Here is a 56,434-nt window from a genome sequence, read left to right as displayed (position 1 = left end):
CGCGGCGATGTATCCCAGGTCCTGCTCCACCAGCGTGCGTGCATGGACCTCCCCCTCGTCCTTCCACAGCAGGTACATCCCGCCGATCTCGATGAGGATGCCCACGAACCAGGAGAACAACGCCACGAAGGTCAGGCCGATGCCGATCTCCAGCACGAGTTCGACGGGGCCGCGCGTGCGGGGGCGCACCGGTCCCTTGGGAGGCGCGTCGCTCATGGCAGCTCCTTCATGATCCGTGCCTCATGATCTGGCCCAGGGCCGTGCCGGTCATCGCGGCTTCGCTTGCCCCCGTTGCATCCACACCGTCTTCGCCTGCATCCGAGTCCTCCTGCGCCAGGTCGGTGGCGATCAGGTCCGCGGCCGCAGCGCCCAACGGCTGCGCGGCCATCCAGTCGCCCATCCAGTCCGTCTCCTTGGCCCATTGCTCGCTGGTGCGGTAGCGGTTGCGCATGTCGCTGGCCACCTTATTGAGCGACTCGGGAACGAACGGATCGTTGGTGGAGTCCGCCAGCGGGATGCGAATCTTGAAGCGCCGGTTGCCCTCCAGCAGCGCGAACGCCTGGCCCTGCGGCAAGCTCAGAAGGTCGGCCGCCTCGATCATCGCCACCTTGGTGGTGGTCACGATGTCGTCGTTGCGGGACGTGAAGTCCACGCCCGTGCCCTGCGCCGCCGTGTCGGTGACGCCGGACATGGGCGTGAGGTGCACGACCTCCACTTGCGGCACCTGCTCGGCCAGCAGGTTGGCCGTGGTGACCGAACGCACCCGCAACATCACCAGGTGATTGAAGTTGTCCAGGATCTGCCCGGCCTTGGCTTTGTCGCCCACGCGCGCCTCGATGTCAAACATCGACTGCGTGTAGGCCGTGATCCGAAAGCCCGACCCGCCCAGCTTGTTGACCATGGGTACGAATTCGGGGCCTGCGATCTCATTGACCTCATCGAAGTGGCAGCACACGGTGGGCAGTTGCAGCTTGCCATCCGGGTGGTGCGGATCGAGCCCGGTCTTGTAGAGCTTGCCGCCCACGCTCACGAGGTCGGCCAGCATGGAATTGCCCACTGCCGAGGACACCACCGAGTCGGACAGGGCATCCAGGCCCACATAGACGATGCCGCCCTGGCGCATGACGGTCATCCAGTCGAAGACCGGCCGCTTGTCGCTGGCATCGAAGTAGTCCGGGGAGATCAGCTTGCCCACGGCTCCGGTGGTGAGCTTTTCCAGGAACGGCCCGAGGCTGGCGATGATCTTCTCGTAGAAGGAGCGCTCGTAGCTGAACGCGGCGGCCAGGCCTCGCAATACCGTGTCCTCGACCTTGGAGTCCTTGATCCACTGGAACATGGCCACCAGGTCCGGGGAGCGGTCCGCCAGGCTGCGCAAGATGGCCGGCCCGCCCCTTGTGCCCACGACCGCTTCGAGGGCGGCGACCCGCTTCTCCCAGTCGGTGTGTTGACCTTGTTTTGCCAGGCGCGTGAAGATCATCCGGGCGTAGTCCATGAACAGCCCGTCGATGCCGGTCACGTCTTTGAGCAGCGTCTCGTAGGTCGGCACGCGCCCGAGCGCCACCTGGGCCTGCGCCACGATGTTGGTGAAGCGCCAGGAGAACTCTTTGAACGCGGCCGAGTTGCCGGAGGACGGCAGGGCATTGGTCGCGCGCGTGGCCACCTCGGTGATGCGCGCGAAATTGCCGATACCGTTGTATCGCGCGGAAATCTCGGGGTAGCCCAGATGGAACAGGTAGAACTGGTCCAGACGGCCTGCGCGGGAGCTTTCCGCATACAGGCGCAGCATCAATTCCGCGTCACCCTTGGGATCGATCACGATGGTCACGTGGCCGGCGTGGATGTCCTGGGTGGCGAACATCTCCAGCATGCGCGTCTTGCCCACGCGCGTGGTGCCCATGACGATCATGTGGCCGGAGCGCGAGGACTGGCGCATCTTGACAGGGCCTTCCTGCAGCGCACCCACGCCGTGCAGGATGGGCGAGCCGCCCAGGTCAGGATAAGAGCGCAGGGGATTGAACCAGGCCTCGCTGGCCAGGGCGCCCGCGAGGGCGCGCACGAGCAAGGTGGGCTCGGAGGGATTCTTGCGCAGCTTCGCCTGCATGTCCTCGTTGAGCTTCGTGCCCCAGCGGCGCATGGCAACCTCTGTTGCGCTGGGCTTCACGAACGGCTCTGCTTCCGTGCGCGTGGCATCCCGCTTGCGCTGGGTGTGCAGTTGCGTCCACTCGAAGCCCTCGCCCAGGTAATACTCGTCCTTGCCTACCGGAATCTTGGAGGGCGAGATGCGGGTGACCTTGTAGTACTTCATGAAGTGCTGGTAGCGCAGGATCTGCAGCGCCTGGCGCAGGCGCTTGTAGCCAAAGCCGAACGCGATCAATGCCGCCACCCAGCCCAGCAGGGGCGGCATCATCAGGGCCCACGGCGCGACGACCGCCACCAGGGCAACGCCCCAGGCCATGGCCACGCTCCACAACTCGATGGGAGGGCGCAGCAGCGCCTCCAGGACCGCGTGGTTCTTCATGGCGTGCCTTTCCCGAGATCGTCCTCGGCCCCGTCGAAGATGATCTGGCGCGCCCGGCCATCCAGGCCGATGAGGACGGGGTAGATGGCAACGCCAGCTGCACGCATGCGGGACTCCAGCCATGGGCTCTGCGCGGGCGCGACCGGCACGCCGGCTGCGGTGCGCTGCAGCGCCTTGAACTCGTCCTCGCTGCCGGCTGCGACGACCACCACCGAGGCGCCGAGCGCGCGCAGACGGTCCTGGTGCAGATGCAGCCACTGCAGCGATGCCCAGTCGGTGCCCATCACCGCGATGGGTTGGGTCATCCAGCGGGCGTTGAACACGGAGATGCCCTCGGTCGCCAGCACGCCCTGGCGCAGGCTGGTGCGCAGCGGGAACGTCATGCCTTGCATCACGCCTTGCTGGTCCTCGCCGCCCACGAGCGCGGCCAGGTAGGGAGCCACGGGCACGGTGGCATCGCTCCCCCGAAGATGTTCCAGGGGTGGTTGGCCCGCATTGGCTGCGGCAGTCCACAGCAGCGCGGAAACCAAAAGCATTGCATCAAGCCTGCGCATGCGAGCCTCCCAAGGCCAGACGCGGAGCGCTCTGCAGCAGCGCAGACACGGGCACGCCCATGCGCCCCAGTCGCTGGAGCACCTGATCGGCATAGCGCGCGCCTCGCGCGAGGGTCTCGCGGGTGTTGTCCGAGCCCGTGTGATAAAGCGCGATGGCGCGGCGCCAGTTGCCGCCCGCCTCGAAATGCCCGCGCAGGATCTGAGCTCCCACGGCGAGGTTGGGGTAGGGATCGAGGGCGCGCTCGGGCTGCTGGAGCTTGTCGCCATGCCAGTGCCAATTGACCTGCATCGCGCCGATGTCGATGTTGGTCACGCGGCGGGCGATGAAGCCCTTGAGCGCGGCCAGCGTCTCGGGGTAGTCGGCGTAGCGCAGTCCCTGGCCCCGCACGCACAGCGTCCAGGGGTAGGGCAGGGTGCGCTCGCCGAACTTGAGCTTGGACTCCTGCAGGGCGACGCCGAAGAGCAGCCAGGGCGGTATGCCCATGCGCCCTGCGGTGACCGCGTAGGCCTTCGGTGGATGGCTCGGCACCATGGATGCTTGGCCCTGTGTGTGCTGCAGAGGGATCTCCGGGCGCATGTCCTGCAGCACGGGATCGATACGGCGCGTCGGCGCAGCCGCAGTGCGGGGAATGTGCGGCAGTGGCGCTCCTGTCGGTTCGATCCGCTTCACGTCCTCGGGGCGGTAGGGCAGCCACGGGCCGATGGGCCATGGTGAGGCAGGCGACACTCCAGGCTCAGACTCGCCCGCCATGACACACGCAGGCATACCCGCCAGCAAGCCCAGCACCATGGATCGGCGTGGCAGCATCGTCTGCATCAGCGGGCCTTCGACGCCTTCGGCGTGCCGGTGCCGGGCAACGTATCGACCACCAGGGAGCGCGGCACGTTGAGCATGTCCGCCGCGCCGATGGGTGCGGCCACCTTGGCCTGACCGCTGAAATCCATGACAGGCTCATTGGGATACATCCGGGCCATCGCCTCCGTGAAGGCGGCATTCCAGGCGAGTGAGCGCTCCACGTCCGCGTGGAAGGTGCGCGCGAACATCTCTGCGTATTTGCGGCGCTCCGCATCGCTGCGGGCATGGATGCCCAATGCCTCGACGGGCGAGAGGTTCTCCACGGAGAACGACTTGCGAGGGCCCTGCAGCAGCACCTTGGCGCGCAGCATCTCCTCGGCGGAGAGGCCCCAGATGGAAGCGATGAGCTGGTCGTTCTCGTCCAGCACCGTGCCCGCACGCTCAGCGCCGCCACGCTGGCTGGTCACCTCCTGCGTGCGCTGCTGCTGGGTCTTGGGCTGTGCGACGGCGGGCGCCGCAGCACCCAGCGTGATCAGGAAGGCGAGGGACCAATGAACGATGGCAGCACGCGAATGGATTACCAGCATGTCACTGACCCTCCACGGACAGCTGGACCTGACGGCCCTGGCCCACGTCGAACGTGGCGCGGCGCGCGGCCACGTCGATGGATTTGAGGGTAATGCCGTTGTAGGAGTCGCCCTGTTGCAGCACCCGCACGCGCTGGTCCGCGGTCTCGCCGGTTCCCACGACGATGGAAGGACGGCCGTCCCAGAGGTCCACGGACAGCAGCTGGCCGGCGAGCTTCGGAGCCTCCGGCTGGGCAGCGGCCGCAGGCTTGGCTGCTGGAGCGCGGGGCCGGACCTGGGGACGGGTGGCCGGAACCGCGGCAGCGGCGGCAGGCACAACCTGGTTCGCAGTGCGTTGCGTCAGCAGCGCTTCGATGCGTGCGAGCTGGGACTCCAGGCGATCCAGGCGCTGGACCTGGGCGTCGGTGGGTGCCGCCGCGCCGGCTTCCATGGCGCCGGGCTTGGGCGAGCTGGCCGATGCCGGTGCGGCGTCGATCGCGGGCAGTTCCGGATGCGTCGGCTCCGGCAAGGCCTGCGGTGCCGCCGCGCTCGCGGTCGCCATCGGGGCCGATGCCGGCGGCGGCGCCGCCGCGGCGAGGCTGGCCGCAGCCGAGGCCGGATCGGCCTGGGCGGCATCGGTGGTGGCCGCAGGTTCGGCCGGCTGGGCCAGTGCGGCCGGTTGGGCCGGTTCGGGCGCCAGCGGGACATCCGAGCGCATCCAGCGGCCGTAGGCCATCCAGGCGATCAGGGCCAGCAGCAGGACCAGGATCAATGTCGTTGCCTTGCCGAATGGCCGGCGCGGGCGAGCATCGGCATCCGCTGGCGCTTGCGGGTCGTTGCCCAGCGGCATCGCAGCGGTGTCTGGGTGCCATGCCCTGGCGGCATCCTGGCCATCGATCGGCTGGCCGTCCTGACGATGCACGTCATCCTGGTGGTCCAGCAGGAGGTCGATCTCCTGATCCCGATGGGCGTGCTGGCCAGGATCTTGCGCTGTGTCGCGGGCCATGTGCGGTTCAACGTGCTGCTGCATCGCGGGCCTCCTTGGCGTGGGTAGCAAAGGCTTCCAGGGGTGCACCCGATGAAGACCGGGCACCCTGGTCCGGCACCGGCTGCGCCGTCGCACCGGCCGAAGCCTCGGCAGGGCTGGCCTGCGTCAGTTGGGCATAGGCCGGCGTTACGGTGAACCACAGGCGCCGTTGCACCGGATCGTGGTGCCACTGCCAAGTGGTGCCCAAGAGAAGATCCAGGATGTCCTGTACCCGGTACGGACCCAGCACGCGCTGCGACTCGGGCAGCGGCAGTGCCAGGAAGCGCGCCGCCTCGGGCGAGAGCGCGGCGATGTCCACCAGTTGCCAGCCCGTGCGCAGGAGCGTGTGCCGCACGGCATCGCCCACCGTGCGCACCTGCTGTCGCGGGAACGTGATGGTGGCGAACACGGCGAGCGGGTCGCCGGCGCTTGCTACCGGCGCCGCCTGCTGCGTGCTGTAGCGGCCGATGCGCACCGAGCCATCGCCCACTGCCTGCGCCTGGGCCGGCATCGCCAGCCAGCCAAGCACTCCCATCGCCGTGCCCATCACCGCAACCCGTGCCGCTGCACTTGCCGCCCTTGCGTGCGCCTGCCCCATGAATCCACCACCTGTAGAGAAAACGCCCGCAAGCCAAGAGACTGCGGGCCAAAGACGTCACCCATCCGGGCAAACGTCGCCAATGGCCGGCAGTGTCTTTTTTGTAGGTGGCGGCCTCAAGCCGAAACCCTCCGCTACGTGGCGGACGGTTTACGCTTGACGGGCGTTCCGTCAGATGGTAGGCCAGAAAAGCTGCGGAATTCCGTGAAATACCGTGGGTGAAAGGCGCATGCAGGAGAAAGGCGTCCCCCGAGGGCGGGGGCCTACGGGCAAAGGGCTTCCTACGGGGTGAAGGGGCCTATCCAAAGGGCGTGCGTCCTCCTAAATCGTCGGACGCACGAAAGGGCCTACGGGGACGGGGGGAAAGGGCTTTTAAGGGCGAGGAGTCATGGGCCGGCGGCGGGGCGCCGGCCCATGATCCCGAAAGACCCTGCCACAGCCCGGGCAGCAAGGCGGTTATGCAGTTTGTGAGCGGTGAGTGAAAGGGCTTGCGCGGCCTGCCGAGTTGGAGGCTGCCATGTATTATTTGTATGTTGTATAGAAATACTACATACAACATGTGCGAATTTAAGCCATACGCCGTAGCGGCGGACCAGCCTTTCGCCGGCTGATCGGGCAGCCGTCGAATTGCCTCAGCGCCAAGCGTCGGGACCTGCCTCAGCTCTGGCCAAGCAGCACTGTCGCAGCAGAAAGAAAAAAGCCCGCACGAGGCGGGCTGAAGGGGTGGAGTAACCTGAAATCAGTGTTGGCCGGGGAGTTTGGCCGTGTGAACGCCATAGTACCGCCCGTTGGTGGAGGTCTGATCGATTGACTCATCTTCTCGCAACATCACACGCCCACGACCTAGCAAGGCTGTAGCTGAGCGGGCCGCTTCAGGGAATTTCGCAGCTTGCATCCGTGCTTGCACTGAGGCGCCCGAGGCGAAGATGCGCGCAGCTTGTTGCTCCATCGCATCAGAGACGTTGACGAATTCGCCAGATGATATTTGCACTCTCTTCATGGTTGCATCTCTACTGCCATGTACTGTATAGCCACTCTAGCGATTCTCTGCACGAATCGAAACCGGCCTGCTACATGTCATCAATAGGGCTTTGTTGCACAAATCGCGATGCTGATGCCCGTAGACTGACTGCGTGACAGAGACGAAGAACAGGCAGCGGAGCAAGTACCGCACGACGAACTGGAAGGCGTACAACGCGGCGCTGAAAGCGCGAGGCTCGTTGACGATGTGGCTAGATGAGGGCATGCAGTGGTTTGGCACGCCGACCGGCAGGCGTGGACGCAGCCGAACCTTCTCGGACGCAGCAATCCAGTTCTGCCTGAGCATCAAGTGCCTGTTCGGCCAGCCCTTGCGACAGGCGCTGGGCATGGTGCAGAGCCTGCTGCGGCTGGCAAAGCTGGACTGGCCGGTACCTGACTTCAGCACTGTTTGCCGGCGCCAAAAGACCTTGCAGGTCGAACTGAGCTACCAGCGAACCAACTCGCCGCTGCAGTTGCTGGTGGACAGCACCGGCATCAAGTTCCTGGGCGAAGGAGAGTGGAAACGCAAGAAGCATGGTGCTGAATACCGGCGCGAATGGCGCAAGGTCCATCTGGGCATCGACGCGCAGACGCTGGAAATACGCGCCATCGAGGTGACCAGCAACGCCATTGGGGATGCGCCGATGTTGCCCGGGTTGCTGGCTCAGATTCCCACTGACGAATCCATCGAAAGCGTCAGTGCCGATGGCGCCTACGACACGCGCGCCTGCCTGGACGCCATTGCCGAGCGGCACGCGATGGCGGTGATCCCGCCCCGCAAGAACGCCAGCCATTGGAAGAAGTCGAGTCCGGGCTCGGCGCATCGTAATGAGGCCATTCGGGCGTGCCAGCGCCTGGGTCGCGGCATTTGGAAGAAGTGGAGCGGCTACCACCGGCGCAGCCTTGTGGAGACGAAGATGCACTGCTTCAAGCGACTGGGCGAACGGGTGATCGCGCGCACGTTCGACCGCCAGGTTGTGGAGCTGCATGTCCGCGTGGCCTTGCTCAATCGGTTCAGTCAGATCGGCCGTCCTCACACCGTGTCGGTGACTGCTGTGGCATAGGTCCGTCTGGGGTTGGGGTCATGCCGTCTGCAATTCGATTTGTGCAACAGCGCCCAACAAAGCCCTCCCAATAATCGATCCAGCCTGTTTCGATAATCGATCTTTCAAAAAAAGCCGGATTTGAATCGGAACGCTCATTCCGAGCCGACGAACGATCCGCTCTTGATACACCGCGCCATGGCGGGTCCCCGTTGCGGAGCCGCTGCCTGGCTTATCGTGTGGCCGAACAGGTGGGTGGCCGACCCGACCCGCCAACCTTTGGATGCAGCGCTGCACCCATTTGGGGCGTGACTGGTTTATCCTCCCGCCCTTCCATCGGTCAGGGAGGGAATACCCTGAGCCGGGCCAGTCCGGCGCACTGCGCCTTGCGTCTTGGGACAGAAGCCCGGAATCGCGATCCATCCAGGCACGGCAATGGCTGCCCTGAATGCCTTTCGCACCGAGGAAACAACATCAATCAGGAGGTTTTTCCATGGCAACCCAGGTTTCGCCCGACATTCCGGGCCGGCACGACAGCGACCATCTGCAGCGCAGCCTGTCCAACCGGCACATCCAGCTCATCGCCATCGGCGGGGCCATCGGCACCGGCCTCTTCATGGGCTCTGGCAAGACGATCAGCCTGGCGGGGCCGTCGATCGTGTTCGTCTACATGATGATCGGCTTCATTCTGTTTTTCGTGATGCGGGCCATGGGCGAGCTGCTGCTGTCCAACCTGCAGTACAAATCCTTCATCGATTTCGCGGCCGATCTGCTCGGCCCCTGGGCGGGGTTCTTCACCGGCTGGTCTTACTGGTTCTGCTGGATCATCACGGGCATCGCCGACGTGATCGCCATCTCGGCTTACTCGCAGTTCTGGTTCCCCCACCTGCCGCAGTGGGCGCCGGCACTGGCCTGCGTGGGGCTGCTGCTGTCGCTCAATCTGCTCACGGTAAAGCTCTTCGGCGAGATCGAATTCTGGTTCGCCATGATCAAGATCGTGGCCATCATGGCGCTGGTGGCGACAGGGTTCTACATGGTTTACGCCCATTTCGTCTCGCCCTCGGGCCGCACGGCGAGCGTGGACAACCTGTGGAACGACGGCGGCATGTTCCCGCACGGTTGGATGGGGTTCTTCGCCGGCTTCCAGATCGCGGTGTTCGCCTTCGCGGGCATCGAGCTGGTCGGTACGACCGCCGCAGAGGCCAAGGACCCGGAGCGCACGCTGCCGCGCGCGATCAACTCCATCCCGCTGCGCATCATCGTGTTCTATGTGTTCTCGCTTGTGGCCATCATGGCCGTCACCCCGTGGCGCGAGGTGGTGCCCGGCAAGAGCCCGTTCGTCGAGCTGTTCGTGCTGGCCGGGCTGCCCGCGGCGGCGAGCGTGATCAATTTCGTGGTGCTGACCTCGGCGGCCTCGTCGGCCAACAGCGGGGTGTTTTCCACCAGCCGCATGCTGTTCGGCCTGGCCGAGAAAGGCGTGGCGCCAGGGCGCTTCGCGAAGCTGTCGCGCCGCGGCGTGCCTTCGAGCGGACTGCTGTTTTCGTGCACCTGCCTGCTGGCCGGCGCTTTTCTCATGTGGGTGATTCCGGACCTGGTGGAGGCCTTCACGCTGGTGACCACCGTCTCGGCCATCCTCTACATGTTCGTCTGGTCGATGATCCTGCTGTCCTATATCGCCTACCGCCGCCAGCGGCCGAAGCTGCATGCGGCCTCGCGGTACAAGATGCCGGGCGGCGCCTTGATGTGCGGCGTGTGCCTGGCGTTCTTCGCCGGCATCGTGGTGCTGCTGTCGTTCGAGGCTGATACGCGCCAGGCCTTGCTGGCCACGCCCGCCTGATTCGTGCTCTTGGCGCTGGCGTATCAGTTCGTGCGGCGCCGGCCGCCGGGCGCGCACGCTTCGCTGCCGGGCAATGCTCCGACCGGAGCACTGGGCGGCCGCGTGGCACCCGAGCGGGGGTGATTTTCGGATCGTTCAGGCTCCGTCACGCCCCGCTTCTGGGCTGGGCCACCCATGGACCCAGGTGGGGCCCGGTCCTGAACAGTCCATGGGAGGTTAATGGCCTGGAGATGGGGGCTTTTTCACCGCATTGGAATTTTCGCCAGGGCCTACCCTGCATGGGCCGGGCGAAGGGCGTTTTCTTGTGTGGACTGCTTCGCCACCGACAGGAGTACTTTGGCGATGACACCCCTTATTTCCGGCCTTGCATCGGTCGCATCCCTGCTGTTCAACGCGTCGTCCTCCGGGGCGGCGAAACCCTCGGCTTCCGCGCGGGGCAGCGGCGCTTCGCCCGCCGAGCCCTCCACGCAGATCACCTTGAGCAAAGAAGCCGAGGCGCTGTCCGGCGTCGCGGGCCAGAGCGCGGCCGCATCCGCCCGGGGCGTGGCGGCGCGGTCTTCCCTCGCGTCGTCGCAGGGCGGGTCGGTCTCCACGGAGAATTTTGGAGAGCTGCTCACCCAGTTCGGCGCGACCCAGGCGCAGAAAGAGCAGCTGACGGCGGGGTTCGATGCCAACCACGACGGCAAGATCTCCCAGGAAGAATTCATGAAGGGCCTGGGAGACACCTCCGGCGCCAAGACCGCCAACAGCGAACTGTCGCAGGCCATCCTGCAGTTGATGGATCAGGGGGGCAATGCCAATGGGGTGGTGGAAGGCAAGGAGTTCGCCCGATTCTCGATGGCATTCATCGCGGCAGAGAAGCGGCCTGCGTGATCAATCGTCTTGGTGGTGGAATGGCGGGCTGCTGTGCTCGCTGGAGCCACTGATGAGCGGACGCAAAAAAGCGGCCCTGGTAGGCCGCCTTTTTGAAAAATCGACACCGCGGTAGCACGGCGTCGATGGGGCTTATATCCGGCCCATCAGCAGCAGGACCAGCAGGATCACCACCACCAATCCGATACCGCCGCTGGGACCGTATCCCCACGAGCGGCTGTGGCCCCAGGTAGGCAGGGCGCCGACCAGGATCAAGATCAGCACGATGAGCAGGATGAGAGAAATAGACATGGTTTCCTTTGGAGTAGGTGAGTAGCGGTAGACCAAGTGTCGAATGCTGAAACAATTGTTTCGGCAGGACTGGGGGCCCTGCACTCGTAGGAGGGGTTCGATGCAAAGTTGTGCTGCTGCCTTCGCTTCGAGGGTGATGCCTTCGCTACTTTTGGGGGGAGGACGGCGGGCTTGCGCACACTTCGATCACCATCGATCCACGCCCAGGCTTGCCATGACTACTTCTGTGAATAACCTTTCCTCCAATAAGCTGGGAGGGCTTCCCGGCCTGAAGGATTCAGGTTCCATCAAGGAGCCGACCCTTCAGAGGTCGGAATCGCGCAAAAGCCTGGGTGGCCCCGACGGCCTGCAGGCCAATAGCCAATCGAAAGGGGAGCTTGGAGGCAGCTTGGCACCGCGCTCCAACATCAATTTGCTGCGAAAGAACTCGCTGATTCAGAGCCAGAAGCGAGAACTGAGTGCCGAAGCGGTACGCGACAGCCTGATCAAATCGCGCGACGGTAAAAATTCCGATGACGTTAAAGCCTCCCTGCTGAATGACATTCACAGCAGCCCGCTTTTCCAGAAAATGCAGAAGACCAATAGCGGTAATGAAGACGCGATCATCACGATGACGCCTCCTTCTAATGAGCAGGTACCTGCCGAAGCGACCGAGGTGCCTGTCAGCGGCCCGCCCACGCCGCCCCCGCCACCACCGTTGCCGGTGAAGCCGAGCCACAGCAGCCCGGAAGAAATCAAGTTGGGCATGGACGCGCCCTCTCCTTCGGACACCGATTCCGACAGCGAGACTGAACTGGACCTGGATGTCCACATCAGCACCGCGCCGAAAAATCATGACACCCATGAAGAAATCGATGTGCACATGGAAGGGCCGCCTCCTTCGGACAGCGGCTCCGACGATGAGCGCGACATCGATGTCGATGTTCACATCAATGCCGGCCCAGGAAACCAAGGTTTTCATGAAGAAATCCAGGTTGACGAAAAGACGCTGCGGCTGATACGGATGCAAGAACAGCAGGAGGTCAACGCGAACGCGCTGACTGAGTTGAATGTCAGGATTCAGGAACAAGCAGCCATTCGCGACGTGATTACCAAAATGGCTGAGGCTCACCGCAAGACCATCGAAGCTGCGGCCAAAGCGATGGTCGACGCAGCACCCAAATAAGCCATCAAAAGCCCTCAGGCGCTGGCTGCCACCTCTGGCTCTGCCACGTTCGAGGTTGGCCACTCGCGTCGCAGCGCGCGAGTGGCGTCCACCATGTTCCGCAGCGCAGCTTCGGTTTCGGGCCAGCCGCGGGTTTTCAGGCCGCAGTCGGGGTTGACCCAGAGGTTTTCCACCGGAACGACCTGCGCGGCCTTCTCCAGCAGGCGCCGCATTTCCTGCACGCCGGGCACGCGGGGCGAGTGGATGTCGTACACGCCGGGTCCGATCTCGTTGGGGTACTGAAACGCCCCGAACCCTCGCAGCAGCTCCATGTCGGAGCGGCTGGTCTCGATGGTGATCACGTCGGCATCCATGGCCGCGATCTCGGGCAGGATGTCGTTGAACTCGCTGTAGCACATGTGGGTGTGGATCTGCGTGGTCGAACGCACGCCCGAGGCGCTGATGCGAAACGCCCGGGTCGCCCATTGCAGGTAGGTCTTCCAGTCCGCGCGGCGCAGCGGCAGGCCTTCGCGGATGGCGGGCTCGTCGATCTGGATGATGCCGATGCCGGCGCCTTCCAGGTCGCTCACCTCGTCGCGGATCGCCCAGGCGATCTGCTCGGCCGTGCGGCTGCGCGGCTGGTCGTCGCGCACGAAGGACCACTGCAGGATGGTGATGGGCCCGGTCAGCATGCCCTTCATGGGGCGCGGGGTGAGGCTTTGCGCGAAGGCGGTCCAGTCCACCGTCATCGGCCGGGGGCGGGCGACGTCGCCGAAGAGGATGGGCGGCTTCACGCAGCGCGATCCGTAGCTCTGCACCCAGCCGTTGGCAGTGAAGGCGAATCCGTCGAGCTGTTCGCCGAAGTATTCGACCATGTCGTTGCGCTCAGCCTCGCCATGCACCAGCACGTCCAGGCCCAGGGCCTCCTGCGTGCGCACGGCCCGTTCGATCTCGGCCTGCATGGCGGCGCGGTAGGTATCCGGTGCTTGCTGGCCGCGCTTGAAGGCGGCGCGGGCGGCGCGGATCTCGGCGGTCTGCGGGAACGAGCCGATGGTCGTGGTGGGCAGCAGCGGCAGTTGCAGCCGCTGGCGCTGCGCGGCCTGCCGGACAGGGAAGGGCGCGGTGCGCTGGTCGGCACCGGCCGGGGCGCCGTCCAGGCGCCGGGCCACATCGGGGCGGTGCACGCGCTGGCTGGCGCGGCGGCTGTCGATGGCGGCGCGCGCGGTGGCCAGGGCCGCCGCATCGGGCTGTCCGTTGAGGGTGCTCTGCAGGGTATGCAGCTCACCGAGCTTTTCCAGGGCGAAGGCCAGCCAGGATTTCACCTCGGCATCGAGCCGGTCTTCCGACGCCAGGCCGAAAGGCACGTGCAGCAGGGAGCATGAGGGCGCGATCCACAGCGGCCCCTGGTGCTTGGCGGCGATGGCGGCCAGGCGCTCCAGCGCGGCGTCCAAGTCGGCCCGCCAGATGTTGCGGCCGTCCACGATGCCGACCGACAGCAGCTTGTGGCTGGGCAGCCAGTCGGTCACGGCGACCAGGTCCTCCGGCGCCCGCACGGCGTCCACGTGCAGGCCGGCCACGGGCAGCTGGGACGCGAGCCGGGTGTTTTCCTGCAGGGGCGAGAAGTAGGTGGCCAGCAGCACCTGGGCGCCGGCGCGGTTGAGCTGCCAGTACGCCGGCTCGAAGGCGTGGCGCCAGGCATCGGGCAGGTCCAGGCCCAGGATGGGCTCGTCGATCTGCACCCAGGCCACGCCCTGGCGCTTGAGCCGCGCGAGGATCTGTTCGTACACGTCCAGCAGCGGCTGCAGCAGCGAGAAGCGGTCGAAGCCTTCGGCCTTTTCCTTGCCCAGGTACAGAAAGCTCAGAGGCCCGAGCAGCACCGCCTTGACGGGGTGGCCCAGGGCCTGTGCCTCGGCCACCTCTTCGAACAGGCGCTCGCTGGCCAACCGAAAGGTGGTGGCCGGCGTGAATTCCGGCACGAGGTAGTGGTAGTTGGTGTCGAACCACTTCGTCATCTCCAGCGCGAACTGGCTGGCGTGCGGCGTGGCGGGCGCGTGGCCGCAGGCGCCCTGGCCCGACTCGCCCTGGCAGGGGGCCGCGGTGGCGGTGGACTCGCCGCGGGCCATCTTGAAGTAGCGGGCCAGCTCGGGCTGGCTGGGCAGGAAGCCGTAGCGCGCGGGCTCGGCGCCCAGCAGCTGGATGTGGTTGGCCACATGGTCGTAGTAGGCGAAGTCGCCCACGGTGACGAAGGCCAGGCCCGCGTCGCGCTGGGCCTGCCAGTGTCGGGCGCGCAGATCGGCGCCCACGGCCTCCAGCGCCTCGGACGTCAGGTCGCCGCGCCAGTGCTTTTCCAGCGCGACCTTGAGTTCGCGGTGTGCGCCCATGCGCGGAAAGCCGAGGGTGTGGGTGGAGATGGGTGATTGGGCCATGGTCGAAATTCCTTTGAATGGGTGGTGCGCTGAGGCAGGCCGCCATGGTCCGGTGATTGCATTTATTATTCAAACGAAAGTTTTGTGCCTTCATCTTGAGAATATCTAATGAACCAGTCGATTCTGGAAATCCGCCACCTGCGCACCCTGGCCGCCCTGCGCGACAGCGGCAGTCTGGTGCGCGCAGCGCAATTGCTCAATCTCACCCAGTCGGCCCTGTCGCATCAGATCAAGCTGCTGGAAGACCGCTACAACGCGCCCCTATTCGAGCGCAAGTCCGTGCCGCCACAGTTCAGCGCCACCGGCACGCGGCTGCTGGCGCTGGCCGACGCCTTGCTGCCCCAGGTGGAGGCGGCCGAGCGCGACGTGGCGCGGCTGTCCATGGCCTCGGCCGGGCAACTGCGCATCGCCGTGGAATGCCATACCTGCTTCGACTGGCTGATGCCCGCGATGGACGCCTTCCGCAGCCGCTGGCCCGAGGTGGAGATGGACATCGTGAGCGGCTTTCACGCCGATCCGGTGGGCTTGCTGCACCAGGACCGGGCCGACCTGGCCATCGTGTCGGAGGTGGACGGCGACGAGGCAGGAGTCGACCACCACCCGCTGTTCGGATTCGAGATCCGCGCGCTGCTGGCCAACGGGCACCCGTTGGCCGACAAGCCGTGGCTGGCCGCGCAGGACTTCGCCGACCAGACCCTCATCACCTACCCGGTGCCTGACGAGATGCTGGACATCGTGCGCCAGGTGCTGGAGCCCGCCGGCATCCGCCCGCCCCGGCGCACCACGGAACTCACCGTCGCCATGCTGCAGCTCGTGGCCAGCGGTCGCGGCGTGGCGGCTTTGCCGCTCTGGGCGGTGCAAAGCTATCTGGACCGCGGCTACGTCACCGCCCGGCCCGTGGGCGAGCAGGGCCTGATGGGCGAGCTGCACGCGGCCTGCCTGCCGCAGTTGTCGGGCCGGCACTACCTGCAGGACTTCGTGGGCGTGATCCGCGAGACGAGCTTCGTTGCGCTCAAGGCCGTCACGCTGCTGTAGTCGGCGGCGGTGCCGGTGCGTATTTGTCGCCGACCTGTTCGCGCAGGGGATGCGTGTCGTAGACGATCTGCATGGCCCGGATGCGTGGGCTGCCTGGGTCAAAGGTGAAGACATCGACGCAGGTGAAGGTCACCTCGCGGCCGTCGCTCAAAGTCCAGTCGTAGCGGAAGTAGGCCGCGATGCGCACGGCGCCGCCGTCCTGCGGTGCCACCGAGGCGAAGAGGTCCAGCACGGTGATCACGCTGCCATTCGAAGCCTGCGCGAGCCGGTGGAAGAATTCGCGGGCGCCCACGGTGCCGAGAAAAGGCGAGTGCACGAGCCCGTCGTCTTCGAAGCAGGCGATCAGGCCCTCGGTATCGCTGGCGTGGAGGTGGCCCAGGTAGGCCTTGACGGTGTCGAGCGGGTGCGTTGTCATGCGGTGTCCTTGTTGGGTCGCTGGGTAGATCGCCGTAGCTTGGCGGCCCCGGCGCTGCCCGGCAAGCCACAATCGGTGCCAATACATAAAGGGTGCTTATGTATCTGCGCCATCTGCAATACCTTCGGTCGGTCGTCGAGCACGGCTCTTTTGCCCGGGCCGCGCAGGCCTGTGGCGTTTCCCAGCCTGCCATCAGCCAGGGAATGAAGGCGCTGCAGGCGCACTTTCCCGCCCCTTTGCTGGTCCGTTCGGGGCGCCGTTATGTGCCGACCGAACTGGCGCGATCGGTGGCGGCACAGTCGTCGTCGCTGGGGCAGCGCATGGGGGCGCTGGGGTTGGAGCCGCTGCCTGCGCCCGACCGGAATGTGCTGCGCGTCGGGCTGACGCCATCCGCCGCCCTGGTCTGGGGCCCGTGCTGTATGCGCGCTGGTGCCTTCCCCATCCCCGGCGCTGCCTCGACATGGCGACGGCGGACGAGGGCGCGTTGCTCGCCGGACTGCTGCAGGGGCGGTTCGATGGCGGTCATCGCGCCCAAGCCTCGCCAATTTGCGCACCCGGACCTGGCCGAGCGCCTGCTTTACGAGTTGCAGCCGCAGGTCTATGCCCGCCGCGGCCATTCCCTGGCACGGGCCCGAACGTTGGCAGAGCTGCAGGGTGCCGCGTGGGCCTGCGTCGGGCCCAGCGTCAAAGGTCCCGTCGATGTGCTCACCGAGGCGCACCGCGTGCGCCGCATGCCTGTGCCCAAGGTCGCGGTGCGCTGTCCCGATTTCGCCAGCATGCTCCATCTGGTGGGGCAATCCGAGCTGTTGGCCGTCGTGCCCCATCCGGCACTGCTCGGCGCCGCAACGCCGGTGGTCAAGGCGCTTCAACTCACCGAGGCCTTGCCGCTGTATGGCATGTGGCTGTTCGAACTGCGTTCCCGGCCATCGCGCATCGATCCGCAGTGGGCCGTACCCGATCCCTCCTTGCAGCAGTCTTGGGCTTGAATGGGATATTGCAAGAAATCAGAGGGTGTGAAGCTTTTGTTGCAGCGGCCCATAATGGCTTTTCTCCCATTCATGCTCACTGGTGCCACCATGCATTCCTCGCAGACCCCTCCATTGTTCGTGCGCCCATTGATCGCACTCCTGTCCCTGGCTTTCGCCGGCACCCTGGCGCAGGCCGCACCGGTGGCCGATGTGCACGCCCTGGCGCAGAAAGAGCAGCAGCCGCTGCTCGACACGCTGCGCGACCTGGTGCACATCGAATCGGGCAGCAAGGACATCGAGGGCCTGAACCAGATCGCCGCGTTGATCGCCGGGCAACTCAAGGCACAGGGCGGCACCGTCGAGATCCTGCAGCCCACCGACATCTATCGCCTGGACGACACGCCCGAGAAGGTGGGCCCGGCGGTGCATGCCGAGTTCAAGGGCACCGGCACGAAGAAGATCCTCTTCATCGCGCACATGGACACGGTGTATCTCAAGGGCATGCTGAAGGACCAGCCCTTTCGCATCGATGGCGGCAAGGCCTACGGCCTGGGCATCGCGGACGACAAGCAGGGCGTGGCCACCATCCTGCACACCGTGGGCCTGCTGCAAAAGCTCGGCTTCAACGAGTACGGCACGCTCACCGTACTGATCAACGGCGACGAGGAAATCAGCTCGCCCGGCGCGCGCAGCACCATCACCCGCGTCGCGGCCGACCAGGATGCGGTGTTTTCCTTCGAGGGCGGCGGCACGGACGGCAGCCTGCGCCTGGCCACCAGCGGTATCGGCGCGGCCTACCTGGCGGTGCAGGGCCGGGCCTCGCACGCCGGTGCCTCGCCCGAAAAGGGCGTGAATGCGCTCTACGAGCTGTCGCACCAGCTACTACAGCTCAAGGACCTGTCCCAGCCTGAGCAGGGCCTGAAACTGAACTGGACGGTGGCCCAGGCCGGCACCAACCGCAACGTGATTCCTGCCGAGGCCACGGCCCAGGCCGATGCCCGCGCCCTGCGCGTGGCGGACTTCGACGGGCTGGAAAAAGAGCTGCGGGCCAAGGTGCAGACCAAGTTGCTGCCCGAATCCAAGGTGTCGGTGAAGTTCGAAGTGCGCCGCCCGCCGCTGGAGGCCTCCGATGCCTCGCGCCGCGTGGCCGGCCACGGCAAGTCCATCTACCAGGAACTGGGCCTGCCCCTGAACGTGTTGGACAAGGCCACCGGCGGCGGCACCGACGCCGCGTTCGCCGCGCTGAAGACCCGTGGCGCCGTCGTGGAGGGCATGGGCCTGTCGGGCTATGGGGCGCATTCCAGCAACGCCGAGTACGTGCAGATCGACACCATCGTGCCCCGGCTGTACCTGGCCACGCGCATGGTGATGGACATTTCGCGCGGAGTGCTCAAGTAAGCCGATGGCGTCGCGGGACAAGGAAGATTCCGCTCCGCAATTATCCATTTTTGGCAGAAAACTATCCATATTGCATGGCTAAATCGCAGCAATATTGATATATTTCTGTGCATATGCAGCCGCAATGCACGCTCCAAATCCACGCCCAAGGCCGGTGGCACGACGCCGCCAGCGTCCTGCTGCTGGGTGATTCCGCCCAGGGCTGGCGCACGCCCAGCTACACCGGGTATGCGGTGGAATGGGCTGTCGAGCACGGTGGCCGGCGCGATGCCTGGGCGCTGGCCAGCGGCTTCGCCACCGGGCTGGAGCCGCTGGAGCTGCGCCAGTGGCCCGGCTTTCTGGCGGACCTGCTGCCCCAGGGCCATGGCCGCGAAGAGCTGCTGCGCCAGCTGGGCCTGCCCGAGGCGTCGGAAGCCGTGGCCGACTGGCCGCTGCTGCTGGCCGGGGCCGGCAACCCCATCGGGCACCTGCGCGTGAAAGAGGCGGCCGATTGGCTGCAGGCGCGCACCGGACCGCGCCGCGGCTTCACCGATGCCGAGGTGGCCGAGCGGTCGTCCGACTTCATGGACTACCTGGGCCGCCACGGGCTTTTCGTGGCCGGATCGTCGGGCGTGCAGGGCGAATGGCCCAAGGTGCTGCTCACGCGCTCGGCCAGCGATGGCCTGCTGCACCTGGACCACTCGCTGCCCGATGGCGAGGCGGCGGCGCATTTCATCGTCAAGTTCGGCCGCGGCATGAACGAGCGGCTCGCGGCCATCCTGCGGCACGAGGCGCCCTACATGGACATCGCCCGGGACCTGGGACTGCGCGTTCACGCGCCGCTGGTGCTGCGCGACCGGGCGCTTTTCATTCCGCGCTTCGACCGCATCGCCGGCGACGCGGCGCAGGGCTCGGGGCAGGGCTGCGGCGTGGTGCGGCTGGCGCAGGAGAGCATCGCCACGCTCACCGGCCGGGCGGGCTTCGGCGCCGTGCCCTCGCACGAGGAGGTGTGCCGCCAACTGGCCCGCGTGTGCACCGATCCTGCTGCCGAAGTGGCGGAGTACCTGCGCCGCGACGTGGCCAACCTGGCGCTGGGCAACAAGGACAACCACGCGCGCAACACGGCCGTGCAGCGCGGCTTTGACGGGCGCATCGCCCTCACGCCGGTGTTCGACTTCGCGCCCATGTACCTGCACCCCGATGGCATCGCGCGTCGTATCCGCTGGGCGGTGGGCGACGACGGCGCGCCGGACTGGCGCCGGGTGCTGGACACCGTCGCCGCGGAATGCGCACTGCCGCGCGCCCCGCTAGCCCAGGCCTTGCGGGACCTGGCCGGCCCCCTGGAAGCAGTGGCGCGCGACGGCGGCGGCTTCGGCCTGGAGCCGGAGGTGCACCGTTTTCTGCAGCCCGCCATCGCGGCCCAGGTGCAGGCGCTGCAGGCCCTGTGACCTGAACACTTAAAAAGCGGGCCTCTTTCGCATGGACAAACGCTACACCCCCCTTCCACTGGCACAGCAACTGCTGCTGCGCCGCCAGGCCGTGCAGGACCTGCTGGACCACCCGCAATGGACCCTGCGCGAGTCCATCCGCCACCTGCGCAGCACCTTGCGGCTGACCTCGGCCGAGCTGGCGCGACTGGCGGGCATCTCGCACCGCGCGCTGCAGGACATCGAGCAGGGCCGCAGCCCGGGCACGGTGCAGACGATGAACCGCATCCTGGGCGTGCTCGGCCTGCGGCTGGGGGTGGTGCGGGCACCGGTGGAGCCCGTGGCGCCGGACGACGGCGGTGGCCCCCTTGCCTGACGGGTCACAGCGTGCGGCATTCTGTTTGCTATCAATTTAATAGCTATATGCCATAGTGTTGATTGTGCTGGAGGCCATTTTGGCTTTAACCCCTTCACGGGGTCGCCCGGGCGACCGCCTGCGCCTGCGGCGCCTTCACAATGGCCCGATGACCTCACAGAAAGAACACATGCTGGCCGGCCGGCTGTACCACGCCGGCGATCCCGAACTCCAGGCCGACATAGCGGCCAACAAACGCTGGCTCGTGCGCTACAACGCGGCACTGGCCGCAGACCCCGCCGAGCGGCGCGCGCTGCTGGCCGAGCACCTGGGCTCGGTGGGCGAGGGGGCCGTGGTGCGACCGCCGTTCCACTGCGACTACGGCTTCAACATCCACCTGGGCACGGGGGTGTTCCTCAACTTCAACTGCGTGATCCTGGATGTGGTCGAGGTGCGCATCGGTGACGGAACGCAGATCGGGCCGGGCGTGCAACTGCTCGCGGCGGACCACCCGCGGTCGCCGCAGGAGCGGGCCCAGGGCCTGGAGTTCGGCCGCCTGGTGACCATCGGCCGCAACGTGTGGATCGGCGCCGGCGCCCTGGTGATGCCCGGCGTGACGGTGGGCGACGACGCGATCATCGGCGCGGGCAGCGTCGTCACGCGCGATGTACCTGTCGGCGCCACCGTGGTGGGCAACCCGGCCAGGGTGCTGCCGCCGCGCCAGGGCTGAAACACCGGCGCGGGGAGACGCCCGCCTCGCATGCCCCTTCGCTTGCCAGATCTTTTTCATGCAACCAATAATGTTGCATGAAACAAGACAGCAAGCTATCCGGCGTTCTCCACGTGCTGCTGCACATGGCCGAGAACGACACCCCGTCCACCTCCGAATCGCTGGCCCAGGCCATGCACACGCATCCCGTCGTCGTGCGGCGGGTGATGGCGGGCCTGCGCGAGGCGGGCTTTGTCGCCTCGGCCAAGGGCCATGGCGGCGGGTGGGTGCTGTCGTGCCCGCTGGAGGAGGTGAGCCTGGCCGACATCCACCGCGCCGTGGGCGAGCCGCCGTTTCTCGCAGTCGGCCACCGCACCGAGCGCCCGGAATGCCTGGTGGAGCAGGCGGTGAACGCCGCGCTCGACGGCACTTATCGAGAGGCCGAGGCGCTGCTGTTGGCGCGCCTGGAGCAGATCACCCTGGCCGATCTGTCGCGCGATTTCCACCGCCGCTTCGCCCAGAGTGGCCTGTCGATGAAGGAGGTGTCCCATGCGGTTTGATGCCTTGGTCATCGGCGGCAGCTTTGCCGGCCTGTCCGCCGCCATGCAGATCGCCCGCGCACGGCGCAGCGTGTGCGTGGTGGATGCGGGCGCGCCGCGCAACCGCTTCGCGGCGGCGTCGCACGGGTTCTTTGGCCAGGACGGCGAGCGGCCGCAGGACATGATCGCGCTGGCGCGCCGCCAGCTCCTGGCCTATCCGTCCGTCACGTTCAAGGCGGGAACGGCCACGCAGGCCCGAGCCATCGGCCCGGCAGGTGAGGGCGGTGACGGTGGATTCGCCGTGACACTGGATTCGGGCGAGTCGCTGGCCGCGCGCAAGCTGCTGCTGGCCACCGGCGTGCGGGACGAACTGCCTGCCGTCGACGGCCTGCGCGAGCGCTGGGGTGCCACCGTGCTGCATTGCCCGTACTGCCACGGCTACGAGGTCGGTGGCCGACCGCTGGGCACTCTGTACGCCGCGCCCGCTTCGGTGCACCACGCGCTGCTCGTGGCCGACTGGGGCCCGATGACGCTGTTCCTGAATGGCCACGAGGCGCCCGATGCCGAATCGCTGGCGCAACTGGCTGCCCGCGGCATCGCCATCGAGCCGGCGCGCATTGCGGGCCTGGAAGGGGACGCGCCCGCCTTGTCGGGCGTGCGCCTGGAAGATGGCCGCCGGGCGCCGGGTGCCGATCCAGGCGTTGTTCGTGCCGCCGCGAACGCACATGGCCAGCCCGCTGGCCGAGCAGCTGGGCTGCGCCTTCGACGAGGGGCCGGCCGGCCTGGTGATCCGCACCGATGCCACGCAGCAGACCACGGTGCCCGGTGTGTTCGCCGCGGGAGACGCGGCCATGCCGGGCCACAACGCGACGCTGGCATCCGCCAACGGGCTGATGGCGGGCGTTTGGCTGCACAAGGCGCTGGTGTTCGGGACGTGATGCCCGGGCGCCGGAGGACGGCCTGAAAGCGTGGGAAGTTAGAGGGGAGGAAGGGGAGTGCGGCGGCGCTGTGGCGGCCGCCTCGCCATGGCTGCAAGGCCCCGCTACCGCAGCGCGGGGCCACCGCGCCGCTCAGAGAATGATCTTGAGCAGCACGAAAACGACGACGCCGGCGCCCACGCACATGAGCACGCGCTTGCCCTGCGGCATGGGGTTTTTCTTGAGCGAAAAATAGGTGCCGACGCCTGCGCCGATCGAGATGCCGAGAATGGATGCAACGGACATGGGATTCCCTCTGAAGAGTGATGAATGGGTAGGAAGGGGAGGGAAGGTGCGGCATGTGGCGTCAACCGCATTGCGCAAGGAAAGGAGCGAGTCTAAAGAGCACGGCGCCGCCGACCTGTAACCTCCGGTAATGCGCTCGGACATGGTTGCCAGATTGCTATATGAATGATAGCTATCTGCCGGCGTGGAATCTGCGCCGGAGCCCTGTCGAGGCAGGGCTCCGGCGCGCCGCGTTCAGTCCTCTTCCGACTCACCCAGGAATCCGCCGCTCTGGTGGCCCCAGAGCCGGGCATACACACCGCCCTGTGCCAGCAGCTGCGCGTGCGTGCCTTCTTCGATGACCTGCCCGGCATCCAGCACGATGAGGCGGTCCATCGCGGCGATGGTGGACAGGCGGTGGGCGATGGCGATCACCGTCTTGCCCTGCATCAGCCCGTCCAGGCTCTGCTGGATGGCGGCCTCGACCTCGGAGTCCAGCGCGCTGGTGGCCTCGTCCAGCAGCAGGATGGGCGCATCCTTGAGCATCACCCGCGCGATGGCCACGCGCTGGCGCTGGCCGCCCGAGAGCTTCACGCCGCGCTCGCCCACGTGGGCGTCGTAGCCGCGACGGCCCTGCAGGTCGGTCAGCGTGTCGATGAAGTCCGCGGCCTGTGCCCGCAGGGCCGCCGCGTGCAGGTCCTGCTCGCTCGCGTCGGGCCGGCCGTAGAGGATGTTGTCGCGCATCGAGCGGTGCAGCAAGGAGGTGTCCTGCGTGACCATGCCGATCGCCTGGCGCAGGCTGTCCTGCGTCACGTGGGCGATGTCCTGGCCGTCGATCAGCACGCGGCCGGTCTGCACGTCGTGAAAGCGCAGCAGCAGGTTCACCAGCGTCGATTTGCCGGCGCCCGAACGGCCGATCAGGCCGATCTTCTCGCCTGGCCGGATGGTGAGGTTCAAGCGGTCGATGACCGGCTTGCCGCCCTGGTAGGCGAAGGTCACGTTGTCGAACCGCACCTCGCCGCGCGGCACGGCCAGGGGGCGCGCATCGGGCGCGTCCACCACCGTGCGTGGCCGGGTGAGGGTGTTGATGCCGTCCTGGATGGTGCCCACGCTCTCGAACAGCGTGGTCATCTCCCACATCACCCAGTGGGCATGGCCCGACACGCGCAGCGCCATCGCGGTGACGGCCGCCACCGCGCCCGCGCCCACCTGGCCCAGCGACCACAGCCACAGGGCCGTGCCGCATGCGCCCATCATCATGGCCACCATCAGGATGTGGTTCACGATCTCGAAACGGCTCACCAGGCGCATCTGCGCGTAGCCCGTGTGCTTGAACGCATCCATGGCCGCGCGGGCGAACTCGGCCTCGCGCCGGGTATGCGAGAAGAGCTTGACGGTGGCGATGTTGGTGTAGGCGTCGGTGATGCGCCCGGTCATCACCGACCGCGCGTCGGCCTGCGCCTTGCCCACCTGGCCCAGGCGCGGCACGAAGTACCAGCACGCCAGGCCGTAGCAGACGATCCACAGCAGAAAGGGCACCAGCAGCCGCAGGTCGAAGCCGGCGGCCAGCAGCAGGATGGTGAACAGGTACACCCCCATGCCGATCACCACGTCGGTCGTGGTGAAGATCATGTCGCGCACGGCCAGGGCCGTCTGCATGATCTTGGTGGTGATGCGGCCCGCGAACTCGTCGGCATAGAAGGCCATGCTCTGGCCCAGCATCAGCCGGTGGAAGTTCCAGCGCAGGCGCAGCGGGAAATTGATGGCCAGCGTCTGGTGCTTGACGCTGGTCTGCACCGTCACCAGCACGATGCTGCCCAGCAGCATGCCGATCACCAGCGCCAGCGTGCCCCGGCGCTCGGCCCACAGCGCCGCGGGGCTCACCTGGGTGAGCCAGTCCACCACGTGGCCCAGCACGGCGAACAGCAGGGCCTCGTACACCGCGATGGCGGCCGACAGGCCCGCCATCATCACCACGTAGCGGCGCAGCCCGCGTGTGCCGGACCACACGAAGGCCATGAAATCCTTGGGGGGCAGGGTGGGTTCGTTGCCGGGGTAGGGGGGCAGTCGCTTTTCGAAAAACTCAAACACAGGCTCAACTCCTTGGGCCGCCATCGTAAGGGGCTGCGGTCGGCCGTGTGCCCGCGGGGTCTTGGCGCGGCTGTTTCGCCATCCCGATCCTTCGATCGTGTCCGACGTGTTGCGCCTCGGGCCGCTGCATAGAATCCCCCCGCAGGGCGGCCGGGGCGAACGGCAGGCGCGCCGCCCGTGTCTTGGGCGCTCTTTCTTTTGCCCTCTTTCCTGCCGTCGATCAATCTTTGGAAAAAAGGCTTTCATGCTTGGACCGCAGCAGTGGATTTGGGGCGTGGTCGCCGTGGCGACCAGTGCGGTCATACTTCGTCCCTGGCGCCTGCCCGAAGCGGTCTGGGCCGTGGCGGGTGCCCTGGCGCTGGTGGGTTTCGGGCTGCTGCCGGCCAGCCAGGCCTGGAAGGGCGTGCTGCGCGGTGAAGACGTGTACTTGTTCCTGGCCGGGATGATGCTGCTGTCCGAGATGGCGCGCCGCGAAGGCGTGTTCGACTGGCTGGCGGCGCTGGCGGCGCGCCGTGCCGGCGGCTCGGGCAGCCGGCTTTTCACCTGGGTCTATGTGGTGGGTACGCTGGTCACGGTGTTCCTGTCCAACGACGCGACCGCGGTGGTGCTGACCCCCGCGGTGTTCGCCGTGGCCCGCGCGGTGGGTGCCTCGCCGCTGCCCTACCTGTTCATCTGCGCCTTCGTCGCCAATGCGGCGAGCTTCGTGCTGCCCATCTCCAACCCGGCCAATCTGGTGCTCTGGGGCGGGCACATGCCGCCGCTGCCGCAGTGGCTGGCGCTGTTCGCGTTGCCTTCGCTGGCGTCCATCGCCGCGACCTTCCTGGCGCTGCGGTTCGCGCTGCGCCACCGCATCGACGCCACCATCCGCACCGAAGTGCCTCCCAGTCCCTTGAGCCGCGGCGGCGCCCTGGCGGCCGCCGGCCTGGCCGTGTCGGTGGTGGTGCTGGTGGCCTGCGCGTGGCTGTGGGTGCCGCTGGGCTGGCCCACGCTGGGGGCGGCCCTGGTGACCTTGGCGCTGCTGCGCATCGGGTGCGGCAGCGCTGTCTGGCCCACGGTGCGCTCGGTGTCCTGGAGCGTTCTGCCGCTGGTGGCGGGACTGTTCGTGTTCGTGCAGGCCCTGGAGTACACCGGCGTGGTGGGGCTGCTGGCCGATGCCTTGCGCAAGGTGGCCACGGCCTGGCCGGGCGGCGCGGACGTGGGGGTGGGCGCCTTGCTGGGCATCGCCGCCAATCTGGTCAACAACCTGCCCGCCGGCCTGCTGGCGGGGGCGGCGCTGGATGCCGCGAACGCCTCGCCGTCGATGCGGGCTGCGGCCCTGATGGGCATCGACATCGGGCCCAACCTGTCGATCACCGGTTCGCTGGCCACACTGCTGTGGCTGGCCGCATTGCGGCGCGAGGGCGAATCGGTAAGTGGCTGGCAGTTCCTGCGGCTGGGCGCCTGGGTGATGCCCCTGGGGCTGGGCGCGGCGCTGCTCACCCTGTGGATCACGCACGTCGCGCTGCGCTGACCGGCTGTGCCAAAGCGGCCCTCCGGCTGTTGCCCGAAGGCCTATCGGTACACCACCGTGATGCGCGGCACGGCCTTGACCCCGGGCTGGCGCGCCAGGAAATCCGACAGGAACGCGATCAGGCTCTTTTCGCACAGCGCCATCACGGCCGGGTCCGATGCCATGGCCGCGCCTTGCTTGGCCGCGCGCTGCGACGCCTCCTGCGTGAGGCGGATGACCGCGCCCTTGTTGTCGGTCAGCAGGCCGCCCGACAGCACGCGGTGGCGCAACTGGCTGATGGCCGGGGTCGCCACCAGCGTCGGCTTGGCCAGGTGGATCTCGATGCCGGCCGGGGTGCTGCGCAGCTCGTAGCTCTGGGGCCGCAGGTCGTAGCCGAACGAGTATTCGGCCGAGTACCAGATCGCCACCACGCCCGTGGAGGCCAGGCCCAGCACGGATTTTTCGACGATCTGGGTGGTGCCTTCCTCGCGCACCACGGTGGCCGCCATGAGCTTCATCTGCTCCGACAGCGATTGCTTGCCCACCGTGAGGTAGTCGGTGTAGCGCGTGTAGCCCAGCAACTGCTCGGTCTTCTGGCTCACCTCCTGCTGCAGCTGCGCGACCTGCGCGCGCGCAGCGCGCATGCGGCCCTGCGCCACCCACCAGGCCGTGGCGGCGATGGCGGCCAGCATGGCCAGCAGCAGGGTCAGGAGGGTGAGGCGGGCACGTGACATAAGCAAGGAAGAGGCGAAGAAGGTGCGAAGAAGGCCGGGCAGGGCAAGGCGCAGAGCATAGCCGGCTGGCGCGACAGTCCGGTCCGGCAGGGTGGGCCCATGCCGCGCATGGGTTTTCGGGGAAAACATCCGCAGGCATAATTGAGAACTAATCGCATTTTGAAATCAAGGCAAACGATGGCTGGCAGCACTGCAGCGTCCCGCCTGCATGTGGTCTCGCGCATCGCGGCCGGCATGCTGGGCGGCTACGCGTTCACCTGGGGATTCATCGCGCTGTGCGTGGGCCTGGCATTCGCGGCAGGCATGCCGTTCCACGATGCCGAGGCCATGGGCTACATCGTGGGCTTCATCGTGTTTCTGGTGGCCTTCCTGTGGGCCTTTTCGGATTCCCGGCTCGGCCGCGTCTGGCTGGTGCTGGCGGGGGGCGGCGCCCTGATGGCCGGCACCGCGTCGCTGGTGCAGATGGCCCTGATCTGACCGGCCCCTGTGCCGGCGGTTTTCGTGTCCGTCCCGTTGCCGTGTCGGTCCTGTCTGTGCTGTCTTTAGCGGAAAGGCATTTGTCCCGTGTTCCAGAACTTTCGGCTCACCATGGCCTGGCTGCACACCTGGTTCGGCCTGGTGCTGGGCTTCGTGCTCATGGTCGTTTTCTTCTTCGGCTCGCTGTCGGTGTTCGACCGCGAGATCGACCGCTGGGCCATTCCTGAAACCCGGTTCGCCCCGCAGCCCATGCCGTCGTTCGACCGCGTGCTGCAGCCAGCCTTCCAAGCCATGACGCGGCCCGATGCCGCCAACCTCGAGGCGGCGCGCAGCCGGGTGAACGGCCCGCTGGCCGACACCTTTCCCGTGGTGAACAGCTGGGGCGCCTACACCACCCACCGCGATCCGGTGCTCGGCATGTTCGCCAGCTTCGCCCTGCCCAACGCCAAGGACGCGGACGACCAGGTCTGGGGCACGCGCACCATCGACCCGCGCAACGGCCAGCCGCTGCCGGACGACCACCTCAAGATCGGCAGCCGGTTCTTCTACCCGCTGCACTACAGCCTGCACCTGGAATGGAAGAGCCTGGGCTACTGGATCGTGGGCTTCGCCGCGCTGATGATGCTGGTGGCGCTGGTCAGCGGCGTGGTCATGCACCGCAAGATCTTCCGCGAGATGTTCACCTTCCGGCCGCGCAAGCACACCCAGCGCAGCGCCCTCGATCTGCACAACCTGACCGGCGTGGTGGCGCTGCCGTTCCATTTCATCTTCGCGCTTTCGGGCCTGGTGATCTTCGGCGGCATCTACTTTCCCGTCACCGAAACCCAGCTGCATCCGCTGCACGAACTGCATGAGCAGCACGAAGCGCTGGAGACCGGCCTGCCGGCCAAGCGCGCGGGCACGCCCGGCACGCTCGCCTCGGTGGACGCCATGGTGGCCGAGGCCCAGCGTCGCTGGGCCGCCAAGGGCATGGCGGGCGAGGTCGGCTACCTGAACGTGCAGCACGTGGGCGATGCCAATGCCTACGTGAGCGTGTTCCGCGCAGGCACCGACCGCGTCACGCTCACGGGCGAGGGCATCCACTTCAAGGGCGCCACCGGCGAGGTGCTGCGCGAAGACCCGCCGCCCACGGCGGTCGCGGGCATCAACAATTTCCTCACCGGCCTGCACCTGCAGCATTTCCGGCACTGGCTGCTGCGCTGGCTGTACGTGCTGGGTGGCCTGTCGGGCTGCGTGTGCATCGCCACCGGCTTCATCTTCTTCGTGGAAAAGCGCAAGCGCCAGCACGCCAGGCAAGGCCTCTCCGGCGCGCGCTGGGTGGACGCCTTCGCGGTGACCACCGTGACCGGCATGCTCATCGCCACCTTTTCCATGCTGATCGGCAACCGGGTGCTGCCGACCGATCTGCCGGGCCGGGGCAGCTGGGAGCAAGCCGTGTTCTGGGGCGTCTGGGTGCTGGCCTTCCTGCATGGCGTGTGGCGCACGGCCCCGGTGGCGCAGGCCCGCATGGCGCCGGCCTGGAACGAGCAGTGCTGGGCCGCTGCTGCGCTGGCGGTGGCGGCGGTGCTGCTGAACTGGGCGACGACCGGGGACCACCTGCTGCGCACCATCGCCAACGGCTACTGGCCCGTGGCCGGCATGGACCTGGCGCTGCTCGCCAGCGCGGCCCTCGCCGTGGTGGCCGCGCGCAGGCTTCGCCGCCGCGCGCTGGGCGCCGCCGCGCCGCAGGCCCGCGCCGCGCAGGGTGTGCCGGAGGCCACCCGTGCTTGACGCGTTGCTGTTGCTGGCTGCGCTGGCCGCCAATGGGGCCGGTCTGGGCTGGCTGGCCCTGGCCATGGAGGTGCACTGGGCACAGGCGCTGGGCGATGGCGTGCCGCAGCCCCGGCGCACCGTGGCGTGGCTGCGCTGGGCCGGTGCCGCCGCGCTGGCGGGATCGCTGGCCTTGTGCCTGAGCGTGGACCACGGCTCGATGGCCTCGCTGGTCTGGGTGATGGCGCTGGCGGGCGCGGCGCTGTGCATCGCCTTCACGCTGGCGTGGCGCCCGCGCGTGCTAGGTCTTCTGGTTCCGTGGCTGCGAGTCCGCGGGGCAGACGCCGCCAGGGGCTGACCAGGGGCCGCAGGCTTCCTGCCTGTTTCACGCTCGCGCGCGAACGCCGTGCAAAAAAAGAAAACCCGCCGAAGCGGGTTGGAAAAGACAGCCCAGGAGGGAGGAGGAGATCAATCAAAGCGGGCTGCCTGGGTGCCATGATTGCGGCGCCAACTTAGGCGTGGCTTAAATCCCTCGGGGCTTTTCTTTCTTTCTTTCGTCTGCCGGCACGCCGCGCTATCCGGCGCTTTCCCTGAACTGCACCACGTTCCCTTCCGGATCGTGCCCGTCGCAGGCCCGGAAGCCGCGGGCTTCCCACTCGCGCTGCGCGGGGCTCAGCCCGCCACCCAGTGCCACCGCGGCTTCACGGGTGGCGGCCAGGCTGTCAACGGCAAAGAACAGCTTGACGGGCACTTCGGTTCTGCGGGCCGGGGGCGTGGACGACGAGGCTGCCCCCGCAGCGGACCGTGCCGCCGCGGGCATGCTGTGCACCACCAGCTGGACATCGTCCGACTCCAGCACGATGTGGCCGGGCTGCCGCTCGACCAGCCGCATGGACAGCAGCACCTCGTAGAAACGGGCGACCTTGGGCAAGTCCCTGGCGAAAATCACGGCGCCGGATTTGGGTCGGCTCATCTCGGACTCCCTCTGTGTGGTTATGGGCAGCGGCGATTGTGCCGGGCAGAGGGTCGGCTGTCACCGCACCAGGAACACCACCGCCACCACGATCACCCCCAGCGCCAGATTGACTCCCACCCAGGTGCGGATGGAAGCCAGCGCCTGGCCGCTGGCGGCCCAGTCGCTCGCCGCCACCGCGCGCTGCAGGCGCTTGAACAGCGCGAACCGCACGTGGCCGAACAGGGCCATCATCACGATGCCCAGCGTGGCCATGATCGTCCACGACAGCGGCATGGAAAATCGGCCGCCCGACTGCGCCGCTGCACGGGCGACGTTGCCGATCATCCACAGCCCGCTGGACAGCACCAGCACGACGGCCACGAGCACCGCGCCCAGAAAACGCTGCAGCACGCCGTGCATCAGCGCCACGCGCTGGGCTGGCTCCAGCGCCTGGGCCGCGGGGCGCAGGAAGAAATGGGCGAAGGCCATGCCCCCCAGCCACACGATGATCGCCAGGACATGGACCAATTGGAGCGCGTTGTACAGCATGGGGCAACTTTCTGAGGGGTTCGGGAGCCGGGACGGGCGCCCAGGCACGGCGCCTGGGCGAGAGGATAGGGCGCCAACACCGGCGCGCGCACGGAAATGGCTATGGAAAATAGCCGAGCCATTGTTACAAAAAAGAACATGAAGGCTATTGACGCCAAAACCGACGTCGATTGTGGCTATCCTCGTGGGTTATCGTGGACGGATTCCCCGCGCCGCGCCCGGGATTTCCTCCATCTGCCCATGACGCTTCCGAAAGCACTGCGATTGCAACGCTGGCCCTGGCTGCCAGGGCTGCTCTGCGCGCTGGTCGGCACCGCCGCCAGCTGGGCGCTGTGGCAGCAGCAGAGCGACTCGGTGGCGCGCATCGCGCGCGAGCGGTTCACCCAGGAGGCGCGTTCGTTCACCACGGCGCTGGAGAGCCGCATCGCCTCGCACACCGAACTGGTGGTGGGCCTGCGCAGCCTGTTCCTGGTCAACCCGCGCCTGGCGCGCGCCGATTTCGAGCACGCGGCGCGCGAATTGCGCCTTGCCCAGCACTATCCCGGCGTGAAGAACGTGGCCTTCACCCGCTTGGTGCCGCATGCCGACAAGGAGGCCTACGAGGCCCGGGTGCGCGCCGATGACCTCGCGCGAACGGGCGCTCCGTCCACGTTCGCCATCCGCCCGCCCGGAGACCGGCCGGAATACCACGTGGCCGACTACATCTGGCCCATCGCGGGCAACGAGTACGTCGTGGGCCTGGATGTCGGCTCGCTGCCGGCCACCATGGCGTCCATTCGCTACAGCCGCGACACCGGGCAGATCGTGGCCTCGGAGCCGTTCGATCTGCTGCAGGAGCGCGACAACCGCGCCGGCTTCGTGATCCGGCTGCCCGTGTTCGACGACGGCGCGGGCGGCGTGCGCCGCTACGTCGGCTCGGTGGCCGCCACGATCCGCTTCTACGACATGGTGAAGGCCCTGCAGTCCGAGGGCCAGTTGCGGGGCGTGGGCATGTCGGTGCGGGACATCGGCTCGGTGCGCGATGCCTCTGCGTCCTCCGAGCGGCCGCTGCTGGCGCTGGAGAGCGGCGTGCGGCCCGCCGTGGAGCGCTACGAACGCGAGCTGCGCGTGCACGACCGGCGCTGGCGGCTCACCTTCCAGCCCCTGCTGCCCTTCCTGTCGCGCTCTGAGGCGCAGTTGCCGGCGATCATGGGCGGTGGCGGCCTGCTGGTGACGGCCCTGCTGTCCGCGCTCATCACGCTGCTGGTGCGCCGTCGCACCCAGGCCGTGAGTTTTGCCACCGCCGCCGGCTCGGCCCTGCGCGAGAGCGAAGAGCGCTTTCGCGCGCTGTTCAACCAGGCCGCCGTGGGCGTGGCGCAGGTCGAGGCCACCAGCCGCCGCTTCGTGCGGGCCAACAGCAAGTTCTGCGACATCCTGGGCTACACCGAGGCCGAGCTGTCGGCCAAGACGGTGGGCGACATCACGCACCCCGACGATCTGGTCGCCAGCGAGTCGCTGATGCAGCAGATCGCCGCGGGGCTGATCGAGGAGTTCCGCTACGAAAAGCGCTACTTCCACAAGGACGGGCGCGTCATCTGGGCCGACCTCACGGTGTCGCCCATGCCCATGCCTGGCAACCCCGCCAACCATTCCATCGCCGTGGTGCAGGACATCACCGAGCGCAAGCAGATGGAAGAGAGCCAGCGCGACAGCGAACTGCGCTTGCGCGGCATCCTGTACCGCCTGCCCGTGGGCGTGTGCCTGGTGCGCAAGGACGGCGGGGTGAGCTTTCGCAACGAGCGCTTCGTGCAGATCTGCGGCTACACCGCCGAGGACGCCCCCACGGTGGACGACTGGTGGCGCCTGGCGTTTCCCGATGCGGCGCAGCGCGAGCGGGCCATCGCCGACTGGCTGGCCGTGTGCGCCGAGCCGCCCGGCAAGGAGGCCGTCGCGCCGCGCGAGCACGCCATCACCTGCAAGGGCGGGCAACTGCGCACGGTGGACCTGGCCGGCGTGGCGCTGGGCGACGACCGCCTCATCACCGTGGTGGACATGAGCCAGCACAAGGCGGCCGAGGAAGAGATCCGCTACCTCGCCTACTACGACCCGCTCACCCAGCTGCCCAATCGCCGGCTGTTGCTCGACCGGCTGCAGCAGGCCCTGGCCGCCAGCACGCGCAGCCAGCGCTGCGGCGCGGTGCTGATGCTCGACCTGGACAACTTCAAGACCCTGAACGAAACCCAGGGCCACGAGCGCGGCGACATGCTGCTGCGCCAGGTGGCGCTGCGGCTGCGCGACTGCGTGCGGACCGAAGACACCGTGGCGCGCCATGGCGGCGACGAGTTCGTGGTGGTGCTGGAAGACCTGGGCGACAGCCCCGAAGACGCCGCCGCGCGCGCGGAAGAGTTGGGCCAGAAGATCCTGGCGGCCCTGCGCCGCCCGTTCGTGCTGGAGGGCGAGGCCCACCACAGCACGCTCAGCATGGGCGTGACCATCTTCCAGGGCGTGCGCGAGACGGTGGACGAACTGCTGCAGCGCGCCGATCTGGCCATGTACCAGGCCAAGGCCGGCGGGCGCAACAGCCTGCAGTTCTACGATCCGCAGATGCAGGCGTCGGTGGCGGCCCGCGCGGCCCTCGAATCGGACCTGCGCGAGGGCATCGCGCTCCAGCAGTTCGAGCTGTTCTACCAGCCGCAGATGGACAACGGCCGCATCACCGGCGCCGAGGCGCTGCTGCGCTGGCGCCACCCGGTGCGCGGCTTCGTTTCGCCGGCCGATTTCATTCCCCTGACCGAAGAGACCGGACTCATCCTGCCGCTGGGCGAATGGGTGCTGCAGGCGGCGTGCGCTCAGCTGGCGCGGTGGGCGCAGCGGCCGGCGCTTTCGCACCTGGGCCTGTCGGTCAACGTGAGCGCGCGCCAGTTCCACCAGAGCGGCTTCGTGGGCCAGGTGCTGGCGGCGCTGGCGAGCACCGGCGCCGATGGCCGCCGGCTCAAACTGGAAATGACCGAAAGCCTGCTGCTGCAGGACGTGGAGGACACCATCGACAAGATGGCCCAGTTGCGCGCCTATGGCGTGGGTTTTTCGCTCGACGATTTCGGCACGGGCTATTCCTCGCTCGCCTACCTCAAGCGCCTGCCGCTTGACGAACTGAAGATCGACCAGAGCTTCGTGCGCGACGTGCTCACCGATCCCAACGACGCCGCCATCGCGCGCACCATCGTCGCCCTGGGCACCAGCCTGGGCCTGCGCGTGATCGCCGAGGGCGTGGAGACCGAGGCGCAGCGCGCCTTCCTGGCGCGCAACCAGTGCTACGTGTGGCAGGGCTATCTGCTCAGCCCGCCGCTGCCGGTGGACGGATTCGAACGCCTGGTGATCGACCACGCCGCGGGCCAGAGCCCGCTGATCGTGTGAGGGGCACCGGCCGGCGCCGGCCACTCCGCAACGCCTGCGGGTCCGCCGGCCCCTGCCGATCGTTCCGAGCCCTCCCATGTTCGAGCTGAAAACCCTGGCGCTGTACGCGGTCACCGCGCTGGCGGAGATCGTGGGCTGCTACCTGCCGTGGCTGTGGCTGCGCCAGGGCGCGAGCCCCTGGCTGCTGGTGCCGGCCGCCGCCTGCCTGGCGCTGTTCGCCTGGCTGCTCACCCTGCATCCGGCCGCGGCCGGGCGGGTGTACGCGGCCTATGGCGGCGTCTACGTGGCGGTGGCCATCGGCTGGCTCTGGGCGGTGGACGGCGTGCGCCCCACCGCGTGGGACCTGGCGGGCGTGGCCGTCACCCTGGCCGGCATGGCGATCATCGCCTTCGCGCCCCGTGCTGGCTGATGCTACTTTTTTGATAGCTATATGCCCTAGTACTGATTGCGCTGAAGGCATTTTTGGCTCTGAGCGGCGGCGGCTGTAGGAGTGGGCCGTTTCCCTGGCAGTCGCGCCACCCCGGCACGGTATCATCCGGGGCTTGGCCACGCTGGCCCGCCCGGCGGCGCGGCCGCGCCGTTTTGAGCGCTCCAACGCCCCCAGCCCGCCCACAGACCCGTGCGTCTCAACTCCATCAAACTCGCCGGCTTCAAGTCGTTCGCAGAACCCACCAATTTCATGCTGCCGGGCCAACTGGTGGGCGTGGTGGGCCCGAACGGCTGCGGCAAGTCCAACATCATGGACGCGGTGCGCTGGGTGCTGGGGGAGTCCAAGGCCAGCGAGCTGCGTGGCGAGTCCATGCAGGACGTGATCTTCAGCGGCACCACCAGCCGCAAGCAGGCCAGCCGCGCCAGCGTGGAGCTGGTCTTCGACAATGCCGACCACCGCGCCGGCGGGCAGTGGAACCAGTACGGCGAGATCGCCGTCAAGCGCGTGCTCACCCGCGACGGCAACAGCAGCTACTTCATCAACAACCAGCCCGTGCGCCGGCGCGACGTGCAGGACGTGTTCCTGGGCACGGGCCTGGGGCCGCGCGCCTACGCCATCATCGGCCAGGGAACCATCAGCCGCATCATCGAGTCGCGCCCCGAAGAGCTGCGCCTGTTCCTGGAAGAGGCCGCGGGCGTCTCCAAGTACAAGGAGCGCCGCCGCGAGACCGAGAACCGGCTGTCGGACACGCGCGAGAACCTCACGCGGGTCGAAGACATCCTGCGCGAGCTGAACGCCAATCTGGAGCGCCTGGAAAAGCAGGCCGAGGTGGCCGCCCGCTACAACGCGCTGCAGGCCGACGTCACCCTCAAGCAGCACCAGCTGTGGTTCTTGAAGCGCGCCGATGCCGAGGCCGAGCAGGCGAAGGTGCGCGCCGACGGCCTGCAGGCCGTGAACGACCTCGAATCGCGCATGGCCGACCTGCGCTCGGTCGAATCCGACCTCGAAACCATCCGCCAGGCGCACTATGCCGCGGGCGACCACGTCAACCAGGCCCAGGGCAAGCTCTACGAGGCCACGGCCGAAGTGGGCCGCCTGGAGGCCGAGATCCGCTACGTGGTCGAGGGCCGCCAGCGCGTGGAGCTGCGCCTCGCCCAGCTTGCCGAGCAGATCGCGCAGTGGTCGGCCCGCAAGGAAGAGGCCGAACACGAGATGGAGAACCTCGCCGGTGCCGGCGTGGACGCCGACGAGCGTGCCGAACTGCTGGCCGCCCAGGTCGAAGAACAGGCCCTGCAGTTGCCCGACCTCGAAGAGGCGCTGCGCCAGGGCCAGCAGCGCGCCAACGAGCAGCGCGGCGCCGTGGTGCAGGTGCAGCAGCAGATCGGCGTGCTGGCCGCCGAGCAGCGCAGCATCGACGAGCAAAGCCGCCAGCTCGATGCCCGCCACGAACGCCTGCGCACCGACCGCAACGCGCTGGCCGCGCCCGACGAGGCGCGGCTGGTCAACCTGCGCGGCCAGCTCGATGCCGCCCAGGAGGGCGCCGAAATGGCCGAGGCCCGGCTCGCCGAACTGCAGGAATCCGTGCCGCAGCTGGACGAAGACCGCCGCACCCGCCAGCAGGCCGTGAACGTGGAAAGCGCCCGCCAGGCCGATCTGTCGGCACGCATGGAGGCGCTGAAAGCGCTGCAAGAGAAGGTCAAGACCGATGGCAAGCTGCAGCCATGGCTGGCGCGCCACGGCCTCGACGGCCTGCAGGGCCTGTGGAGCCGCATCCACATCGAGCCCGGCTGGGAGAACGCGCTGGAGGCCGCGCTGCGCGAGCGCCTGGGCGCCCTCGAAGTCAGCCGGCTGGACAGCGTGCGAGGCTTTCTCGGCGCGGGCGGTAACGATGCGCCCCCGGCCCGGCTGGCCTTCTACACCGCGCCGCCCGCCGGCATCCCCGAGCCCACCGGCGCCGCCACCCGCCTGTCCGATCTGCTGCGCCTGGGCGATGCGGGCCTGCGCGCCGTGCTCACCGACTGGCTGCAGGGCTGCTACACCGCGCAGACGCTCGACGAGGCCCTGAACCGCCGCCCCACGCTGCAACCCGGCGAGGTGGTCTACGTGCCCACGGGCCACGCGGTCAGCGCGCACAGCGTGAGCTTCTATGCCCAGGACTCCGAACAGTCCGGCCTGCTGGCCCGCGCGCAGGAGATCGAGCACCTCGAAAAGGAACTGCGCGCCCAGGCCCTCATCAGCGACGAGTCGCGAACGGCCCTGGTGCGCGCCGAATCGGCCTACGCGGACGCCTCGCAGCGCCTCGTGGCCGCTCGCCGCGAAGCCAGCGAGGCGCAAAGCCGCGCCCACGAACTGCAGGTGGAAACGCTGCGCCTGACGCAGCTGGCCGACCAGGCCCGCGCGCGCAGCGAGCAGATCGGCGCCGACCTGGCCGAGGTCGAGGCGCAGCTGGCCGACCTGCAGGAGCGCCGCGTGACGGCCGAGGCGCGCTTCGAAGAGCTGGACATGCAGCTGGCCGACAGCCAGGAGCGCCACGCGCAGCTGGACGAGCGCGTGATCGCCGCCGAGCGCAAGCTCGCCGAATGCCGCGAGCAGCAGCGCAGCCTGGAGCGCCAGGCGCAGGAGGCCACGTTCTCGCGCCGCAGCCTGGAGGCGCGCCGGGCCGAACTCGCCCGCACGCTGGACACGGCCGGCAGCCAGACCCGCGCGCTGGCCGACGAGCAGCAGCGCGCCCGCGACGAGATGGCTCGGCTGTCCGACGCCGCGGCGCAGGGCGGCCTGCAGCAGGCGCTGGACCTCAAGATGGAGCGCGAGAAAGCCCTGGGCGCCCAGCGCAGCGAATACGACGACCTCACCGCCAAGCTGCGCGCGAGCGACGAGCGCCGCATGCAGCTGGAACGCGCGCTCGATCCGCTGCGCGCCCGCATCACCGAATTCCAGCTCAAGGAGCAGGCCGCGCGCCTGGGCCTGGAGCAATACACCACGCTGCTGGCCGACGCGCAGGCCGACCTGGAGGCGGTGGCGCAGTCCATCGAGGCCGGCGGCGTGCGCTCGGCCGGCCTGCAAAGCGAGATCGACCGCCTGCACCGCGAGATCGCGGCCCTGGGCGCGGTCAACCTCGCCGCGCTGGAGGAACTGAACCTCGCGCGTGAGCGCAAGACCTTCCTCGACTCGCAGACCGCCGACCTCACCGAGGCCATGAACACGCTGGAGGACGCGATCCGCAAGATCGACGCCGAAACCCGCGAGCTGCTCTCGGGCACCTTCGAGACGGTGAACGGCCATTTCGGGCGCATGTTCCCCGAGCTGTTCGGCGGCGGCAATGCGCGCCTCATCATCACCGGCGACGAAATCCTCGACTCCGGCGTGCAGGTGATGGCGCAGCCGCCGGGCAAGAAGAACCAGACCATCCACCTGCTGTCCGGCGGCGAGAAGGCCCTGACCGCCATCGCGCTCGTCTTCGCCATCTTCCAGCTCAACCCCGCGCCGTTCTGCCTGCTGGACGAGGTGGACGCGCCGCTGGACGATGCCAATACCGAACGCTATGCCAAGCTCGTGTCCAGCATGAGCAGCGGCACGCAGTTCCTTTTCATCAGCCACAACAAGATCGCCATGGAAATGGCCGAACAACTGATCGGCGTGACCATGCAGGAGCAGGGCGTCTCGCGTATCGTGGCCGTGGACATGGAGTCCGCGCTGTCCATGGCCGATGCCTGAACCCCCAGAAGCCGCACGTTTTTTCACCATGAGCAACTTCCAACTCGGCCTCATCATCGCGGGCGGCGTCGTTCTGGCGGCCATCGTCGCCTTCAACGCCTGGTCCGCCCACCGGAACGCCCCCAAGCGTGCCAAACCGGCCGAGCCCGATGCCCCGGCCGAGCCCGCGCTGCGCCAGGAACCGGCGTTCGACGCCGGCGGCGCGCCGGTGGACGCCGCCGGGACGCCCGGCGCCGGCACGGAGCCGTCCTTCGACGGCCACACCGTGGACCTGCGCGATGCGTTGCAGCTGCCCGTGCCGCCGGCCGAGCGCCGCGGCGGCCTGGACCCGCTGATCGACGCCATCGCCCCACTGGTGGCCGAGCAGATCGTCTCGGGCGACGCGGCCCTGGCGGCCCTGCCGCCCACGCGCCGTGCAGGCAGCAAGGCCTTCGCCATCGAGGGCTTCAACGAATCCACCCAGCAATGGGAAACCCCGGTGCCCGGGCAGCGCTACAGCCACTTCCAGGCCGGCGTGCAACTGGCCAACCGGGTGGGCGCGCTCAACGAGATCGAGTTCTCGGAGTTCGTCGTGAAGGCCCAGGGCTTTGCCGACGCCATCAACGCCTCAGCCGACTTTCCTGACATGCTCCACGAGGTCGCCCGTGCCCGCGAGCTGGACCAGTTCGCGGGCGACCACGATGCCCAGCTGGCCTTCGTGCTGCGGGCGCGCCATGCCGCCTGGAGCCCGGGCTACGTGCAGCAGAACGCGGTGCGCGTGGGCTTCACGGCCGGGCCCATTCCCGGCCGGCTGGTGCTGCCCGCCAGCGGCCCGGGCCTGCCGCCCGTGCTCACGCTGGCATACGACACGCAGTTCGCGCTGTCCGACGACCCCGAGCAGTCGGCGATCCGCGACATCACGCTGAGCCTGGACGTGGCCCAGGTGCACCGCTCCGAGCAGCCGTTCGCGCGCCTGCGCGAAGTGGCCGCCGCCCTGGGCGAGGCCATGGACGGCGCCCTGTGCGACCAGAACGGCACGCCGCTGCCCGCCATGACCATGGACCCCATCGCCGCCGACCTGGAACTGCTGTACGACAAGCTCGACAGCCGCGAGCTGTCGGCCGGCTCGCTGCTGGCGCGCCGCCTGTTCAGCTGAGTGGCCGGTCATCCCGGGCCGAAAGGACACCCCATGCGCTGGTGGCACGTGCTGTTTCCCCCGGTGGTGGAAACACCCCAGGGGCTGTTTCGCCCCTTGAACGCCGTCCTGGATCGGTGGTTGCCAGCCATCGGGTGCCTGGTGGTCGCGGGTGTTGCGCTGTGGCAGTACCGGACCATCGGCAGGTTCAACTACGTTGGCCTGGTCTACCTGGGGTTTTTCATCGCCCCCGCCATCGCCGGTTGGCGTGCCCGGCGCCAATTCGGCCGCATGGGCAAGCCCCTGGTACGCATCGACGGTTCGGAAGTCTTCCTGAGCCTGCCCCAGAACGTGCGCCCCGGCCATGTCGCGGTGCCGATGGCAGACGTTCGGGCCATCGTGGTCAAGGGCACGCCGGGGCAGCGCAGCTACGTGTTCGAGCGCCACGCGGGCGAGCCCCCGGGTTCGGGCGGATCGATGCGCGGGTCGTGGATTTCCTGCAGCGCGCCATGCCCGCTGCCATTCCTGTGAACGTGCAGGCGCCTCCTACTTTTCTGGGTTCCATCCTTGGTGACTGATTCCAAACCTTCCGCAGCCGGCGCGCTGCCCCTGCAACCCGCCAAGGCCATTGACGCGCTGCGCGCCCAGCTCAACCGCTGGGCCCACCAGTACTACGTGCTCGACGAACCCACGGTGCCCGACGCCGAGTACGACCGGGTGTTCCGTGAACTGCAGGCGCTGGAAGAGGCCCACCCGGACCTCGTCACACCCGACTCGCCCACCCAGCGAGTGATCGGCGCGGTGATGGAGGGCCTGTCGCCCGTGCGCCACCGCGTGGCCATGCTCAGCATCCGCACCGAGACCGACACCGAAGCCAGCGGCGCCCGCACCTTCGATGCCCGCGTACGGCGCGAACTCAAGCTCACCGAGGGCGATGCGCCGGTCGAATACGTGGCCGAGCCCAAGTTCGACGGCCTGGCCATGAGCCTGCGCTACGAAAACGGCCGCCTCGTGCAGGCCGCCACGCGCGGCGACGGCGAAGTCGGCGAGGACGTGACGCACAACGTGCGCGCCATCCGGCAGATTCCCTTGACGCTGCCCACGGGCGGCGGGAACGGCGCCCCGCCGGTGCTGGAGGTGCGCGGCGAGGTGTACATGCGCCGCGCCGACTTCGACCGGCTCAACGAACGCCAGCGCGAGGCCGGCGGCAAGACCTTCGTCAATCCGCGCAACGCGGCGGCGGGGGCGGTGCGCCAGCTTGATTCGGGCATCTCCGCGCAGCGGCCCCTGAGCTTTTTCGCCTACGGGCTGGGCGACGTCACGTCAGCCGGCGAGGGCGGGCCCGACTTCGGCACGCACTACGACATGCTGCAGGCGCTGAAAGGCTGGGGATTCCCCGTGGCCGCGCAGGTGCGCGTGGCGCATGGCGCAGACGAGTTGATCGCCTTCCACCAGGCCATCGGCGCTTCGCGCGACCGCTTGCCCTACGACATTGACGGCGTGGTCTACAAGGTCAACCGCCTGGACCTGCAGCGCCAGCTGGGCTTCGTCACGCGCGAGCCGCGCTGGGCCGTGGCGCACAAGTACCCCGCGCAGGAGATGGTCACGCGCATGGACGGCATCGATGTGCAGGTGGGCCGCACCGGCAAGCTCACGCCCGTGGCGCGGATGGCGCCGGTGTTCGTGGGCGGCGTGACCGTCACCAACGCCACGCTGCACAATCTGTTCGAGCTGCGCCGCAAGAAGGCCCGCGTGGGCGACCAGGTGATCGTGCGGCGCGCGGGCGACGTGATTCCCGAAGTCGTGGCCGTGGTGCCGCCGGCGCTGGGCGCGGCCATGCCGGTGCCCGAGCCGGCTGGCAAGCGCGGGGCCACGGCTGGCCCCGCGGCCGCTGCAGCCACGGATGCGCTGGTGGACCTTGTGGACCTGGTGGACATGGCCGCTGCGGCCGATGCAGCGGGCAGTGATGCGCCCGTCAGCCTGCCGGCACCGCCGCGCCATCCCTACGTGCCCAACTTCCGCATGCCCCGCCAGTGCCCCATCTGCGGCAGCGCCGTGGTGCGCGAGAAGGGCGAGGTCAACCACCGCTGCTCGGGCGGGCTGTTCTGCGCCGCCCAGCGCAAGGAGGCCATCCTGCACTTCGCCGCGCGGCGCGCCATGGACATCGAGGGCCTGGGCGACAAGCTGGTGGACCAATTGGTCGAGGGCCAGGTCATCCGCACCTTGCCCGACCTGTACCGCCTGGGCCTCACCGCCCTCAGCAGCCTGGAGCGCATGGCGGAGAAATCGGCGCAGAACGTGCTGGCCGCGCTGGAGAAATCCAAGCAGGCCACCTTGCCGCGCTTCCTGTTCGGGCTGGGCATCCGCCACGTGGGCGAGGCCACGGCCAAGGACCTGGCGCGCCACTTCGGCGGCCTGGACGCGATCATGGACGCGAGCGTGGAGCAGCTGCTGGAGGTGAACGACGTCGGCCCGGTCGTGGCCGAGGCCATCCGCACCTTCTTCGACCAGCCGCACAACCGCGAGGTCGTCGAGCAGCTGCGAAAACCTGTGCCTGAGGGGTGCGGCGTCACCTGGCCCGAGGGCGCGCCGGCCGAGCGGGCCGTGCTGCCCCTGGCCGGCCAGACCATCGTACTCACCGGCACCTTGCCCACCCTGAGCCGCGACGAGGCCAAGGACCTGCTGGAGGCGGCCGGCGCCAAGGTGGCGGGGTCGGTCAGCAGGAAGACCAGCTACGTCGTTGCCGGCGAGGAGGCCGGCAGCAAGCTGGTGAAGGCGCAGGAGCTGGGCGTGCCCGTGCTCGACGAGGCCGGCATGCTGGCCTTGCTGGGCCGCGAGAGCGCATGAGCATGCGCGGCCGCTACCGTGCATTTGCTATGCATTTGCTATGCATTTGCTATGCATTTGATAGCTATAAAGGCATATAAATCTAGGGCGTGAGCCTATTTCGACCATTGAGCCCCCGATGCCCCCTGTGCTTGCTTCCCTGCGCGCGCGCCTGACAGCCGCGTGGCGGGGCCACGCCGCGCCGCTGCTGGCGCGCGCCTGGGCCTTCGCCGCCCGCCACCTGCGGTCCCGCCGCGCGGTGCTCTGGGCGCTGCTGGCCGTGCCCCTGGCCCTGCTGCTGTACGTGCTGGCCCTGGTCCCGTTCACCCCAGCCATCAGCGACATCCGCAAGGCCAAGACCGAGCAGCCCGCGCAACTCGTCTCGGCCGATGGCCGCCTGCTGGCCGAATACAAATGGGTCAACCGCGAATGGGTGGCGCTGGAGGACATCGCCCCTTCGGTGAAGGACGCGCTCATCGCCACCGAGGACCACCGCTTCTACGACCACTTCGGCCTCGACTGGCGGCGCACCGGCTCGGCGCTGATCCGCACCCTGGGCGGTGACAAGCAGGGCGGCTCCACCATCACGCAGCAGCTCGCGCGAAACCTCTACCCCGAGGACATCGGCCGCGCGCCCACGCTCACGCGCAAGCTGAAGGAGGCCATCACCGCGCTCAAGATCGAGGTGCTGTACTCCAAGGACGAGATCCTGGAGACCTACCTGAACACCGTGCCGTTCCTGTACAACGCCTACGGCATCGAGATGGCCGCGCGCACGTACTTCGACAAGTCGGCCGACAAGCTCACCGTGCTGGAGAGCGCCACCCTCATCGGCATGCTCAAGGGCACGAGCTACTACAACCCCGTGCTCAACCCCGAGCGCGCGCAGGAGCGGCGCAACACCGTGCTGTCGCAGATGAAAAAGCGCGGCAAGCTCTCCGCCGAGCAGTACGACACCCTGTCGCGCCGGCCGCTGCGCATCCGCTTCGAGCGCCAGATCGAAACCGCCGGCCCCGCGCCGCACCTGGCGCAGCAGCTGCGCAAGCAGCTCATCGACTGGGCCGACCGCAACGGCTACAGTTTGTATGCCGACGGGCTGGTGGTCCGCACCACCATCGATTCGCGCCTGCAGACCCTCGCCAACCAGGCGGTCGCCCGCCAGGGCCGGCAGCTGCAGGGCGTGGCCGACGGCGCCTGGGCCTCGCGCAGCGCCTGGAACCCCAAGGGCCCGCTGGTGCAGGCACTGGTGCGCGAATCGGCGCAGTACGAGGCCGCCGTGGCCAAGGGCGCCACGCCCGACGAAGCCCTGCAGGGCCTGCTGGACGACGCCTCTTTCATGCGCCAGCTGCGCCAGCAAAAGACGCGCGTGCAGGCCGGTTTCCTGGCGCTGGACCCACGCACCGGCGAGGTCCGGGCCTGGGTGGGCAGCCGCGATTTCGCCACCGACCCCTTCGACCACGTGCAGGCCGCGCGCCGCCAGCCGGGCTCGACCTTCAAGCCGTTCGTGTACGGCGCGGCCTTCGCCAATGGCCTGCTGCCCACCGACACGCTGATGGACGAGGCGGTGGAGATTCCCCTGGGCGGCCGCCAGGTCTGGCGGCCCACCGATGAAGGCCCACCCAGCAATGCCCCGATGACCCTGGCCGACGGCCTGGCGTACTCCAAGAACACCATCACCGCGCAGGTCATGCAGAAAGTGGGCCCCGAGCGCGTGGCGCGTTGGGCGCAGGCCATGGGCGTGCGCGAGTCGCGGCTCGACGTGGTGCCTTCGCTGGCTCTGGGCACCAGTCCCGTCACGCTCAAGGAAATGGTGGCCGCCTACGGAACCATCGCCAACGGCGGCCAGTACCGGGCGCCCATCGTCATCACGCGCATCGAAGACAAGAACGGCAAGGTGCTGGAGGACTTCGCGCCCGCCGATCCGGAGCGCGCCGCGGGACTGCCGGCCGTGCAGGCGCTGCGCGATGCCATGCGCGGCGTGATCGACAAGGGCACGGGCGCCGCGATCCGCACCCGCTACGGCATCACCGCCGACGTGGCGGGCAAGACCGGCACCACGCAGGACAACACCGACGGCTGGTTCATCCTGATGCACCCGCAACTGGTGGCGGGGGCCTGGGCCGGCTTCAACGATGGCCGCATCACCCTGCGCAGCGACTACTGGGGGCAGGGCGCCCACAGCGCGCTGCCCATAGTGGGCGAGGTGTTCCAGCAGGCCCTTCGCACCAAGGTGATCGATGCGCGCGAGCGGTTCATCGACGAGGAGGAAAAGAGCGGCTGGGTGGACAGCGCCGTGGGCGGCGTGCGCACCTGGGTCTACGACCTGTTCGGCCGCCGCACCGGTCCGGCCGCCGACACACCGCCGCCCGCGCAGGGCACGGCCCCGGTCGAGCCCGCGATGCGCCCGGCCTCCGAGGCGTCGGCGCCTCAGAACCTGTCCGAGGCCCCGGACATTTCCGAGGCGCCGCTCAAGCCGCTGCAGGATGCCACGCCCGACGCGCCGCCCGTGGCCACGCCGATCGAGGGGGGCGACCTGCCGGGCGCGAGCTTCGGCGGGCAGCCGACCGTGCCGGCGGTGCCGCATTCACTGGGGCAGCCTGCGGCGCCGTCACCGGCCTCTCCCCAGAATGGCGGCACCGGCGACGCCGCCGCGCCCATGGCGCCGGCCTCGGCGGGCGGCGGGCTGCCGTTCTTCATCGAATCCAAGCCTTGAAATCTTGAATCAGTCTCGCACAAGCGTGCCTTCCTAATGCCCGGCTCCAAGGGAAAGCCACTGGCCGGTATTTGCCGGTGGGCAATACAAACGCATGACCGTCAGCGCAATGCCAAACTTTCAAGATATCTGGAAAAACCATCCAAACGTCAAAGGCGATGCGCCTCTGCTGAATAAAGCGGCCTACGAAAACCAGTGCGCCATTAATTTTTCAGCCGCCCTCATGCGTGCCGGCGTGGACTTCAAAACATTTCGAGGGGTGCGATCCTGGCAACAGGGTACGGAGAAGTACCCGATCCGTGCGCAGGAGGTGGCCGACTGGGTGGCGGCTGGAGGAACCCGCTTGCCGATCCGCATAGAAAAGTTCACAGGCGCACAGGCATTCGGTCACGCAGAGAGCAGTGCGGGCATGAAGGACCGCACTGGGCTCGTATTCTTTCAAAACTACTGGGGGCCAGGAATGCAGGGGGACCACATCGACTTATGGAACGGTAGCCGGTTGAGCGACCGTGGGTCATGGCTGCGCATTCACTTACGCATCGGCGGTTTTGGCGTCCACAGCATTTTTAGCGACGTTTCCGATATGGAAAAAGCCCAGGCCGTATGGTTCTGGCAACTCGCATGAAAGCCGCTCTCCACGTCATTTTCGGGGCACTGTTGGGCGCGGCCTTCGGCGTGCTGGGTTCTGTGACTTACGACCGCCTGTTTGGGGCGGGTTACCCCCTCAATGATGAGCAATCCAACACGTTGGCAATCGTGTTGGTGTTCGGGGTTTTGCCGGCATCCACGCTGGTTGGCGCGATCACCGGCTATGCACTGCATCGGCGGCGCGTGCGCAAGATTTGATCGCGATAGCTTTCGAGGGTGCCAACGTGTTGTTGACGGGTACGGGTGTCGCATACACGCGCTTTCCGCATGCCATGCACCGCAGCGCGACCGCTCTCCGCTATGCTTGCCGGCGGTGCGTTCGCGGCCGGTGCCATGGCCGCCGCGCCGTTGCGATCCTCCCCCTCAACCTCTGGATACCCTTGCCATGATTGCTCGAAAAATGCGTTCCCTGGTCGCCGCTGGCGCCGTGATCTGCCTGTCGCTCGTGACCGCTGCCCACGCCGGCCCCCGGCTGGACAAGATCATGGAAAGCAAGGTCCTGCGCGTGGGCACGCCCGGCGACTACCGCCCCTTCGCCATCAAGACCGATGCCGGCTACAGCGGCCACGACATCGACGTGATCGAGCTCATGGCCAAGGAACTGGGTGTGAAGGTCGAATACGTGGCCACGAGCTGGCCCAACCTCATGAAGGACCTGCAGGGCGACAAGTTCGACGTGGCCGTGGGCGGAATCACCCGCAACGTCACGCGCATCCGCCAGATCGAGATGCTCCCCGGCTACGCGCCGTTCGGCAAGGTGGCGCTGGTGCGCACGGCCGACAAGGCCCAGTACCAGACGCTGCAGGACCTGAACAAATCGTCCGTGCGCGTCATCAAGAACCCCGGCGGCACCAACGAAACCTTCGTGCTGCAGAACCTGACCGCCGCGCAGGTCAGCACGCACGACAAGAACGCCGAGATCCCCGCACTCATCGCGGAAGGCAAGGGCGACGTGATGATCACCGAAACCTACGAAGCCCTGCACTACGCCAAGGCCGACCCACGCCTGACCGCCGCGTTCATCGACGCGCCGCTCACGCCCACCAACACCCTGGGCTTCATGCTGCCCAAGGACGATGCCGACTATTCGCGCGTGATGGAGTTCGTCTGGGGCCTGCTGGATGCCCGCGGCACGCTCAAGCAGTCGGCCGACAAGTGGCTCAAGTGATCGGCTGAGGCCATCTTCGGGCGACCGCGCCGGTAGCGGCCCCCGAAAAGCCAAAGGGCGCAGGCCACGGTGACGTGGCTGCGCCCTTTTTCCATGGGACCGGCGGCAGGGCCCAGCCCGCGAAGGCAGGCGGGTCAGTCGATGTCCACGCAGTGCAGCCCGAAGTTGCCTGCCTTGCGGTCCGCGAAATAGCGCTCCAGCGTGGTCTTCACGGTGCGAAAGGCGATCTCGTCCCAGGGCACCTCGTCCTCGGTGAACAGGCGCGCTTCCAGGGTTTCGTAGCCCGGATCGAAGGCGTCGCTGAGCAACTGGGCCAGGTAGAAGAAATGCACCTGCCCCACGTGCTGCACGTTCAGCAGGCTGAACAGCGGCCCCATCTGGATCTGCGCGCCGGCTTCCTCGTCGGTCTCGCGCTCCGCGCCCTGCGCGGTGGTTTCGTTCAGTTCCATGAACCCCGCGGGCAAGGTCCATTTGCCCCGGCGCGGTTCGATGGCGCGCCGGCACAGCAGCACCTGGTCGTGCCACACGGGCACGGTGCCCACCACGTTCAGCGGGTTCTCGTAGTGGATGGTGTGGCAGGCCGGGCAGACGGCGCGGTGCTTGGTGTCGCCATCGTCGGGAACGCGGTACACCACGGCCGTTCCACATTCGCGGCAGTGCTTGATGGGGCTGCGGGAGGTCATTCGTTTTTCTGGAAATGAAGCGTCGTGGGGCGTCGGAGCGGGAACACCGGCCCCGGCCGATGGCCGTGCGGCCAGGGCGGGGCCCGAGGGGCTGTCAGGCCACGGCCAGGCGCAGCGTGCCCAGGCCGTCCACGCCGCCTTCGAGCGTGTCGCCGCGCACCACGGCGGCCACGCCCTCCGGCGTGCCCGTGAAGATCAGGTCGCCGGGCTGCAGCTCCCAAGCGGCCGACAGGTGCTCGATCGTTTCGGCGATGTTCCAGATCAGCTGCGAGACGTTGCTGCGCTGGCGGTCGGCGCCGTTCACCTGCAGCCAGATCGCGGCCTGCGCCACGTTGCCTGCCTGCGCGGCCGGCGTGATGGGGCCGATGGGAGCGCTGTGCTCGAAGGCCTTGCCGATCTCCCAGGGGCGGCCCTGCTTCTTCATGTCGTTCTGCAGGTCACGGCGCGTCATGTCCAGGCCCACGGCATAGCCATACACGTGCTGCAGCGCGTCGGCCGCGGTGATGCCCTTGCCGCCCTTGCCGATGGCCACCACCAGTTCGATCTCGTGGTGCAGGTTGGCGGTGAGCGTGGGGTAGGGCAGCGTGCCGGTCTGGCCGGCATCGACCACGACCAGGGCGTCGGCGGGCTTCATGAAGAAGAAGGGCGGCTCGCGGCCGGTGAAGCCCATTTCCTTGGCGTGTTCTTCGTAGTTGCGGCCCACGCAGTAGATGCGGTGCACGGGGAATCGGTCGCCGGTGCCGATGACGGGCACGCTGGCCACGGCCGCGGGAGGAATCACATAGCTCATGTCTGCCTTTCTTCGAAAAGGGACGGCGCGGGGCTGGCCGCGCCGGGTGCTGCGAGGGCCGCGCGGCGGCATCGTGCCGGCGCGGGCGCAAACCGGCAGTGTGCCACGGGGCCGGCGTGGTCGCTGTCCCCGGCGGGGCGGCGTTATGCTCGCCGCACCATGAAGCTGTTCAACTACTTCCGTTCATCGTCCTCGTACCGCGTGCGCATCGCCCTGGGGATCAAGGGCCTGCCCTACGACTATGTGCCGGTGCACCTGGTGCGTGCCGAACACCGCCTTCCCGCCTATGCCGACCGGCTGGGCGATCCGCTCGTGCCGGCGCTGGTCACCGACGACGGCCACACCCTGGCGCAGTCGCTGGCCATCATCGAGTACCTCGACGAGACGCACCCCGAGCCGCCCCTGCTGCCCGCCGACCCGCTCGGCCGCGCCCAGGTGCGGGCGCTGGCGCAGATGATCGCCTGCGAGATCCACCCCATCAACAACCTGCGCGTGCTCAAGTACCTCACGCAGGAACTGCAGCAGAGCGAAGACACCAAGACCGCCTGGTACCACCACTGGACGCGCAACGGCCTGGCGGCCTTCGAACGCCAGCTGGGCCTGCTGGCGCAGGAGCGGCAGGCTGCGGGACTGGCCCCCTCCCAGTTCTGCTGGGGCGACGTGCCCACGCTGGCCGACTGCTGCCTGGTGCCGCAGATCTTCAATGCCCAGCGCTTTCGCGTGAACCTGGACGGCCTGCCGCTCACCATGGCCGCGTGGGAAGCCGCCATGGCGCTCCCCGCCTTCCAGGGCGCGCACCCGTCCGCCTGCCCGGACCACGAAGCCTGATCGCCCCGATGTCCATGCCACCACCGGGCCACGATTGGCTGGTGCCCGACTGGCCGGCGCCCGCCCACGTGCGCGCGCTGTGCACCACGCGCGCTGGCGGTGTCAGCGCCGCGCCCTACGGCGCCCTCAACCTGGGCGACCACGTGGGGGACGATCCGCAAGCGGTTCAGGCCAACCGGCGCATCCTTGGCGACGCGCTGCGCTGGGGTGACGGCCAGACGGCCCGGCCGGTCTTCTTGCGCCAGGTGCATGGCTGGCAGGTGGCCGCGCTCGGCCCCGAAACCCCGGACGGCACCGAGGCCGATGCCTGCACGGCCACCGGGCCGGGTGTGGCCTGCACGATCATGGTGGCCGACTGCCTGCCGGTGCTGCTGACCGATGCGCGCGGCACCCGCGTGGCGGCCGCGCATGCGGGCTGGCGGGGGCTGGCAGGGCAGGACGGCCGCGGCGTGCTGGAAGCAGCCTTGGAGTGTTTTAGGCCTCCAGCGCAATCAGAACTAGGGCATGATGCTATAAAAAACGTAGCATCTGCCTCGCAGGCGCTGGAATCCGTGGCGGAGCCTGCGGCGGATTCCTGGGGAGATTGCATCGCCTGGCTGGGCCCCTGCATCGGCCCGACGGCGTTCGAAGTGGGCCCGGAAGTGCGCGCCGCGTTCTGCGACGCGCTGCCTGCGGCCGACCGGAATTTCAGCCCTCAGGGCGGAGGCAAATACCTCGCCGATCTCGCCGGCCTGGCGCGGCAGCGGCTGCAATCCCTGGGCGTGGACCGCGTCTACGGCAACGACGGCAACGACGGCAGCGCCGCGTGGTGCACCGTGGGCCAGCCGTCACGGTTCTTTTCGCACCGGTACGGCAGCGCCTTCGGCGGCAGCGGGCGCTTCGCTGCCTGCATCTGGCTCGACCGCGCCGCCGACGGCTGATGGCGGCGCTGGCGTGGGGCCAGGCGTCTGCCCTGCGGCTGCCGCCTGCGCGGCCTCGCGCTCGGCCAGCTGCCGCGCGTGGATCGCGCGTTTGCGGCCCGGCGTGCCCAGGATGTACACCACGATCGACATGGGCAGCAGCCCGTAGAGGGCGAAGGTGATGATGGCGCCGAGCACCGTGCCGTTCGGGGCCATGGCTTCGGCCACCGCCATCAGCAGCGTGACATACAGCCATCCAATGACAACGAGATACATGTGAGGGCCTGGGTTGGAAGGCAGTTGGTGAAAAAAGGCAAGCGGCGTTGCCACGGTGCTCGCCGCTCGGCAACAATGGCCGCAATGGTCCGCCCCTGACGCGGCCATGCATATTCTTGTGGAGGAGACGAACATGGCGGATTCTGAAGCACCCTGGGGAGCGGACACCCAGGCATTCCAGCAGTTCCAGCAGTTCCAGCAAATGCTGGGCAAGGGCTGGACCCAGGCGATGCAGGCTTTCCAGCAGGCCGCCCCGGCGGGCGCTGCAGGCGCCTTCGCCAAGGCGCCTGCAGCTTCGGTGCAGTTCGCCCCCGAAAAGCTCGCGGCCCTGCAGCAGCAGTACGTGAAGGAGGCCACCACGCTGTGGACGCAGGGCGCGCAGGCCAACGCCAGCGCGGACCGCCGTTTCAGCAGCGAGGCCTGGGCCCAGAACCCCGTGGCGGCCTTCTCGGCGGCGGCCTACCTGCTCAACGCGCGCACCCTCATGGGCCTGGTCGATGCGGTCGAAGCCGATGCCAAGACTCGCGCGCGCATCCGGTTCGGCGTGGAGCAATGGATGGCCGCCATGGCACCCAGCAACTTCCTCGCCTTCAATGCCGAGGCCCAGAAGAAAGCCATCGAAACGCAGGGCGAGAGCATCGCCAAAGGGGTGGCCAACCTGCTGCACGACCTGCGCCAGGGCCACGTCTCGATGACCGACGAAAGCCTGTTCGAGGTCGGCCGCAACGTGGCCACCACCGAGGGCGCGGTCGTGTTCGAAAACGCGCTGTTCCAGCTCATCGAATACAAGCCGCTCACGGACAAGGTGCACGAGCGGCCCTTCCTCATGGTGCCGCCGTGCATCAACAAGTTCTACATCCTCGACCTGCAGCCCGAGAACTCGCTGATCCGCCATGCCGTGAGCGAGGGGCACCGCACCTTCGTCGTGAGCTGGCGCAATCCCGACGATTCGCTGGCCCATAAAACGTGGGACGACTATGTGCAAGAGGGCGCGCTGGCCGCCATCGGCACGGTGCAGGACATCACCGGCGCGGCGCAGATCAACGCCCTGGGTTTCTGCGTGGGCGGCACCATCCTGAGCAATGCGCTGGCCGTGCTGGCCGCGCGCGGCGAAGAGCCGGTGGCGAGCGCCACCTTCCTCACCACGCTCATCGACTTTTCCAACACCGGCATCCTGGACGTGTTCATCGACGAGGCGTTCGTGCAGTTCCGCGAGCTGCAGATGGGGAAGGGCGGCATGATGAAGGGGCAGGACCTGGCCTCCACGTTCAGCTTCCTGCGGCCCAACGACCTGGTGTGGAACTACGTGGTGGGCAATTACCTCAAGGGCGAGACGCCGCCGCCGTTCGACCTGCTCTACTGGAACAGCGACAGCACCAATCTGCCCGGGCCCTTCTATGCCTGGTACCTGCGCAATTTCTACCTCGAGAACAATCTGGTGCGGCCCGGCCGGCTCACGGTGTGCGGCGAGGCCATCGACCTGAACCTCGTGGATCTGCCGGTGTACATCTACGGCTCGCGCGAGGACCACATCGTGCCCATTGATGCGGCCTATGCCTCCACCCAGGTGCTGCCGGGCAAGAAGCGCTTCGCCATGGGGGCGTCCGGACACATCGCCGGCGTGATCAACCCGCCCGCCAAGAAAAAGCGCAGCCACTGGCTGCGCGAGGACGGCCAGTTGCCCGGCACGCTCGACGAATGGCTCAAGGGCGCCACCGAGCACCCCGGCAGCTGGTGGACCGACTGGTCGCGCTGGCTCAAGGGCCATGCGGGCAAGCTAGTCGCGGCGCCCAAGGCCTATGGCCGTGGCACGCGTTTCAAGGCCACCGAACCGGCGCCGGGGCGCTACGTCAAGCAAAAAGCCTGACGCCGCGGTGTGTGCGCCGGGCGGCTGACACAATCGGCCGCACGGGCGTGCCGCGCCCGCCGGGCTCCCCGATTTCAAGATTCCCGTTTCTGCACAAAAAGGACTGATATGGAAGACATCGTCATCGTTTCCGCCGTTCGCACGGCCGTGGGCAAGTTCGGCGGCGCACTCGCCAAGACCCCCGCCACCGAACTGGGCGCCATCGTCATCAAGGAGGCCCTGGCCCGCGCCAAGGTGCCGCTGGACCAGGTCGGCGAAGTCATCATGGGCCAGGTGCTGACGGCTGGCGTCGGCCAGAACCCCGCACGCCAGGCCATGATGAAGGCCGGCGTGGCCAAGGAAACCCCCGCCCTCACCATCAACGCGGTCTGCGGCTCGGGCCTGAAGGCCGTCATGCTGGCCGCCCAGGCCATCGCCACGGGCGACAGCGAGATCGTGGTGGCCGGCGGCCAGGAGAACATGAGCCTGTCGCCCCACGTGCTCAATGGTTCGCGCGAAGGCCAGCGCATGGGCGACTGGAAGATGACCGACACCATGATCGTCGACGGCCTGTGGGACGTGTACAACCAGTACCACATGGGCATCACCGCCGAGAACGTGGCCAAGGAACACGGCATCACCCGCGAGCAGCAGGACGCGCTGGCCCTGGGCAGCCAGCAGAAGGCCGCCGCGGCGCAGGACGCCGGCAAGTTCGCCGATGAGATCGTGACCGTCAGCCTGGCGCAGAAGAAGGGCGACCCCGTGCTCTTCAACGCCGACGAGTACCTCAACCGCAAGACCAATGCGGAAGCCCTGTCGGGCCTGCGCCCGGCCTTCGACAAGGCCGGCTCCGTCACCGCGGGCAATGCGTCGGGCCTGAACGACGGCGCCGCCGCCGTGGTCGTGATGAGCGCCAAGAAGGCCGCCGAACTGGGCCTGGAGCCCCTGGCACGCATCGTGTCCTACGGCACCAGCGGCCTGGATCCCGCCACGATGGGCATGGGCCCGGTGTCGGCGACCCGCAAAGCCCTGAAGCGCGCCGGCTGGACGGCGGACGACGTGGACCTGTTCGAGCTGAACGAGGCCTTCGCCGCCCAGGCCTGCGCGGTGAACCAGGCTTTGGGCCTGGATGCCGCCAAGGTGAACGTGAACGGCGGCGCCATCGCCATCGGCCATCCCATCGGGGCGTCCGGCTGCCGCGTGCTCGTCACGCTGCTGCACGAGATGAAGCGCCGCGGCGCCAAGAAGGGCGTGGCCGCCCTGTGCATTGGCGGCGGCATGGGTGTGTCGCTGGCGGTCGAGCGGGCCTGAACGGCGCGCGGTCCCTTGACCGCGGCCCTTCTGCATGAAGACAAAAGCCGCACTTCGGTGCGGCTTTTTTTCGCCCGCGGCGTGGCTGCTGCGGTTCTGATAGCACGCGGGGCCCGCATGGCTTTGTCAAAATTTGTGTGGCTCGGTGTTTTCCTCAGCGGCCGGGCGTGGAATCTTGGTTAGAGTGCTCGCGTGAATCGTTGATAAGGAGAACTCACATGAACCAGAAAGTAGCGTATGTCACAGGGGGCATGGGTGGCATCGGAACGGCCATCTGCCAGCGTTTGCACAAGGATGGTTTCAAGGTCATCGCGGGCTGCGGGCCCACGCGCGACCACGCCAAGTGGCTGGCCGAGCAAAAGGCGCTGGGCTACACCTTCCATGCCTCGGTGGGCAATGTCGGCGACTGGGATTCCACCGTGGATGCCTTCACGGCCACGAAGGCCGATCACGGCACCATCGACGTGCTGGTGAACAACGCGGGCATCACGCGCGACCGCATGTTCCTCAAGATGTCGCGCGAAGACTGGGACGCGGTCATCGAAACCAACCTCAACAGCATGTTCAACGTGACCAAGCAGGTCGTGGGCGACATGGTGGAAAAAGGCTGGGGCCGCATCATCAACATCAGCAGCGTGAACGGCGAGAAGGGCCAGGCCGGCCAGACCAACTATTCCGCCGCCAAGGCCGGCATGCACGGCTTCTCGATGGCACTGGCGCAGGAACTGGCGACCAAGGGCGTGACGGTGAACACCGTGAGCCCGGGCTACATCGGCACCGACATGGTGAAAGCCATCCGTCCCGACGTGCTGGAAAAGATCGTGGCCACCGTTCCGGTCAAACGCCTGGGCGAACCGAGCGAGATTGCATCGATCATCGCCTGGCTGGCCTCGGAAGAGGGCGGCTACGCCACGGGGGCCGATTTCTCGGTCAACGGCGGCTTGCACATGGGCTGATCGGCGGATGCCGCTTTTCGCGGCAGCCCTCAAGGCAACAAAAACCCCGCCGAGGCGGGGTTTTTTCAATTTGGGGGGAGGAAATGGGGAGAAGGGAAGGAGGCGCTGGCGGAGGCTGTGGGGGCGAGGTGACCTGAGCCTTCTGGGCCGAAGCGCCAGCCCTCAGAGGCGGGCCGGTGCGCGCTTGCGGTCGCGTTCGTCTTCGGGCCAGGCGGACATGATAGCGGTGGTAGTCATACGGTTATCTCCTGTGATGGATGAACAACGCCCCGCCCGGAAGGCCCGTTGACAGAAGAATGCAAAAAAACGCAACCAGTTGGCGGCGATTTTTTTGCTCCTAAAAACGTAGCTAATCAATGAGGCCCCATTTGCCACTGAATCGGAATTCAGTGGCAATGGTTACATGGTTTTACGCTTCGCTGGCTTGAGATTCGAGAGCTTCCACCTCGGATGAAATTTCCAGCCAACGCTCTTCGAGCTGGTCGGTTTCATCGGCACAGGCTTTCAGCCGGCGCCCGTTTTCCGCGATTTCGGCCGGCGGCAGGGGCTGGGTCAGGCGTTCCTCGATCTCGGCTTTCTCGGCGGTGAGCGCGGCCAACCGCTGGTTGACCTTCTCCAGTTCGCGCTTCAACGGGCGGGTTTTCTCGGCCAGCTGCTGCCGGGCCTGCGCACCCAGCTTGCGTTGCTCCCGCGCATCGCGCGCTACGGGCGCAGCGGCCACTGGTGCGGGCGTCACCGAAGGCGCTGGGGCAACGGGCGCTGCCACCGGCGCAACGGCCACCACCGCCACGGGTGCCGACGCAGCCGCTGACTCGGCCGCCTTGGCCTGCTCGCGCAGGCGTTTGGATTCCTCGAGCAGGTAGCGCTGGTAATCGTCCAGATCGCCGTCGAACGGGCCGACCACACCGCGTCCCACCAGCCAGAATTCATCGCACACCGCCCGCAGCAGCGCCCGGTCATGGCTGACCAGCATCACGGTGCCTTCGAACTCGTTGAGCGCCATGGACAGCGCCTCGCGGGTGGCCAGGTCCAGGTGGTTGGTGGGCTCGTCCAGCAGCAGCAGGTTGGGGCGCTGCCAGACGATCATCGCCAGCACCAGGCGGGCCTTTTCGCCGCCGCTCATCGTGCCGACCGACTGCTTGACCATGTCGCCGGAGAAGTTGAAGCTGCCCAGGTAACTGCGCAGGTCCTGCTCGCGGCTGGGCTCGCGGGCGTTGGGGCCCAGTTCCTTGGCCAGGCGGATCATGTGCTCCAGCGGATTGTCGGAAGGTCGGAGCACGTCCAGTTCCTGCTGCGCGAAGTAGCCGATCGACAAGCCCTTGCCCTCGATGACCGAGCCGGCCAGCGGCTTCATCTCGCGCGCGATGGTCTTGACCAGCGTGGACTTGCCCTGGCCGTTCGCGCCCAGGATGCCGATGCGCTGGCCTGCCAGCACGGAGCGGCTCACGTGCCGCAGGATGGTCGTCGGCTCGCCTTCCTCGGGCGTGTACCCGAACGACGCGTCGCTGATCGCCAGCATGGGGTTGGGCAGGTTGACCGGCTCCTTGAATTCAAAAGTGAACTCCGCCTCGGCCAGCAGGGGCGCGATCTTTTCCATGCGCTCCAGCGCCTTGACGCGGCTTTGTGCCTGCTTGGCCTTGCTGGCCTTGGCCTTGAAGCGGTCGATGAACTTCTGCAGGTGGGCGATCTTGTCCTGCTGCTTGGCAAACGAGGCCTGCTGCAGCTCGATCTGCTGGGCACGCAGTTCCTCGAAGCGGCTGTAGTTGCCGCCGTAGCGGTTCAGTTGGGCGTTCTCGATCTGCAACGTGACGTTGGTGATGGCATCGAGGAATTCGCGGTCATGGCTGATGACGATCAGAGTGCCGGCATAGCGCTTGAGCCACGCTTCCAGCCACACCAGAGCGTCCAGGTCCAAGTGGTTGGTGGGTTCATCGAGCAGCAGCAGGTCGCTGGGGCTCATCAGCGCATGCGCCAACTGCAGGCGCATGCGCCAGCCGCCGGAGAAGCTGTTCACGGGGTGTTCCAGCTCGGACACGCGGAACCCCAGGCCCAGGATCAGCGCCTGGGCGCGCGGC

Annotated in this window: 49 protein-coding genes and 2 pseudogenes (2 of these 51 only partly in view); 31 read left to right on the top strand and 20 right to left on the bottom strand. The window is 67.8% G+C overall.

What is annotated here, in order from left to right; genetic code table 11:
* The 8 genes from M5C96_RS13305 to M5C96_RS13270 all read right to left on the bottom strand — a co-directional run.
* Positions 1 to 216: the 5' portion of a TIGR03747 family integrating conjugative element membrane protein gene (locus tag M5C96_RS13305; protein ID WP_272563660.1), read on the bottom strand. It extends 579 nt beyond the left edge of the window; the window shows 216 of its 795 coding nt (coding positions 1-216); its start codon is at positions 214 to 216; the stop codon falls past the left edge of the window.
* A gap of 10 nt (positions 217 to 226) precedes the next feature.
* On the bottom strand, positions 227 to 2,518 hold the full coding sequence (gene traD / locus M5C96_RS13300) for a type IV conjugative transfer system coupling protein TraD (RefSeq protein WP_272563659.1): 2,292 nt from the start codon (positions 2,516 to 2,518) through the stop codon (positions 227 to 229).
* On the bottom strand, positions 2,515 to 3,054 hold the full coding sequence (locus M5C96_RS13295; protein ID WP_272563658.1) for a DUF2859 domain-containing protein: 540 nt from the start codon (positions 3,052 to 3,054) through the stop codon (positions 2,515 to 2,517). Before M5C96_RS13295 ends, traD begins: the two co-directional genes overlap by 4 nt.
* Positions 3,055 to 3,058: 4 nt before the next feature.
* Positions 3,059 to 3,799, bottom strand: coding sequence for a transglycosylase SLT domain-containing protein (locus M5C96_RS13290; RefSeq protein ID WP_272563657.1), 741 nt, complete (start codon positions 3,797 to 3,799; stop codon positions 3,059 to 3,061).
* Positions 3,800 to 3,888: 89 nt separating this feature from the next.
* Complete coding sequence (locus tag M5C96_RS13285; protein WP_272563656.1) at positions 3,889 to 4,455, bottom strand: hypothetical protein; 567 nt, start codon at positions 4,453 to 4,455, stop codon at positions 3,889 to 3,891.
* A 1-nt stretch (position 4,456) separates the two neighbouring features.
* Positions 4,457 to 5,464 carry a hypothetical protein gene (locus tag M5C96_RS13280; protein WP_272563655.1) on the bottom strand — a complete coding sequence of 336 codons (1,008 nt, stop codon included), beginning with the start codon at positions 5,462 to 5,464 and terminating at the stop codon, positions 4,457 to 4,459.
* The gene (pilL2, locus tag M5C96_RS13275; RefSeq protein ID WP_272563654.1) at positions 5,448 to 5,996 is read right to left on the bottom strand and encodes a PFGI-1 class ICE element type IV pilus protein PilL2; all 549 of its coding nucleotides are present in this window, start codon (positions 5,994 to 5,996) and stop codon (positions 5,448 to 5,450) included. The genes M5C96_RS13280 and pilL2 overlap by 17 nt, the downstream gene beginning before the upstream one ends.
* An 802-nt stretch (positions 5,997 to 6,798) precedes the next feature.
* A complete protein-coding gene (locus M5C96_RS13270) occupies positions 6,799 to 7,059 on the bottom strand; it encodes a hypothetical protein (protein ID WP_272563653.1) in 261 nt (86 codons plus the stop codon).
* A 133-nt stretch (positions 7,060 to 7,192) separates the two neighbouring features.
* Here M5C96_RS13270 and M5C96_RS13265 point away from each other — a divergent pair, with 133 nt between their 5' ends.
* The 3 genes and pseudogenes from M5C96_RS13265 (at position 7,193) to M5C96_RS13255 (ending at position 10,832) form a co-directional block, all read left to right on the top strand.
* Positions 7,193 to 8,143, top strand: coding sequence for an IS5 family transposase (locus M5C96_RS13265; RefSeq protein ID WP_272563652.1), 951 nt, complete (start codon positions 7,193 to 7,195; stop codon positions 8,141 to 8,143).
* 472 nt (positions 8,144 to 8,615) lie between these two features.
* A pseudogene (gene cycA / locus M5C96_RS13260) lies at positions 8,616 to 10,082 on the top strand (D-serine/D-alanine/glycine transporter).
* Between the two features lie 219 nt (positions 10,083 to 10,301).
* Positions 10,302 to 10,832, top strand: coding sequence for a hypothetical protein (locus tag M5C96_RS13255; protein ID WP_272563650.1), 531 nt, complete (start codon positions 10,302 to 10,304; stop codon positions 10,830 to 10,832).
* A gap of 132 nt (positions 10,833 to 10,964) precedes the next feature.
* Here M5C96_RS13255 and M5C96_RS13250 read toward each other — a convergent pair whose 3' ends face one another.
* Positions 10,965 to 11,123: a DUF3309 family protein gene (locus tag M5C96_RS13250; RefSeq protein WP_272552633.1), complete on the bottom strand. Its 159-nt coding sequence runs from the start codon at positions 11,121 to 11,123 to the stop codon at positions 10,965 to 10,967.
* Between the two features lie 214 nt (positions 11,124 to 11,337).
* Between M5C96_RS13250 and M5C96_RS13245 the strand changes: the two genes are divergently transcribed.
* A complete protein-coding gene (locus M5C96_RS13245; RefSeq protein WP_272563649.1) occupies positions 11,338 to 12,288 on the top strand; it encodes a hypothetical protein in 951 nt (316 codons plus the stop codon).
* A gap of 14 nt (positions 12,289 to 12,302) precedes the next feature.
* On the opposite strand, the gene metE is transcribed toward M5C96_RS13245, so the two are convergent.
* Positions 12,303 to 14,693, bottom strand: coding sequence for a 5-methyltetrahydropteroyltriglutamate--homocysteine S-methyltransferase (gene metE / locus M5C96_RS13240; protein WP_272563648.1), 2,391 nt, complete (start codon positions 14,691 to 14,693; stop codon positions 12,303 to 12,305).
* A gap of 108 nt (positions 14,694 to 14,801) precedes the next feature.
* Between metE and M5C96_RS13235 the strand changes: the two genes are divergently transcribed.
* Positions 14,802 to 15,728, top strand: coding sequence for a LysR family transcriptional regulator (locus M5C96_RS13235; protein WP_272563647.1), 927 nt, complete (start codon positions 14,802 to 14,804; stop codon positions 15,726 to 15,728).
* Here the strand turns inward: M5C96_RS13235 and M5C96_RS13230 are convergent.
* Complete coding sequence (locus tag M5C96_RS13230) at positions 15,715 to 16,143, bottom strand: nuclear transport factor 2 family protein (protein ID WP_272563646.1); 429 nt, start codon at positions 16,141 to 16,143, stop codon at positions 15,715 to 15,717. The two genes, M5C96_RS13235 and M5C96_RS13230, sit on opposite strands and share 14 nt — an antisense overlap.
* 98 nt (positions 16,144 to 16,241) lie before the next feature.
* Here M5C96_RS13230 and M5C96_RS13225 point away from each other — a divergent pair, with 98 nt between their 5' ends.
* The 7 genes and pseudogenes from M5C96_RS13225 (at position 16,242) to M5C96_RS13195 (ending at position 22,456) form a co-directional block, all read left to right on the top strand.
* The gene (locus M5C96_RS13225) at positions 16,242 to 17,129 is read left to right on the top strand and encodes a LysR family transcriptional regulator (RefSeq protein ID WP_272563645.1); all 888 of its coding nucleotides are present in this window, start codon (positions 16,242 to 16,244) and stop codon (positions 17,127 to 17,129) included.
* A gap of 90 nt (positions 17,130 to 17,219) precedes the next feature.
* The gene (locus M5C96_RS13220) at positions 17,220 to 18,509 is read left to right on the top strand and encodes a M20/M25/M40 family metallo-hydrolase (RefSeq protein WP_272563644.1); all 1,290 of its coding nucleotides are present in this window, start codon (positions 17,220 to 17,222) and stop codon (positions 18,507 to 18,509) included.
* Between the two features lie 113 nt (positions 18,510 to 18,622).
* Positions 18,623 to 19,936, top strand: coding sequence for a type II toxin-antitoxin system HipA family toxin (locus M5C96_RS13215; protein WP_272569555.1), 1,314 nt, complete (start codon positions 18,623 to 18,625; stop codon positions 19,934 to 19,936).
* Between the two features lie 31 nt (positions 19,937 to 19,967).
* Positions 19,968 to 20,291, top strand: coding sequence for a helix-turn-helix domain-containing protein (locus M5C96_RS13210; protein ID WP_272569554.1), 324 nt, complete (start codon positions 19,968 to 19,970; stop codon positions 20,289 to 20,291).
* 148 nt (positions 20,292 to 20,439) lie between these two features.
* Positions 20,440 to 21,000, top strand: coding sequence for a sugar O-acetyltransferase (locus M5C96_RS13205; protein ID WP_272569553.1), 561 nt, complete (start codon positions 20,440 to 20,442; stop codon positions 20,998 to 21,000).
* 77 nt (positions 21,001 to 21,077) lie between these two features.
* Positions 21,078 to 21,539, top strand: coding sequence for an Rrf2 family transcriptional regulator (locus tag M5C96_RS13200; protein WP_272569551.1), 462 nt, complete (start codon positions 21,078 to 21,080; stop codon positions 21,537 to 21,539).
* Positions 21,529 to 22,456 (top strand): annotated as a pseudogene (locus M5C96_RS13195) (NAD(P)/FAD-dependent oxidoreductase). The gene M5C96_RS13200 and the pseudogene M5C96_RS13195 overlap by 11 nt, the downstream one beginning before the upstream one ends.
* A gap of 132 nt (positions 22,457 to 22,588) precedes the next feature.
* On the opposite strand, the gene M5C96_RS13190 reads toward M5C96_RS13195, so the two are convergent.
* Together M5C96_RS13190 and M5C96_RS13185 are read right to left on the bottom strand one after the other, a co-directional pair.
* Positions 22,589 to 22,741 (bottom strand): hypothetical protein, encoded by a 153-nt coding sequence (locus M5C96_RS13190; protein ID WP_272569550.1) that lies wholly within the window; start codon positions 22,739 to 22,741, stop codon positions 22,589 to 22,591.
* Positions 22,742 to 22,975: 234 nt separating this feature from the next.
* On the bottom strand, positions 22,976 to 24,811 hold the full coding sequence (locus M5C96_RS13185; protein ID WP_272569549.1) for an ABC transporter ATP-binding protein: 1,836 nt from the start codon (positions 24,809 to 24,811) through the stop codon (positions 22,976 to 22,978).
* 244 nt (positions 24,812 to 25,055) lie between these two features.
* On the opposite strand from M5C96_RS13185, the gene M5C96_RS13180 reads away from it, so the two are divergent.
* Complete coding sequence (locus M5C96_RS13180) at positions 25,056 to 26,321, top strand: SLC13 family permease (protein ID WP_272569547.1); 1,266 nt, start codon at positions 25,056 to 25,058, stop codon at positions 26,319 to 26,321.
* A 41-nt stretch (positions 26,322 to 26,362) separates the two neighbouring features.
* On the opposite strand, the gene M5C96_RS13175 is transcribed toward M5C96_RS13180, so the two are convergent.
* Complete coding sequence (locus M5C96_RS13175) at positions 26,363 to 27,034, bottom strand: hypothetical protein (RefSeq protein WP_272569546.1); 672 nt, start codon at positions 27,032 to 27,034, stop codon at positions 26,363 to 26,365.
* A 177-nt stretch (positions 27,035 to 27,211) separates the two neighbouring features.
* On the opposite strand from M5C96_RS13175, the gene M5C96_RS13170 reads away from it, so the two are divergent.
* The 3 genes from M5C96_RS13170 to M5C96_RS13160 all read left to right on the top strand — a co-directional run bounded on the left by M5C96_RS13170 (position 27,212) and on the right by M5C96_RS13160 (position 29,618).
* A complete protein-coding gene (locus tag M5C96_RS13170) occupies positions 27,212 to 27,511 on the top strand; it encodes an iron uptake protein (RefSeq protein WP_272569545.1) in 300 nt (99 codons plus the stop codon).
* An 87-nt stretch (positions 27,512 to 27,598) separates the two neighbouring features.
* Positions 27,599 to 29,281 (top strand): PepSY-associated TM helix domain-containing protein, encoded by a 1,683-nt coding sequence (locus M5C96_RS13165; protein ID WP_272569543.1) that lies wholly within the window; start codon positions 27,599 to 27,601, stop codon positions 29,279 to 29,281.
* Entirely contained in the window at positions 29,274 to 29,618 is a 345-nt protein-coding gene (locus M5C96_RS13160) for a DUF3325 family protein (protein ID WP_272569542.1), read from the top strand. Before M5C96_RS13165 ends, M5C96_RS13160 begins: the two co-directional genes overlap by 8 nt.
* Positions 29,619 to 29,834: 216 nt before the next feature.
* Here M5C96_RS13160 and M5C96_RS13155 read toward each other — a convergent pair whose 3' ends face one another.
* Positions 29,835 to 30,233 carry a VOC family protein gene (locus tag M5C96_RS13155; RefSeq protein WP_272569540.1) on the bottom strand — a complete coding sequence of 133 codons (399 nt, stop codon included), beginning with the start codon at positions 30,231 to 30,233 and terminating at the stop codon, positions 29,835 to 29,837.
* A 60-nt stretch (positions 30,234 to 30,293) separates the two neighbouring features.
* Positions 30,294 to 30,764: a CopD family protein gene (locus tag M5C96_RS13150; RefSeq protein WP_272569539.1), complete on the bottom strand. Its 471-nt coding sequence runs from the start codon at positions 30,762 to 30,764 to the stop codon at positions 30,294 to 30,296.
* A 240-nt stretch (positions 30,765 to 31,004) separates the two neighbouring features.
* On the opposite strand from M5C96_RS13150, the gene M5C96_RS13145 reads away from it, so the two are divergent.
* The 10 genes from M5C96_RS13145 to M5C96_RS13100 all read left to right on the top strand — a co-directional run bounded on the left by M5C96_RS13145 (position 31,005) and on the right by M5C96_RS13100 (position 46,770).
* Entirely contained in the window at positions 31,005 to 34,157 is a 3,153-nt protein-coding gene (locus M5C96_RS13145) for a bifunctional diguanylate cyclase/phosphodiesterase (RefSeq protein WP_272569538.1), read from the top strand.
* A gap of 76 nt (positions 34,158 to 34,233) precedes the next feature.
* On the top strand, positions 34,234 to 34,566 hold the full coding sequence (locus M5C96_RS13140) for a YnfA family protein (protein ID WP_272569537.1): 333 nt from the start codon (positions 34,234 to 34,236) through the stop codon (positions 34,564 to 34,566).
* 210 nt (positions 34,567 to 34,776) lie between these two features.
* Positions 34,777 to 38,301 carry a chromosome segregation protein SMC gene (gene smc, locus M5C96_RS13135; RefSeq protein WP_272569535.1) on the top strand — a complete coding sequence of 1,175 codons (3,525 nt, stop codon included), beginning with the start codon at positions 34,777 to 34,779 and terminating at the stop codon, positions 38,299 to 38,301.
* Positions 38,302 to 38,329: 28 nt separating this feature from the next.
* Positions 38,330 to 39,436, top strand: coding sequence for a cell division protein FtsZ (locus tag M5C96_RS13130; protein ID WP_272569534.1), 1,107 nt, complete (start codon positions 38,330 to 38,332; stop codon positions 39,434 to 39,436).
* A 33-nt stretch (positions 39,437 to 39,469) separates the two neighbouring features.
* On the top strand, positions 39,470 to 39,946 hold the full coding sequence (locus tag M5C96_RS13125) for a hypothetical protein (RefSeq protein ID WP_272569529.1): 477 nt from the start codon (positions 39,470 to 39,472) through the stop codon (positions 39,944 to 39,946).
* A 39-nt stretch (positions 39,947 to 39,985) separates the two neighbouring features.
* A complete protein-coding gene (ligA, locus tag M5C96_RS13120; protein ID WP_442867391.1) occupies positions 39,986 to 42,262 on the top strand; it encodes an NAD-dependent DNA ligase LigA in 2,277 nt (758 codons plus the stop codon).
* A 118-nt stretch (positions 42,263 to 42,380) separates the two neighbouring features.
* The gene (locus M5C96_RS13115; RefSeq protein WP_272569528.1) at positions 42,381 to 44,954 is read left to right on the top strand and encodes a penicillin-binding protein 1A; all 2,574 of its coding nucleotides are present in this window, start codon (positions 42,381 to 42,383) and stop codon (positions 44,952 to 44,954) included.
* A gap of 94 nt (positions 44,955 to 45,048) precedes the next feature.
* Positions 45,049 to 45,579: a type VI secretion system amidase effector protein Tae4 gene (locus tag M5C96_RS13110; protein ID WP_272569527.1), complete on the top strand. Its 531-nt coding sequence runs from the start codon at positions 45,049 to 45,051 to the stop codon at positions 45,577 to 45,579.
* Positions 45,576 to 45,800, top strand: a complete 225-nt coding sequence (locus M5C96_RS13105) for a hypothetical protein (protein WP_272569525.1) — start codon at positions 45,576 to 45,578, stop codon at positions 45,798 to 45,800. Before M5C96_RS13110 ends, M5C96_RS13105 begins: the two co-directional genes overlap by 4 nt.
* Positions 45,801 to 45,987: 187 nt before the next feature.
* Positions 45,988 to 46,770, top strand: a complete 783-nt coding sequence (locus M5C96_RS13100; protein WP_442867380.1) for a transporter substrate-binding domain-containing protein — start codon at positions 45,988 to 45,990, stop codon at positions 46,768 to 46,770.
* 134 nt (positions 46,771 to 46,904) lie between these two features.
* On the opposite strand, the gene M5C96_RS13095 is transcribed toward M5C96_RS13100, so the two are convergent.
* Entirely contained in the window at positions 46,905 to 47,453 is a 549-nt protein-coding gene (locus tag M5C96_RS13095) for an NUDIX hydrolase (RefSeq protein WP_272569524.1), read from the bottom strand.
* Between the two features lie 94 nt (positions 47,454 to 47,547).
* The gene (locus M5C96_RS13090) at positions 47,548 to 48,243 is read right to left on the bottom strand and encodes a fumarylacetoacetate hydrolase family protein (protein WP_272569522.1); all 696 of its coding nucleotides are present in this window, start codon (positions 48,241 to 48,243) and stop codon (positions 47,548 to 47,550) included.
* Positions 48,244 to 48,402: 159 nt separating this feature from the next.
* Here M5C96_RS13090 and maiA point away from each other — a divergent pair, with 159 nt between their 5' ends.
* A complete protein-coding gene (gene maiA, locus M5C96_RS13085; protein WP_272569521.1) occupies positions 48,403 to 49,071 on the top strand; it encodes a maleylacetoacetate isomerase in 669 nt (222 codons plus the stop codon).
* Between the two features lie 8 nt (positions 49,072 to 49,079).
* The gene (locus M5C96_RS13080) at positions 49,080 to 49,991 is read left to right on the top strand and encodes a polyphenol oxidase family protein (protein WP_442867379.1); all 912 of its coding nucleotides are present in this window, start codon (positions 49,080 to 49,082) and stop codon (positions 49,989 to 49,991) included.
* Here M5C96_RS13080 and M5C96_RS13075 read toward each other — a convergent pair.
* Positions 49,899 to 50,246, bottom strand: a complete 348-nt coding sequence (locus tag M5C96_RS13075) for a hypothetical protein (RefSeq protein WP_272569520.1) — start codon at positions 50,244 to 50,246, stop codon at positions 49,899 to 49,901. The genes M5C96_RS13080 and M5C96_RS13075 overlap by 93 nt on opposite strands.
* A 133-nt stretch (positions 50,247 to 50,379) precedes the next feature.
* Here M5C96_RS13075 and M5C96_RS13070 point away from each other — a divergent pair, with 133 nt between their 5' ends.
* The 3 genes from M5C96_RS13070 (at position 50,380) to phbB (ending at position 54,359) form a co-directional block, all read left to right on the top strand.
* The gene (locus tag M5C96_RS13070; protein WP_272569518.1) at positions 50,380 to 52,113 is read left to right on the top strand and encodes a PHA/PHB synthase family protein; all 1,734 of its coding nucleotides are present in this window, start codon (positions 50,380 to 50,382) and stop codon (positions 52,111 to 52,113) included.
* 108 nt (positions 52,114 to 52,221) lie between these two features.
* A complete protein-coding gene (locus M5C96_RS13065; protein ID WP_272569517.1) occupies positions 52,222 to 53,403 on the top strand; it encodes an acetyl-CoA C-acetyltransferase in 1,182 nt (393 codons plus the stop codon).
* A 218-nt stretch (positions 53,404 to 53,621) separates the two neighbouring features.
* Entirely contained in the window at positions 53,622 to 54,359 is a 738-nt protein-coding gene (gene phbB / locus M5C96_RS13060) for an acetoacetyl-CoA reductase (protein ID WP_272569516.1), read from the top strand.
* Between the two features lie 409 nt (positions 54,360 to 54,768).
* Here the strand turns inward: phbB and M5C96_RS13055 are convergent, their stop codons facing one another.
* Positions 54,769 to 56,434, bottom strand: partial view of an ABC-F family ATP-binding cassette domain-containing protein gene (locus tag M5C96_RS13055; RefSeq protein ID WP_272569515.1) — the 3' portion only. 377 nt of this gene lie beyond the right edge of the window; the window shows 1,666 of its 2,043 coding nt (coding positions 378-2,043); the start codon falls outside the window, past its right edge; its stop codon occupies positions 54,769 to 54,771.

Origin of the sequence: Acidovorax sp. GBBC 1281 (genome assembly GCF_028473645.1) — a bacterium.
In the GTDB taxonomy this organism is placed as follows: Bacteria; Pseudomonadota; Gammaproteobacteria; order Burkholderiales; family Burkholderiaceae_C; genus Paracidovorax.
This window is presented reverse-complemented; position numbering and strand designations above follow the sequence as displayed.

Excerpts from the sequence above, each read along its gene's own strand:
- traD (WP_272563659.1), bottom strand. The coding sequence starts at position 2,518 with ATGAAGAACCACGCGGTCCTGGAGGCGCTGCTGCGCCCTCCCATCGAG.
- M5C96_RS13295 (WP_272563658.1), bottom strand. The coding sequence starts at position 3,054 with ATGCTTTTGGTTTCCGCGCTGCTGTGGACTGCCGCAGCCAATGCGGGC.
- M5C96_RS13285 (WP_272563656.1), bottom strand. The coding sequence starts at position 4,455 with ATGCTGGTAATCCATTCGCGTGCTGCCATCGTTCATTGGTCCCTCGCC.
- M5C96_RS13280 (WP_272563655.1), bottom strand. The coding sequence starts at position 5,464 with ATGCAGCAGCACGTTGAACCGCACATGGCCCGCGACACAGCGCAAGAT.
- pilL2 (WP_272563654.1), bottom strand. The coding sequence starts at position 5,996 with ATGGGAGTGCTTGGCTGGCTGGCGATGCCGGCCCAGGCGCAGGCAGTG.
- M5C96_RS13270 (WP_272563653.1), bottom strand. The coding sequence starts at position 7,059 with ATGAAGAGAGTGCAAATATCATCTGGCGAATTCGTCAACGTCTCTGAT.
- M5C96_RS13255 (WP_272563650.1), top strand. The coding sequence starts at position 10,302 with ATGACACCCCTTATTTCCGGCCTTGCATCGGTCGCATCCCTGCTGTTC.
- M5C96_RS13250 (WP_272552633.1), bottom strand. The coding sequence starts at position 11,123 with ATGTCTATTTCTCTCATCCTGCTCATCGTGCTGATCTTGATCCTGGTC.
- M5C96_RS13245 (WP_272563649.1), top strand. The coding sequence starts at position 11,338 with ATGACTACTTCTGTGAATAACCTTTCCTCCAATAAGCTGGGAGGGCTT.
- metE (WP_272563648.1), bottom strand. The coding sequence starts at position 14,693 with ATGGCCCAATCACCCATCTCCACCCACACCCTCGGCTTTCCGCGCATG.
- M5C96_RS13235 (WP_272563647.1), top strand. The coding sequence starts at position 14,802 with ATGAACCAGTCGATTCTGGAAATCCGCCACCTGCGCACCCTGGCCGCC.
- M5C96_RS13230 (WP_272563646.1), bottom strand. The coding sequence starts at position 16,143 with ATGACAACGCACCCGCTCGACACCGTCAAGGCCTACCTGGGCCACCTC.
- M5C96_RS13225 (WP_272563645.1), top strand. The coding sequence starts at position 16,242 with ATGTATCTGCGCCATCTGCAATACCTTCGGTCGGTCGTCGAGCACGGC.
- M5C96_RS13220 (WP_272563644.1), top strand. The coding sequence starts at position 17,220 with ATGCATTCCTCGCAGACCCCTCCATTGTTCGTGCGCCCATTGATCGCA.
- M5C96_RS13215 (WP_272569555.1), top strand. The coding sequence starts at position 18,623 with ATGCAGCCGCAATGCACGCTCCAAATCCACGCCCAAGGCCGGTGGCAC.
- M5C96_RS13210 (WP_272569554.1), top strand. The coding sequence starts at position 19,968 with ATGGACAAACGCTACACCCCCCTTCCACTGGCACAGCAACTGCTGCTG.
- M5C96_RS13205 (WP_272569553.1), top strand. The coding sequence starts at position 20,440 with ATGACCTCACAGAAAGAACACATGCTGGCCGGCCGGCTGTACCACGCC.
- M5C96_RS13200 (WP_272569551.1), top strand. The coding sequence starts at position 21,078 with ATGAAACAAGACAGCAAGCTATCCGGCGTTCTCCACGTGCTGCTGCAC.
- M5C96_RS13190 (WP_272569550.1), bottom strand. The coding sequence starts at position 22,741 with ATGTCCGTTGCATCCATTCTCGGCATCTCGATCGGCGCAGGCGTCGGC.
- M5C96_RS13180 (WP_272569547.1), top strand. The coding sequence starts at position 25,056 with ATGCTTGGACCGCAGCAGTGGATTTGGGGCGTGGTCGCCGTGGCGACC.
- M5C96_RS13175 (WP_272569546.1), bottom strand. The coding sequence starts at position 27,034 with ATGTCACGTGCCCGCCTCACCCTCCTGACCCTGCTGCTGGCCATGCTG.
- M5C96_RS13170 (WP_272569545.1), top strand. The coding sequence starts at position 27,212 with ATGGCTGGCAGCACTGCAGCGTCCCGCCTGCATGTGGTCTCGCGCATC.
- M5C96_RS13155 (WP_272569540.1), bottom strand. The coding sequence starts at position 30,233 with ATGAGCCGACCCAAATCCGGCGCCGTGATTTTCGCCAGGGACTTGCCC.
- M5C96_RS13150 (WP_272569539.1), bottom strand. The coding sequence starts at position 30,764 with ATGCTGTACAACGCGCTCCAATTGGTCCATGTCCTGGCGATCATCGTG.
- M5C96_RS13145 (WP_272569538.1), top strand. The coding sequence starts at position 31,005 with ATGACGCTTCCGAAAGCACTGCGATTGCAACGCTGGCCCTGGCTGCCA.
- M5C96_RS13140 (WP_272569537.1), top strand. The coding sequence starts at position 34,234 with ATGTTCGAGCTGAAAACCCTGGCGCTGTACGCGGTCACCGCGCTGGCG.
- M5C96_RS13130 (WP_272569534.1), top strand. The coding sequence starts at position 38,330 with ATGAGCAACTTCCAACTCGGCCTCATCATCGCGGGCGGCGTCGTTCTG.
- M5C96_RS13125 (WP_272569529.1), top strand. The coding sequence starts at position 39,470 with ATGCGCTGGTGGCACGTGCTGTTTCCCCCGGTGGTGGAAACACCCCAG.
- M5C96_RS13115 (WP_272569528.1), top strand. The coding sequence starts at position 42,381 with ATGCCCCCTGTGCTTGCTTCCCTGCGCGCGCGCCTGACAGCCGCGTGG.
- M5C96_RS13110 (WP_272569527.1), top strand. The coding sequence starts at position 45,049 with ATGACCGTCAGCGCAATGCCAAACTTTCAAGATATCTGGAAAAACCAT.
- M5C96_RS13105 (WP_272569525.1), top strand. The coding sequence starts at position 45,576 with ATGAAAGCCGCTCTCCACGTCATTTTCGGGGCACTGTTGGGCGCGGCC.
- M5C96_RS13100 (WP_442867380.1), top strand. The coding sequence starts at position 45,988 with ATGATTGCTCGAAAAATGCGTTCCCTGGTCGCCGCTGGCGCCGTGATC.
- M5C96_RS13095 (WP_272569524.1), bottom strand. The coding sequence starts at position 47,453 with ATGACCTCCCGCAGCCCCATCAAGCACTGCCGCGAATGTGGAACGGCC.
- M5C96_RS13090 (WP_272569522.1), bottom strand. The coding sequence starts at position 48,243 with ATGAGCTATGTGATTCCTCCCGCGGCCGTGGCCAGCGTGCCCGTCATC.
- maiA (WP_272569521.1), top strand. The coding sequence starts at position 48,403 with ATGAAGCTGTTCAACTACTTCCGTTCATCGTCCTCGTACCGCGTGCGC.
- M5C96_RS13080 (WP_442867379.1), top strand. The coding sequence starts at position 49,080 with ATGTCCATGCCACCACCGGGCCACGATTGGCTGGTGCCCGACTGGCCG.
- M5C96_RS13075 (WP_272569520.1), bottom strand. The coding sequence starts at position 50,246 with ATGTATCTCGTTGTCATTGGATGGCTGTATGTCACGCTGCTGATGGCG.
- M5C96_RS13070 (WP_272569518.1), top strand. The coding sequence starts at position 50,380 with ATGGCGGATTCTGAAGCACCCTGGGGAGCGGACACCCAGGCATTCCAG.
- M5C96_RS13065 (WP_272569517.1), top strand. The coding sequence starts at position 52,222 with ATGGAAGACATCGTCATCGTTTCCGCCGTTCGCACGGCCGTGGGCAAG.
- phbB (WP_272569516.1), top strand. The coding sequence starts at position 53,622 with ATGAACCAGAAAGTAGCGTATGTCACAGGGGGCATGGGTGGCATCGGA.